Below are 56,913 nucleotides of genomic sequence, written 5' to 3' on the forward strand. Positions count from 1 at the left end.
CGTGGACCGGCGGATGAAAGGAAGTTTCTAACGCGCACTCCAACGACCCTTTCCCGGCCGAAATGGCCTTTTGCGAGCACCGTGTGATTCGGCGTGGTGAATCACAATGGCCGAATGTCCCGTCTGCGGAATGGACGTTGATGCCGACGACCCGCCAGCCCAAACCGAGTACGAAGGCGAAACCTACGTCTTCTGTGAGGGGATGGGATGCAAAGACAAGTTCGAGGAGAACCCCGAACGGTACACCTGAAACGAAGGCGACGTTTCGTCCGACGGCGAATCAGTTTTCGACGGCCGGGACGTTCCGCCTTCCGCGCGTCGAATTTTCTGGAATCACAGTTGACGAACGAGCTCCGCAACCCGCGACTCGTCTACCTCGTTCGTCGTCTTCTCTCCTTCTTTCAACGCGGTCCCGACGATTGCGCCATCCGCGATTTCCAACAGGTCCGCCACGTTCGCCGTCGTGGTGCCACTGCCGACGAGTACGGGAGCGTCCGAACCGATTTCGTCCCGAGCCGAAACGACCGATTCGAGTAGGTCGGTATCGACTTGGTGTCCAGTTCCGACGCCGCTGACGACCAGTCCGTCCGCGCGTCCGCGTCCGAGAGTTTCGTCCACGAGTTCGGTCAGCGGTCGCTCCGCCAGCGGCGCGGAGTGTTTCACGTCGATGTCGGCAAGGATTTCCACGTCCGAATCGATTTCGTCCCGAAGCCGTAGCGTCTCGTGTGCGTTCCCTTCGATGATCCCTTGATCGGTCAGTCGCGCGCCGGTATGGACGTTCACGCGGATGAAATCAGCACCGCCAGCCGTCGCAATCGACAGGGCGGATTCGGCGTCGTTTCGGAGGACGTTCACGCCGAGCGGGCAGTCAACCGCCTGTCGAAGTTCGGTCACGATTTGGGTCATCGACGCGACGACGTGCTTCGGCACGTCGTCGCGGTAGAACGGCGAATCGCCGAAATTTTCGACCATAATGCCGTCCACGCCGCCGGATTCGAGCGTGTGAGCGTCGGTGAGCGCGCGAGTTCGGATGGCGTCGAAATTGCCGTCGTAACCGGGCGAACCGGGTAGGGCGGACAAGTGAACCATGCCGACGATGGCATCGGTGTTGAAAATGCTCATACTGGATGGTCGTTGCCCCTCGAATTAAACGACCCGAGTTTCCTCGCGTACGTTCGTTTGCTGTTGGCGATTCGACACCACAAGATTTCTACCGCCGTAGCGACGAGCGAACTACGGTTGCTATGACGGGTACAAGTTTGGATATCGAGGTCGTCCCTCGGATGGTCGAAGAGATTCTTGGCGGTCGGCAAGTGGTGGACGTACAACCGGCTGAAGGGGGAACTGACGACGTTTTCTTCGTGACTGTCGAAATGCCAAACTCCACTCGGGAGTGCGTTCTGAAGGCCTGCTCGTTCGTTGAACCCCCCGCGTTTCGGGTCGAACCGCGAATCATCGACCTCGTGAGTCGGCGAACCGAAATTCCCGTTCCGGACGTTCTCGGCTACGTGGACGATCACGCCGACCTCCCCGCGCCGTTCTTCCTGATGGAACGCGCGCCCGGCGAGCAGGTTTCGGGCCCGGAGTCGCTCACCGACGACGCGCTCGAACGAACTGCACACGACGCGGGACGCCACCTCGGCGAACTCCAGTCCGCCGCGTCGTTCGCCGGCTACGGATGGCTTCGTGCAGGGTTGGATGCCGATATCGATCCACCTGTCGGCGACCTCGTAGTCGCCGACTTCGCCGAAAACTGGTCGTCGCAACTTCACGACCTCGCGGAGGGGTCGTTGTCCCGAATCGAGGAGTCGCGGTTCGCGGACATGGTGGACGAACTGCGCGCGGGACTCGACACCCATCTCGAAGTCGTTCCCGACGCGCCAGACCCGGTGCTTTTGCACGACGATTACCGATTCGGCAACTTGTTCGTTGACCCCGACTCGGGCGTAGTTCAGACGGTTCTCGACTGGGGGAATCACTTTACGGGCCACAGCGAATACGACCTCGCGGTCACGGAACACCACCTCTGCGGTCGTTTACCGCTCGATGCCGACCGACGACGACTCGTCCACGAGGCGCTTCTGTCGGGCTACGCGGAGACCAACGAACTGACGCGCGACGACGCCTTTCGGGAACGACAGCTGGCGTATCGTTTCGTAACGCAACTTGCTCCGCTCGCGTGGTTCGACCTCTGGTACGGGGACGGCGACGATCCCGAAACGATTGCGAATCAGCAGAGAGCACTCGTGCGGGCGCTTCTACCCTAATCGCGATTCGGATTTGCGCTGTCGCTTTTGATTCTACTCGTTCGTCTCGTCTTCTTCCGACTCGTCGTCTTCGTGTTCCAGGTTCCAGAACGCCTCCAGAATGACCTGCTTTGCCACTGCACCCTGCGTCGTCCAGTGGTGGGCGTAGTCGAGCATGTCGTCGTAGATGCTCGGTTTGCATCCCGCGGCTTTCGGGTGGCCGCCGCCGTTGACCTGCCGGGCGACTTCGTGGCATCGCTGGAATTCGTCCGTGCCCCGGATGCTCGCGCTTCCGGCGGGTTTAACGACGACGGAGGCGTCAGCACCCTGTTCGCGCATCGCCTCGGCGACTTCGTTCTGCGAACAGCGACCGTAGGTGACGCCGACCGTCCAGTCGCCGATTTCTTTCATGTCCGCGCGTTCGACCGCGCGTCCGATGAGGGCTTCCTTTTCGACGCGTTGTTCGGCGAGAAATGCGAGCACTTCATCGGGGAAGTCCGCGCCGTGCTCCTGAATCACGTCCATGTACTCCTCGGGTTCCGACCAGTAGGAGTAGTCTGCGAGGTCGTCGCTTCGCGGGTCTTCGCGGAGCCACAGGTCGTGGTCGCGCGTGACAGCCGCCAGTTCGACCAGATAGTCGGGGAACTTGTAATCGAGTGATCGCGCGACCACGTCCGCGGTACACTCCTCGTCGGAGTCGCCGACGACGAGTTCGACACCTTCGGCGCGAACCGCGTCGGCGACGGCGTCGTTCCACTGGTGGTGGTCGTACCAGAACACTTCGTCGGCCTCGTCTACGAGAACTTCCAACTCCTCCGCGATGTCTTCGTAGGTGTCGGGACAGAGGTCGCAGACAAAAATGGTCGCGCCGGGTTCGCTGTAGGAGACGACTCGTTCGAGCGCGTCACCGAGGTCGTGCGGTCCCGCGTCGATGAGCGCGCCTTCCCTGTACGCTTCGCGGATGAGTGCGGTCGCGGCCAGTCCGTCCGCGTCCGGGTCGGCGACGACCGCAACCTCTGCGCCGGAAAGGGTCTCCTGTGCCTCCTGTTCCTCTCGGTGTTCCTCGAACGAATCGGGGATGAAAAATCCCTCCCCGGGCAGTAGCGATTTCCGTTCCAGCGAGAGGTTCTCGTCGTCGATAACCCAATCTTTCATACTTCCTCTCTGGTGCGCGGCGCAAAGAGTTCCCGGTTCTGCGGGCGGAACGTTTTTCCTCTCGATTACTCGTACGTCCGGTCCATTCCGTTTCGACGGAGGAGGTGACGAACGATGTTGAGCGTCCAGTTAACACGCGTATTGAGGGAAGTTCCGTATCGCGTCGTTTCCACGATGTAGCCGGGAATATACATGTCCGCACCGACTTTGTGAATCAGAAGCGGACTGTCGCCGTCGATGAGGTTGCCGCGCTTGAACTCGTAGTATTCAGGGAGGGAGTCGTCGAGGTGGTACTGATTCATGTACCTCGCAGTCATCGTCGCGTCTTCGTCCGCTCCTTCCGAAAGCGTCGGGTAAATCGCCTGTCCGTCGCCGTCCGGCCCTTCCGCTTCGCGATAGAGTCCTTTCGAACTGTGGAGGCTAAGCACCGTTTTCGGATTGTGTCTGTCGATGGCGCTCCAAATCGCTCGGGCGAGTGCGGTTTTCGGTTCCTTTCCGGGTGTGAACTTCCGATTCAAGTTGCCGTTGTCGTTCGAATACGTTCCGCGCTTGATGGCAATCGGATTCGCCCGCGGAATCATCACGAGTTCACCTCTGTCGATTGACCACGTCGCCACGTCGTCCACAGCGCGATACCCGCTTTCTTCGTTACCGTGAATCCCGCCGACGACTACCGCCGTCGGGCCGGGTTCGCCGGATTTCGTCACGTACACTTCGGTTTCTTCTTCGGTTCCCGTCCGGATCGTGTACGATGAACGCTCTCCGCTCGCCGCGCCAAGTCCGGTGAATCCCGCCGCCGTTGCCATGAGCGCTCCGCCCGACTTCAGCATAAAGTCTCGCCGCGAACTGCTAGTTTCGAATCTCGAATTGTCAGATTTTCCGCTTGGTTGTCTCTAACCATTTAGCAATTAAACAATAGCTATCTCACATTTATGGCTTTTTCATGAATAATAAGTATTATTCCAAATAATACGGTGTATTCCATTTACTCTGGAATCATCAGCGATGGTTCATCTCGAAAATTGCCAAACCTCTGTCGGTGTCATCTCCGCTTAGAGGCCTGCCTGATTGAATTTCAGATAGCCGAGTGCGATTGGAACGACAGCCCACGCGATGAGAACGAGAATCGCGAACCAGCCGGTGTTGTAGAACGAACTGACGGAACCGTTCGAATGGACGACGGTATCGATTCCGGTCGAATACGCTTGAATCGGACTGAGGCTGTCGATAAAACTTGCCCACTCCGGGCGTCCACCACGCGGCGTCGAAACGCCGTTCAACACGTATCGAAACAGTTGCGGAATCGCCGACCAGCCGATAACCGTCAGCATGAACAAGCCGATACTCGTCACCATCGCACGATTGCTCGTCGGCGACATCGCCGAGAAACAGACCGAGGCTCCCGAGTACGCCGCCGCGAGCAGAAAGACGAGGACGAGAAACACGACGTAACTCGTAATCGGGAATCCCCCGCCGAACGCCAGAAACACGACGGTCGCGGCGAAAACGCCGATAAACGTCGCCGTCCCGACGACCATCGTCCGCCCGACGGCGATTCCCGCGACGACATCCCGACGGGTGTAGGGCTGTGCAAGGAGCAGTTTGAGACTTCCCAACTCGCGCTCCCCGGCGATTGCATCGTAGCTCATCATGAGCGCGGCCAACGGAACGAGGAAGACGACGAAGCCGACTGCACTGAAGAAATCGGCGTCACCGGGTGTGTTGTTCCTGCTCATTCCCATGTACACCGGCACGGCGAGAAAGAGGACGAAGGCGACCGCCGCGGTTCCAAGCGACCACGCTCGATAGGCATCCAGAAAGTCCTTCTTCGCCAAGACGCGCCAGTTCATGCCGACACCCCTGCGGTGTAGGTGGCGAACAGTTCTTCCAGTGACGCCTCGTCCGTGTCGAAATCCTCGATTGTACTGCCGGTGGCTTCGATGGTGTCGAGGACGGTTTTCTTCACGTGGTCACTACACGCGACCACAATTATCGTTCCGTCGGCGGAGACTCGCCCCACACCGTCGATTTCCCGAACTCTGCCGATAGTTTCTGCGGAGTAGCGGTCTACCTGTACGGCGAGCGTTGCATCGGTTTGTGCCGTCTGCCGGAGGCCGTCGATGGTGTCCACCGCCACCAACTCCCCGTTTTGGAGGATGGCGACCCGGTCACAGACCGCTTCAACCTGTTCCAGAATGTGGCTTGAGAAGAAGACGGTCGTTCCCCGTTCTTTCTCTTCGCGGATGATTTCGCGCATGGCGAGCGCGCCGTTCGGGTCAAGTCCCGTCGTCGGTTCATCCAGAATGAGGAGGTCGGGGTCACCGACGAGTGCCATTCCGAGAACGAGTCTCTGGGTCATCCCCTTCGAAAACCCTTCCGCCCGCCGGTCTGCGGCATCGAGAATGCCGACCCGCCGAAGCAGTTCGTTCGGGTCGTCGTCGGCACCGCGGGATTCGATGATGAATTCGAGGTGCTGGCGGGCGGTCAAATGGTCGTAGGTACGATAGCCGTCGGGAAGCACGCCGATACGTTCGTGAACGTGTCGTGTTTCGCGTTGGGCATCGTGCCCGAACACGCGGGCGGTTCCGTTCGTCGGTCGGACGTAATCGAGGAGAATGTCGATAGTCGTTGATTTCCCCGCACCGTTTGGGCCGAGGAAGCCGAACACTTCTCCTTTCTCAACAGTGAGGGAGAGATTTCGAAGAGCGACGACGCTCCCGAATCGCTTGGAAGCGCCGTCCAATTCGATGGCGGACATACCGCAAAAATTGTAATCGGCTGATATATACTTTGTTCACGCCTCGTTGGGATCGAGTTGTCGAACCGTCATTACGGGCGTTGGACAGCTTCGGACGACGCGCTCCGCGACGCTTCCGATGAGGAATCGATTCTCACCGTGGCGTCCTCTGGTTCCCGTCGCAACGACGTCGGCGTCGTGATCGCGGGCGTACTCGCGAATTTCTGCCGCGGGGTTGCCCTCCCGGACTGCGGTAACGACATCGCGGTCTGCGCGCTCGCGAACCGATTCGAGTGCGGTTTCACCCTGCGACTCGAGTGCAGCGTGCAGTTCCTCGCGGAGCGTCTCCGGCGAAGATTCGACCTCGCCAGCGTCCACGACGTACAGCGTATGAACTTCAGCGTCGAACTGGTATGCGAGGTCGAGTGCGACTGTAACCGCACGCTCCACGCTCTCTGAGCCATCGGTGGCGATAACAACGGTGTCTATCATGGTTTCTCCTTCCGTTTGCAGCGTTGTTAAAGTATGAGATGGTATATTGCGTCAACCCAAACTGCTAAATATCATGTCATACGTTATCAAGACGCCCGACGGGGCAAGGTTGCACCCAAACCGCAATCACATCTGATTGCGGTTTGTTGGTATCGAAACGGTTCGTCTCCCGCGCGATAACTGATTCTGCGAGTCGGGGTGATTCCGAACTCGGTGAGAGAAGATTTTTTGCCTCCCTGCACGCATCCACGGATATGACCGCGTCGCCAGTCGAAGTGAATACGGTACTCGTTCCGGTTGACGGGAGCGACGAATCGGTACGTGCAATCGAGTACGCAGTCGCTATCGCCGAGAAGTACGACGCTCGCGTCCACGCGCTCTACGTCCTCGGCGAGGAGATGACCCGCGCAGTCGAAACGGGCGCCGTCGAAGAGGATGATGTCGTCGTCGAAACGGAATCGTTCATCGACAACGCCCGCGCCGTCGCGGACGACGCAGGCGTCGAACTTCGCAACTCCATCGCGCTCGGTTTCTCCACCGTGCGAAAACTCCAGCATCCCGGCAGCGCCGTCCTCGACTGCGCGGACGAAATCGACGCGGACTTTCTCGTCATTCCGCGAGAACCCCTCTCCGGTGAACCCGGGGAAGTGCTGGAGAAAGCCGCAGAGTACGTGCTGTTGTACGCCAGTCAACCGGTTCTTTCCGTCTAACTCTCCGTTTCCGCCCGATTCACTCCCCCTGATTTCTGAACCGCGATGACACAACGTTTTTACCCGAAAAAGCCCCGAATCGGTGTATGGACGGGACGACGCCGAATACCACGGCGCACTCACGAGCGATGCCGTTTTGGGAGGACGTTCTCGCCGACATGGAAGCCACGGCGGCGGAGTACGAAGAATCAGGATGGGACGTCCTGCAACTCCATCCGGGCGACGTAACGCCACGCTGGAACGAAGACCACGACGAGTTTGGACTAGACGTGCTCGTCCCGAACGACGAGTTCGACGCGGTTTCTGACCTGCTCGATTCGGGAATCGAGTTCGACGCCTTCGAGGCGTTCCGCGCGATGGGTGACACCATCGTCTTCGTCGTCGTCGTCATGGAAGACCACGACGAGGAAGTCGCGGTCTGTTATCCGACGTACTACGACGTGCGGGGCGCAGAACAGATGCTGCAGGACGCGATGGACGCGGGCGTGATGTACTCCTACGTTCGTACCTTGACCGACGACCGCGTCCGGTTCACGCACGACGACCCCGCAGTGTTCCAACCGCCGGAACCAGAAGAGTCCGCTTCGGAACCGAACCCCGAGAGCAGTCCTAACGGCACGAACGCAACCGACGGGTAACTACTCTTTCTCACCGATTTCGCGGCCGCAGTGCGGACACTCCATCTCGTTGTGGCGCAACTCCTCGCTGGATTCGCGCACCTCGCGCATGACGTTCGAAATTCGGTCTTCTGCGGCGAGTTCGTCGTCCACGGAGAGGTCGACTCCCTCCACTTCGAGGAGGAACTTCGCGACCTCGGTCACCTCGTACATCACGTCGTCCAGTTCCTCGGCGGTGAAAAAGCCAGACATCGCTCCGTAGAGAAACGTCGCTCCCGCTTTTCGGACTTTGTCCTCGAACGCGGAGCGAGCCTGATTGACTGCTTGCGGGGTGTAGGTGTCGGTCATAAACGGGATGAGATACGGCAGGTTGTTGCCGATTTTCGTCATCTCGACGCCCGTCTCGGTTCGGAAGTCGGCACAGAGTCGAGCGATTGCCCACTCGCGCGCGGTGATGTAGGTTCGGTCGCGAAGGAACTCGTTGACGCGGTCGTACTCCGCGCCGTCCATCTTCTTGAACCGCGCGTACTTCTGCACGTCCGCCGGGAGTTCGGGAGCGCTCGACGCGCCAGAATCGGCGCGTTTGGACGCTGAATCGCCCATCGACGGTTCCTCCGTTTCGCCGATTTCGTCTCCATTCGGTTCGCTTGCTTCGTCTACTTCACCGATCTCGCCTGGTGTATCCATTCCATCCGTTTCGTCACTCTCGTTCGTATCCTCCATCTCGTGTTCCGGCGGGGAGGGGTCGTTCGACATACGCCGTCGTTACCGAGCGGAGTGCAAAAGCGTATCGCACCCAATTGTTTTGGCACATGCCGGGTATGGGGGTAGTATGAAAGTATTATTGGGAATCGGTGGAAGCGACGACTCTTTCACTGCGCTCGAACAGACGGTATCGCGCGCGGTGCTCGCGGACGACGACCTGACGGTTGCCGTCCTCGACAATCCGGAGAGCGACCGGTCGAAAGAGGAAATCGGGGAGAAGGTCGAAGACGTACTCGCGGACGCCGACCTCGACGCGACCATCCGCGACGTGTCGGGCGACCCCGGAAGCCGCCTGCTCGACATCGCCGAAAGCGAAGGATACGACCAAATCGTTCTCGGCGGTGGACAGCGCAGCCCGATGGGTAAGATTCGGCTCGGACACATCGCCGAATTCGTCCTGTTGAACTCCCACGTGTCGGTGAAACTGGTACGATGAACGACCATCGACGCTTTCCGGACGAACCGGCGGGACCGTTTCCGGAACCGCCGCTTTCGTTCAACGACCGCGAGGAGCGTGAGATAGAAATCCATCCCTTCGAAGACGGGGACGTGGAGCCGCTCGTGGCGATGTACGTGGATTTCGACCCCGCCGACCGCGCGCAGGGGATTCCTCCGGCTACGGAACCGCGAGTCCGCGATTGGGTCGAAACGCTGACCGACGGCGACGGATACAACGTGGTCGCGTGGCACGGCGACAGCATCGCGGGCCACGCGACCCTCGTTCCGGACGGCGACTCCGCCTACGAACTCGCCATCTTCGTCCATCAGGACTATCAGCGCGCGGGAATCGGGTCGCACCTCATCCGAACCCTGCTCGGCTACGGACGACAGCAGGGCGTCGATAAGGTGTGGCTCACGGTCGAACGCTGGAACCGCGCCGCCGTGAACCTCTACCGAAACGTCGGGTTCGAAACCGCGGACGCGGAGAGTTTCGAGTTGGAGATGGTGCTGCGATTGTGAGGGACGAGGCAACCAGTCGGTCGCCGTTTTCCCTCGCGTGCCGCGTGCTACATACAACCGAACGATTTTTGCTAACAGGAACAGGATACCCGCGTAACTGTGACCGATTTACTGTCCATCTCGAATCTCAAGACGCAGTTCCACACGGAGCGAGGAACGGTCAAGGCGGTGGACGATTTCGAACTGACCATCCGCGAGGGTGAGACGGTCGGACTCGTCGGCGAATCGGGGTCGGGAAAGAGCGTCACCGCGCTTTCCGCGATGCAACTCATCGATGACCCGGGAGATGTCGTCTCCGGTGACATCAAGTTCCAGGACGCCGATATCGCCACGGAATTCGCCGAAAAGTACCCCAACGGCGTCGGTGAGTTCGTCTTTCCCGACGAGGGATACATCGACCTCATGAACGCGCCCGAAGCCGTCATGCGGGACATCCGCGGCGGCGAAATGGGAATGATTTTCCAAGATCCGATGACCTCGCTCAATCCCGCGCTGACCGTGGGCGAGCAAGTCGCGGAGAGTCTGCACCTCCACCAGTACGACGGCAAGCGGAAGGACAGCTGGTGGAACGCGGTTCGAGAAATCGCGCCGAAGCTCGGCGACGACATGGACGAAGAACTCCTCCAGGACACCATCGATATATTGCAGGAGGTCGGCATTTCCGAACCCGAATCCCGAGTGGAGGAGTATCCTCACGAGTTCTCCGGCGGGATGCGCCAGCGCGTCCTCATCGCCATCGCGCTCGCCTGCAAACCGAAGCTACTCATCGCCGACGAACCGACGACGGCGCTGGACGTGACGATTCAGGCCCAGATTCTCGACCTCATCAACGACTTGCAGGACGAATTGGGCATGTCCGTCTTCATGATTACGCACGACCTCGGGGTCGTCGCAGAAACCTGCGACCGCGTCGCGGTGATGTACGCGGGCGACCTCGTTGAGGTCGGCCCGGTGGACGAAATTTTCCACAACCCGAGCCATCCGTACACCTACGCACTGCTCGAATCCGTCCCACACGAGGACAGAGAGCGCTTGACGCCGATCGACGGCAACGTCCCCGACCTTATCGACATGCCCGAGGGATGTCACTTCGCGCCGCGGTGTCCGTGGGCCAAACCGGAGTGTACGCAGGGCGAGATTCCGAACCTCCAGCACGGCCCCGACGACATTGACCATCGCGCGAAATGCGTCCTCGAAGACTTCGACAAGCGAGAGTACATCGAAGAACACGAGAGCATCTCGACCGAGGGACACGAAACGGGCGAGTCGTTGGTGACGGTTGACCAACTGAAGAAACATTACTCCCGCGCGGACGATTTCCTCGACAAGTGGCTCGCGAAGGAAAACCAGAGCGTGAAAGCGGTCGATGGAATTTCCTTCGACATCTACGAGGGCGAGACGCTCGGCCTCGTCGGGGAGTCCGGTTGTGGCAAATCGACTGCCGGTCGCTCGCTCCTGCGCCTCGAACAGTTGACCGACGGACGCGTCGTGTTCGCCGGAACTGACCTCGGCGGATTGGACAGCACTGGTCTCCGTGAGACGCGAAAGGACATGCAGATGATTTTCCAAGACCCGCTGTCTAGCCTCGACCCCCGGATGACGGTCGGCCAAACCATCGCCGAACCGCTTTCGATTCACGGTCTCGCGAAAGGCAATCGCAAAGAACGCGTTACCGAACTGATGGAGAACGTCGGCCTGGAACCCGGCCAACGCGACCGGTATCCGCACGAGATTTCGGGCGGTCAGCGCCAGCGCGTCGGCATCGCCCGCGCGCTCGCGGTTGACCCCGACTTCATCGTCGCCGACGAACCGGTGTCGGCGCTCGACGTGTCCGTGCAGGCCCAGATTATCAACCTGCTCGAAGATTTGCAGGAAGAGTTCGGTCTGACCTACCTGTTCATCGCCCACGACCTCTCCGTGGTTCGCCACATCTCCGACCGCATCGCGGTGATGTACCTCGGCGAAATCGTGGAAATCGCGGACACCGACGAACTGTTCGCCGACCCGAAACACCCCTACACGCAGGCGCTCCTTTCGGCGATTCCGGAACCCGACCCGCGGGCGGACACCGACGACCGAATTATCCTCGAAGGCGACGTTCCGTCGCCAATCGACCCGCCTTCGGGCTGTCACTTCCGTACCCGGTGTCCGAAAATTATTCCGCCGGAGGGAATGGACATCGACCAACGGGCGTTCCGCGAAGTGATGGATTACCGCGAGCGGGTCGAAGATCGCGCCATCAACCTCGAATCCGTGCGCGAGCAAGTCGTGGAGGCCGATGCCCCGGTACAGGAAGCGACCGCAACCGACGGCGGGGCGGTGGCGAGCGGTTCCTTCCGCGCCGTCCTCTGGAGTCGCTTGTTCGACACCGAACCGAGGGGCGAACCCCGTGAGTTGGTCGAACGGTCGTTCGATTATCTCGAAAACGGTGATTGGGAATCCGCCGAATCGATCCTGCGTGAAAACTTCACGAGCATCTGCGAACACGAAAGCCCGGTCCTACAGGAAAGCGCACACCCCTCGGCGTGTCACCTCTACGACCAACCCGAATAGCTTGTTTTCGTGGATATCTGGGCCTTTTTGTCCGTCGTTGGCCTAAACTGGCGAACGACGCGGCGGTTTGCACCACTCATCTACGACTGAACTTCACAATCGTTTCACTGGTTTAAAATCTTTATTTTATCGGTAAAATTCCCATATAACCGATTCATATCGGACTCAGGGCGCACATCGGTGACAGATGATCACTTCGTCCTTCGAATATTTGTTGATTTATATGAGCTTTATCTACTCTCGGTTCGGTATGTTTATATGGAACATAGAAACACAGTGACGTATGGCGTCACGAAACAATGTAACTGACAGACGTAGTTTCCTCAAGGCGGCAGGCGGGGCGGCCGCCGCCGCATCGCTTGCCGGTTGTCTCGGCGGCGACGGAAACGGCGGCGACGGAAACGGCGGCGACGGCGGACTACTCTCCTATGCGCGCGGAAGCGACTCCAGTTCGCTCGACCCGCAGGCGACGACCAGCGGTGAGGACGCGAAGGTCATGAACCAGATTTTCGACCGCCTCATCCACTTCAAGCCCGGAGAAACCGCACTCACCGAGGGTCTTGCGAAGGAGTTCAACCTCGACGGAAAGACCGCGACGCTCCAACTCCGCGAGGATGCAAAGTTCCACAACGGCGAGGACTTCACCGCGGACGATTTCCTCGCAACGTACGACCGGTTCCTCAACGAGGATTCCGAATACTACATCGACAACCAATACGATGGCAACGGAAACGCCTCCATCTATGGCAACTACCTGCTCGGAAAGGTCGATAACGTGAGTGCCGACGGAGACTACACACTGACCTTCCAACTCGGTGAGCGATATGCGCCGTTCCTCGCCAACCTCGCCGTGTTCGCGCTCGCGGTGCTTTCGAAGAAACAGATCGAAGAAAACGGTGGCCAAATCGCCAATCAACCGATCGGTACCGGCCCGTTCGAATTGGATACCTGGAACACGAACCAAGGCAAAATCCGACTGACGCCGAACGGCGACTACTGGGGTGACGCACCCAAGGTTGACGAAGTCGTCTTCGAAGGTGTTCAGGACAACGGAACCCGCGCACAGAAATTGCTCGCCGGAGAGTCCCAAATCGTCGACGGACTCGGCGCTCAGCAGGCGAAGCAGATCGACGGTGAGGATGGCGTCACGCTCGAACGGACGGAAGGCCTGAACGTCGGTTACATGGCGTTCAACATGTCGCGCGTCGAAGCGTTCCGCGACAAGAACGTCCGATTGGCGATCAGCCACGCGATCAACACGAAAGCCATCGTGGACAACATCTACGAGGGACTCGCCGTGCAGTCGAGCCAGCCGATTCCGCCGGGAGTCATGGGCTACAACAAAGAACTTGACCCGTACCCGCACAACCCGGAGAAAGCACAAGAACTCCTCAATCAGACAGATTACGCCGACGGCTTCTCGTTCGAACTGGCGACGATGAACAATCCGCGTCCGTACTTCCCGTCCCCCGTTCAGACGGCGGACACGGTTCGTTCGAACCTCCAAGAAATCGGCATCGAAGTCAACGTCAACGAACAGGTTTGGGACCCGTACCTCACCTACACTTCCGAGGGTAAGCACGACGCGTGTTTCCTCGGCTGGATGACCGACAACGGCGACCCGGACAACTTCTACTACGCGCTGCTCCACCCGCAGCCGAAAGAGGACGCCGAGGTCTCGGAAAACCAAGACTGGATGGCGTGGGAGGACATGAACAACACGAGCAACAACGCCGCGTGGGCGAACAGCGAATTCATGAGTCTCATCGAAGAAGGGCAGAAGAAGTACGGCGACGGCGAGCGCAAGCAACTGTACAAGGAAGCCGGGAAAATTGCACACGACGAAGCGCCGTGGGTGTACGTCACCCACACCGAGGAACTCCGCGGCGTCAGCGACGAGGTGAGCAACTTCACGCTCGCGCCGATCAGCGGACCATACCTCAATTTGGTCGAGCTATAACAACGGAATAACGCATCTTTTTTGGTGACTGGTTTCATGCGTTTCGATAATGATTAGCAAGCGCTTTCTTCTGAAGCGTCTTCTGTTGCTGATCCCGGTTTTGTTGGGTGTTGCGACGTTCGTTTTCGCAATTCTCCATCTTTCCCCGGGGAACCCGGCGCGGTCGATGGCCGGTCAGCGCGCATCGGAGGAGTTCGTTCGCCAGATAGAACGTGATCTCGGACTCGACCAACCGATATGGGTGCAATATGGAGAGTTCCTCTTCAACACTCTCAAACTCGACTTGGGTCAGTCGTACAACATTCGGCGGGGTGTTCCAGTGACCACGATTCTGGCCGACAAACTCCCGATCACGATTGAGATGGCCGTTCTCGGCCAGATAATCGGCGTTTCTATCGGTATTCCGTTGGGGATTATCAGCGCGGTCAAGCAGAACTCGCTCACGGATCACTTCACGCGAGTCGGGGCACTGACGGGAATCAGCGTGCCTATCTTCTGGAGCGGCCCGCTTCTCATCCTCTTGTTTGCCCAGATGCTCGGTATCCTTCCGACGAGCGGTCGCATCGCCACCGAGCACTCGATACCAGCGATTACCGGTTTCATCACGCTCGACACGCTGCTCGTACTCGACTTCGAGGCGTTCCAGTCCGCGCTCCGGCATCTCCTCCTCCCGTGTCTCGTTCTCGGCATCTACCAGATGGCGCTCATTTCCCGGATGATGCGCTCGTCGATGCTGGAAGTCGTCCGGCAGGATTACATCCGAACGGCGCGCGCCAAGGGGCAGGGAAGCAAGATAACCCTGATGAAACACGGCCTTCGGAACGCGCTCATTCCAGTAATCACGGTCATCGGTATCCAGTTCGGGTCACTGCTCGGCGGTGCGGTGCTGACCGAAACCGTGTTCGGTATCTCAGGCGTCGGCCGACTGCTGGTGGATGCCATCACCGCCGGTGACTACCCGGTCGTGCAGGGTACCGTGCTGGTATTCGCGCTCCTGTTCACGCTGGTCAATCTCGGCGTTGACATCACATACTCCTACCTTGACCCGAGGATCGAACAATGAGTACGCAATCACAATCCGAGGAACAGCAGACGCGCGGAGTCGTCGCACGACTCCGCGCCTCGCCGTTCCTCTCCGAATTCCTGTCGAATCGTCTCGCCGTGACCGGTCTGTTCGTCATCCTCTCGATGGTGGCTATCGCCCTCTACGCGAGATTTTTCCTCGACCTCGGGGCCATCACGACCTCGCAACTCGGCAGCGCCCCGTCGATGGAAGGGCCGTGCGGCCACCAATCGCTCTCCGGATCAGTGGGGTCTCTCGGTTCCTGTGAGTACCTTTTCGGAACCGACATCCAAAGTCGTGATATTCTGCCCCGCGTCATGTACGGCGCGTGGCTGGCGCTGAAGTACGGAACCATCACGGTCGGTGCCTCGACGGTTCTCGGCGTTGGACTCGGCATCATCGCGGCCTACTACAGCGACCTCGCAGACAACGTCATCATGCGGACGATGGACGTGCTGCTCGCGTTCCCGGCGCTCCTGCTGGCGCTCGCGCTGGTCGCCATCTTCCCGAACGACTGGGGTCTCTGGCGTGCGGTCGTCGCGCTGACGCTCGTGTACACGCCGCGATTCGCCCGCGTCGTCCGCGGTGCGGCGCTCAAGGTGCTCGAAGACGAGTACATCGACGCGACAGTCGCGCTCGGTGCGACCGACCCGCGGGTGCTCGTTCGACACATCCTGCCGAACTCGCTCGCACCCATCACGGTTCAGAGTACGCTCAACTTCGGGCTGGCCATCATCGACCTCGCGGCGCTCTCGTTCCTCGGCTTCGGTGCGCAGGCGGGAACGCCGTCGTGGGGACTGATGCTCTCGAACGGCGTCGAAAACGGCCTACTCACCGGCGAGTGGTGGTGGTCGTTCTTCCCCGGTCTGTTCCTCGCCGTGACCGTGCTGGGCTTCAACTTGCTCGGCGACGGCATGCGCGACGCACTCGACCCCCGCATGCGTGAAACGGTAGACTGATGGATCCCCTCGGTGCGGCTCTCTTTTCGCGCGCTCGATTCGCCGCCCGATTCGGAGCTCTCGGGTTTGTTTTAGGCGGTATCGGTCTCCTCGTCGCCGTGCTGTTGGGCGATTCAGTGCGGTTCGCCAGCGCAAACGTCTTTGCACTTGGCGCGCTCGCGTTCGCGCTCGGCTTGCTCGGTTGGTCCGGGTCGGTGTTCGCGGGTGCGGCTATCGAAAACATGAACGAACGGCTCGATTCGAACTCCGACTGGACGGAAGACGATTCTCGCCGTGCGATGACGGTCATCGGTAGTGTCGGCGCTGGCTGGATGGTCGGCGTAAGTGTGATGACGCTCGTCTTGCGTACGGCATATTAGGCCGTAAGCTTTTTGTCCAAATATCATAGTTAAGAGTTGTATGGTCGTCCTCGAATCGACACTTGTGGGGCTTCTGCTCATGGGAATTGGGGTTGCAGTGGCGACAAGACCACAGAAAACATATAATATTCGACATAGTGTTGCCGTCGTATCTGCGGGCGAACTCACCGAGCTCGGCACTGCACGATACCAAGTCTACGGACTGCTCTGTACCCTTCTCGGCTTGATGCTGATAATCGTCCCGCTTTTCCTCCCGTAACTACAGGTTTGACGCGAACCGCTCACTTATCACTTCAAAAACCGTTTCTAGTGCGCCCGGTTCGGAAAACAGGTGACCCGCATCTCCCACGATTTCGAGTTCCCGAAATAGCCGAGTCGGTACTCGTCTGTTTTCGCTTGGTCTTCGACCCACTCGGTGACCGCGACGAGTCTGTCCGTTAGCAGTTCGATGTCGAACCGATTTTCGTAAACGGTGTCTTCGTCCTCGGTGAGTAGGTCGAACAGCAGCGTTCCCAGACCGAACTCGCGCAGCTGCTCGGCCACGAAGTTGTTTCGCGGGCTCTTCCGACTGCTTCCGCTGCCGTGTGCGAACAGGACGATTCCCGTTGCGTCTTGCGAAATTTCGAAATTTCCTTCCAGTTGAACCCCATCAACCGAAATCGCCATCTCTCCCGATTGCATGACGAGATACTATTCGGTACGCCGGTGAGTAGTTGTGACGGCTGGACGGCAGGTGAGCGTCCTATCGGAGTCTCCGTTCCGCCAGTTTCCGTTCTTCGGGCGTGTTGACGTTCACCGACCATCCGTCAGTCGTCATCGCCAGTATTGTCCTCTCCTCTACGAATCGTTGAATCGACTCCGCAAGTTCGTACTCCCCCCGAACCGACGGCTCCGTGTCGGCACAGGCGTCGAACATCTCCCGACTGTAAATCGCGAATCCCGCCGCGACGAGGCTGGGATTCGGCGGATTTTCCGGTTCCTTTTCGATTCCAAGCAGTTCGTTATCCTCGTTCACATCACAGATGGCTTTCACGCGCGCTTCCGCCGTCGAAACGAACTTGACATTTTGAACCGCATCAACACCGTCTTCGCGTTGGCGGCGAACCAACGGCTGAAGGTCGGATTGGATGATGCAGTCGCCGTCGATGCACATAAAATCTCCTTCCACGTGAGGTTCGGCCTGCAAAAGCGCGTGTGCCATCCCCAGCTGCTCGTCCTGCCACACGTAGGTTATCGGCACGCCAGCGAACGAATCGCCGTACCGTTCTCGAATTTTCTCCCCCTCGTAGCCGATAACGACGACCAGCTCGTCGGCATCGAGCTCGAGCACCGCCTCGAAACAGTGGGTGAGAATCGGCTTTCCGGCCACCGCTACCAACGCCTTCGGTTTCTCGTCGGTCAGCGCTCGGAGGCGCGTTCCTTTTCCGGCGGTGAGGACGACGGCTTGCATGCATGCACCATTTTGCAGAGTCTCTATCTATTTCTTCGGGCTACGCCCGAACGTTCTCCCCGACCGGTTCGCCGAACTCGCCGTTCTCGAACACCACGTTCCCGCGAACCATCGTCAGTTCGGGGAAGACGCCCGTCCAGCCCTCGAACGGCGTCCAGCCGCATTTCGAGTGGAGGTTGTCGCCGCGAATTTCCCGGGTTTCGTCCGGGTCAACCAGCACGAGGTCGGCCATTCTGCCCTCCTCGATGCGGCCTTTTCGCGGCATGCCGAACACCTTCGACGGGTTACGGGAAGTCAAGTCGGCTACGCGGTCGTAGCTCAGGTTCCCTTTGCGGGCCTGTTCGAGAAGGAGCGGAAGCATCGTCTCGACGCCGGGGACGCCGCTCGGCGCGTCCCAGATGTTCGCGTCTTTTTCTTTGCGGGTGTGCGGTGCGTGGTCGGTCGCAATCATATCGACCGTTCCGTCCGCAACACGAGCGAACACCTTCTCCCGCCGTTTCTCGCTCCTGAGCGGTGGATTCATCCGGCCGAAGGTTCCGAGTTCGTCGAGGTCGTCACGCGAGAGAAACAGGTGATGGGGCGTCACCTCGCAGGTCGCGCCGATTTCACGCGCCGCGTCAATACCCTCCGGCGTGCTGGTGTGCGCGATGTGCAGACGCGCGCCGAGTTCGTCGCCGATTTCACAGGCTCGCTCGACGGCGGCGGCCTCGGCTTCCGCCGTGCGGTAGGCACTCCACGCGTCCGTATCGTTTCCGTCGCGTGATCTCGCATCCTCGTCGAACAAATCCGCATCCTCTGCGTGAACCGTTACGACGAGGTAGTCGTCCGCGGCGCGTTCGACCGCCTCGCGAAACAGCTCTTCCTCGATTCCCATCTTTCCCGTCGAATCGGCGAGGAACACCTCGCCGAGTGCGAGAACCGGGCGGTCGAACAGCGATTCCGGTTCCCAATCCGGCGTCACACCGCCGTTGATTCCGTAGTCGATGTAGGATTTTGCGGCCAATTCCGCTTTCTCGTCAAAAGACTCGCCGTCTATCGTCGGCGGGTTGGTGTTCGGTTGATCGACAACAGTCGTGACGCCGCCCGCCACCGCGCTCTTGCTTCCCGTTTCCCACGTCTCCTTGTGCGAAAATCCGGGCTGGCGGAAGTGAACGTGCGCGTCGATTGCACCCGGAAGAAGAAGTTTTCCCGTGGCGTCTATGGATTTACCGGATTCCGTGAGCGACGACCCGATAGCGGAGATTCGCCCCGCGTCGGTGTCGATGCGAACGTCTCGCTTGCTCCCGTCGGCGAGCGTCGCGTTCCGAATAGTAAGCATACCCGCGAGTGGTTCGGGAACCGTCCTAAATCCCTCGGTCGCCGACGTGTTCGACCGTCGTTTCTTCCTCGCCAACCAGCAGATCTTCGATTGTTTCGATGACCAGCTCGACGTTTGAATCACCCTCTGCCTTGGCGATGCTCCCGACCGAATCCGGGTCGAAGGGAACGTCGAGCGCCGCATAAATCGGATCGAGGACGCTCGCGATTTCGTCGTGGTCGTCCACGACGACGACGCCGGACACGAGCGCCGCCCCGGTTCGAACGCGCTGTGCGACCCCCGCGAGCTTTCCGTTCCATTGAAGCGAGTAGTCGCCCGGGCAGAACGACCGTTGCGGTTCGCCGCGCTGGGCCGGTACGCCGAGTCGCCAGAAGGCGCGTTGAACCGCTTCGGTCGTCTCGGCGTACCGTTCCTCCATCCCTCGTCGCATATCCGCGAGTGGGACGGTGTGGGCGAAGGCGACTGTGGTTCCCGTATAGGCGACCGCCCGTCCGCCGACGCTCCGCTCGACGGGTTCGAACCCGCAGGTTTCGGCGACGGATTTCGCCACGTCAAACCCCTCGGCGCGCGCGTCCCGTCGCCCGAATGCGATTTGACGGTGTGGCGTCCACACCCGAACCGCGGCCTCGCCGCTGTCTGCCGTCTCGGAGAGCATCGTGGCTGTAACCGTCCGGTCTTCGTCTCGCGTTTCGGCTCGGCCACGAAGCACGCGCATAGCACTCCATTGTGACCCGACGTATGTAAACGCTCTCGGTCTAGAGTGAGTTGCATGGTCGGGCTTCCGCCGGAGGTTCTTTCGCGCTATCCGCGCTTTTCGCTCTACAACTCTCCCTACGCTGCACACGACGAGGGCTGTGCTATCGACCTGTATCCCGGCAGTGGTTACTCACGGCTCGGCGACGCACAGACGTCGGTCGACCGAGCGGGGAGCGAAGCGACCCGCGAGACGAGCGCGCCCAGTCCCGTCGCTGGCGAGGTGGTCGAAACCCGGACGGTGACCGCACCGCGGAAAGCCTACGCCGTAGCACACGACTACCTCATCGTGGTCGATACCGGCGACTATCTGACCCGGATGCTCCACGTGAAACCGGATGTCGAACCGGGCCAGCGAGTCGAAATCGGCGATTCGCTCGGCGAGATGATTCGCTCGGGATTCTTCGCGCCGTGGGTCGCAAACCACATCCATCTCGGATTCCGGCCGCGAGATTCGAATCCGGTTCGGGCCTCCGGGTCGCTTCCGATGGGCTGCCCGGTCGAAATAGAACCGCTCGTGTGGGACGGGTCGGGTCGCGTGGTCGCCACCGGGGACACCTTCGTCGTCCTCGATTCACCCACGCACCCAGCACCGGGCGAGCGATTTGTGGGAATCGCGGGCGTTGCAGATGGAGAAACCGTCGTGCTGGACGGCGGATTTCCACATTACGAGGGCGGCGGCGCGTTGGCGAACGGCTTTCCTACCGTTTCGGATTCCGTCTCGCTTTTCGGTTCGACCATCGGCTCTTCCGATGGTCGAACCGTGACGTGGAACGACGTTGAAATTCGTGCGAACGGAACACCGATTACCGGTCTCTCGCTGTTCGCCGCGCGCGAACAGTTCGGCGCGAAGCTCGTCTGCCCAGGCCACGGCTTTTCGGTCGGCGATTCGATTTCCGTGACCCTTCACTAACGTCGAAGAATGCGAACTACTGCGTGCGATTTCGGTATTCTTCTTTCAACGTCTGGTATTTTTCATCGTGACGCATCTCGTCCCATCTTCGTTTAAAAACCTTCGCCGCTTCGCGCTTTTTCGGGTCGGCCCACCGTTTCGGTTCGCGCTCCTTACCATCGATGTACTTCTTCTCGCAAGGATATTTCGCGTAGCGCATCGCCCGAGTGAACCCCATCTGACAGTATTTCCGCGCCATATCCATTCCGACGAAATCGCCGTTTTCGCGGTATCTTTCGTACTTCTTCCCGAGTTTCCTTGCGGATTCCTCTGCTGACTCGGAGTCGGCGTACGACCAGTGCGGAAGCAGTTCGGATTTGTACGGTTCGGCTTTGAACACGCCTTTCTCGCTCCCGTCGATTCCGTACTTTTCGACGTACTTTTCGGGGTGTTTTCGGTAGTCAATGTCGTCTTCCGGACTATCGTTTTCCGATTCGTCGTCTTCTGGCACTGGCTCCGGATTCGGGTTCCGAGATGTTGGTTCGTTCGGCTAACGCGATGGGCAGGCCGTGACCTACCTTTCCCTTCGAGTCGTTGATTTCGGGAAGTTTATTCGAATTCCACGTCGTCCAACTCCACGCCTTCTCCGAACAACCACGCCGAGTGTTCCACCGCGTACTCCTTGTGGCCTTCCTCGACGTATCCCACGGCGTCCTCCACGATGACGGGTTTGAAATCCCGCAGTCCGGCGCTCCCGGCGGTGTGGAGGACGCAGACGTTTGCCAGCGTCCCGCAGATGAGCAGGTCTTTGATACCGTGAGTGTCGAGATAGCCTTCGAGGTCGGTCTGATAGAACGCGTCGTAGGTGTGTTTCGTGACGACGTGGTCGTCTTCGCGCACGTCGAGTTCGTCTACGATTTCCGTCTCCCACGAGCCTTCGACGACGTGTTCGCCCCAGCGGTCGAACTCGTCGTAGTAGTGTGCGTCCTCGAACTGTTCCGGCGGGTGAACGTCGCGGGTGAACACCACCGACGCACCCGCCTCGCGTGCGCGTTCGAGCAGATTCTGAATCGGGTTGATAACGTCCTCGCTTCCCGGCGCATAGAGGCTTCCGTCCGGGTGACAGAAGCCGTTTTGCATGTCAACGACGATGACGGCGGTCGAATCGGGGTCGAAGTTCATGTCGAATTCTATGGCCGGTTCGAACCAAACCGTTTCGGAAGTCTCTGATCTATCTTCTCACATCACATTCACGACCTTTTTTACACAGTAGTCCTACCTGTCCCCTACAGGAATGCGAACGATCACCGTTGTCGCGGTCGCTCTCATGCTCGTCTTGGCCGGGTGTTCATCGACTCCCACCGAGGACACGACCACGAGCGATCCCGACGTGACGAACACGACGCAAACCCCCGACACGCCATCGGGCGAGAAAAAAGCGATTCACCCGCCTGACCCCGAGTCCGACGTGTTGGGATGGGAGGACGGTTACTGGTACAACGAGACGGTCAACGTCACCCGTGACGACGGACTGAACGACTCGGAACTTGACGCCGTTGTCAGTCGGTCGATGGCCCGCGTCGAGAAGATTCGAGGGTTAGAGTTCGACAAAAAGGTTCCAGTGAAAGTTATCTCGCGCGACCAGTTCCGGAGCGAACAGAGTCGACAGACGACGTCGCCGGAGCGGACGTTGTTCGACAACGTCAAATTCGAGGCGCTGATGATGATCGACGAATCGACCGACTCAATCGCGGTGCAGACCAAAAACTCCGGGTCGTCGGTCGGCGGCTACTACAGCCCGGAAAAGGAGTCCATCGTTATCATTTCGAACAACCAGAGTTCGCCCAAGATGAACGAGATTACGCTGTCACAGGAGTTGTTCCACGCGCTCCAAGACCAGAAATTCGGATTCGACTCGTTCGATCAATCCACCCGCGAGCGCCACAACGCAATCGACGGTGTCGTCGAGGGCGACGGCAACTATCTCGATTATCTCTACGAACAGCGATGTAACAACGCGTGGAAGGGAACGTGCCTGATGCGCGATCAAAGCGAGAACGGTGGTGCCGGCCAGCTCGCCAACATCGGCCCGTATCTACTCAAATTCCAACCGTACAGCGATGGCCCGCCATTCGTGAAGCAAATCCACCAAGAGCAGGGCTGGGAGGGTGTCAACGCACTTTACGAGAATCCACCGGCCAGCACCGAACAGATAATTCATCCCAAAAAGCACCCGGCCGACGAGCCAGCCCAAATTACCGTACAGGACAGAACCAGCAACGGCTGGGAACGCTTGAAGCCGGAGGGTCGTCCGAACTTCGGCGAAGTCGGCGAAGCGGGTATCTTCTCGATGTTCATGTATCCCGCCTACGAGAGTCAGGGTGGCGCACCCATCATCCCTCCCAATCAGTTCATCAACAGGGACAGCGAGGGCAACCCACAGGAGTTCAACCCGTTGAACTACCGAAGTACGCCGACTGAAGGCTGGGACGGCGACAAAATCGTCGCATACACGAACGACAATACGCCGAGAAACGAGACCGGATACGTCTTTAAAACAAAATGGGATTCGAAACAGGATGCCACCGAGTTCGTGGACGCCTACAAAAAACTGCTCAACTATCGCAACGCTGAGCAAGTCGATGGCCGACAGAACACGTGGACGGTGCCCGACAGCACCGGTTTCGGTGACGCCTTCTACGTCCAGCAGAACGGCGACACTGTCGTCATCGTGAACGCGCCGAAAGTGAGCGACCTCTCCGACGTTCGAAGCGGTTCCGCGCCGCAGGCGTAACTCCGACTCTTTCTCGATATCGTTTTCCGAAATCCACTCTCCCGACAAACCCGGTGGTTTTTCGCTGTCGCGGGAAATATCCCCGGTATGAGCAACAGGTGGTGCGCGTGAGCGACCGATTCGACGTGGTTTCCGAGGATGCGATTCGCGACGGAACCGCGACGGACGCCTACTTTTTACGTACCGAGACGACGCTCGAAGCCGCAGGAAAGAACCCGCACGTCGTCGCGGAGGTAACTGCCGACCAGTTCCCGACCGGCGAGTTCGAACTTCTCGCCGGTCTGAAAGACGCGGCACATCTCCTCGAGGGATTGCCCATCGACGCGGACGCGATGGAAGAGGGGCGACTGTTCGACGGCGGACCGGTGTGTACCATCGAAGGCCGATATCTCGATTTCGCTCGGCACGAAACCTCGCTTCTGGGCTTTCTATCCCACGCCTCCGGAATGGCGACGAACGCGCTCGAAGCGCGCGTCGCCGCGCCGAACTCCCATCTCGTGAGTTTCGGCGCGCGACACGTCCACCCGTCGATTGCGGCGGTCGTGGAACGATCTGCCCTCATCGCTGGATTGGATGGATTTTCGCACGTCGCGGCGGGCGAAATCCTCGGCAAGGAACCGAGCGGCACGATGCCTCACGCACTCCTCATCTGTTTCGGCAGTGGCGAACAGGAAGAAGCGTGGCACGCCTTCGACGATGCGGTCGGCGACGACGTTCCCCGAATCGCGCTCTGTGACACCTTCTCGGACGAAAAAGACGAGGTGCTTCGCGCGGCGAACGCGCTCGGCGATTCGCTCGACAGTGTTCGAATCGACACCACCGGCTCGCGCCGGGGTGACTTCCGTCACATCCTGCGCGAACTGCGCTGGGAACTTGATTCCCACGGCTTCGAGGGCGTGGACATCTTCGCCAGCGGCGGACTCGGTTCCGACGAACTCCGCGAACTCCGCGACGTGGCCGACGGCTTCGGCGTCGGCAGTCACATCACTAGCGCGGAACCGATTGATTTCGCACTCGATATCGTGGAAATAGAGGGTGAACCGGTGGCGAAGCGGGGGAAACTATCGGGTAAAAAACAAGCGTATCGAACCGCGGAGGGCGAGCATCACGTCGGACTCGCGCGTCACGATGCTGATGCAGACGGTGAGCCGCTACTGCAACCGCTCATTCGTGACGGTGAAATCGTTCGAGAGTTCGACGTAGATTCCGCCGCTCGTCGCGCTCGCGACGACGCTTCGCTTGTCAGCTTCTGAATTCGTTCGATTAGTCGATTTTTAAATCCGTTCGATACTCCCTTCTGGTTTTCGCTCGCGGAACACTGGCCCTTCGATGAGGGTGACGAACACGTCGTCTTCTTCCCACGCGCCGTGGGGAAGTCCGGCTTTCCGACACGCCCGGTCGAGGTATTCGAACTCGCTCCAGTTGTGTTCTGTGGGGAGCGTCGGATACATCCACGCGTGCTTGCCGTTGCCTTCGACGGCGACGCCGTGGCGGCCCAGCTCTATGTCTCGCGTCGGGTTGTCCGTCAACATCGTGTTCTCGACGATGAACACGGAGATGTTGAGGTTCGACAACTCGGCCGGTTCGATTTCCGACCCGCAGGAGTCGCCGCTCGCCGCCGCGATGGCGGAATCGACGATTTGGTGTCCTAACTGTTCGCTCGTGTCGTAGGCACCAGCGCACCCACGGAGACTTCCACGCCCACGGGTGGACTCCAGCCGGACGAAGACGCCCGTTCGGGCGTAGAATGCTTCTCGCATACTGCCCGGTTGCTCTCGTTGTCCATTGATAACATACGAATTTACTGCCTCCCGTGCGAGTTCTACCGCGCGCGTGCCATCCTCGTAAGAGAGGGCTACTGCCTGTGCCTCAGACATACAAGTTCCTTATGCACAGAAGCATCTTCAACGCTTCCCTTCAATCTGGCTGGCTTTAAGCCCCCATGACTACGAGGACCGAACGGCTTAAACGCGAGTATGAACTAGTTTTCCCCGGCAGAGGGAGCTCGGTTCCCGCGGATAACGGTTCCGGCGTACTACCGGAACCCACGTGAGGAAAGTCCCCCCACCGTCCGAGCAGGCAACCGAACGCAAGTTCGGAGTGGGAGACCACTGGCTCTGGAACAGAAACGAGACCACTTCGTGTGACCGATGCAGTGCGCGAACCGACCCGAGAGGGGAGGGAGTTAACCCACTAAGGGCGCGTGACGAACGTCACGCCACGTCGTGTTGACTCTGTCAACGCGCGGATCACGAAGAATGGATGGAACGGTGAATCCTTGCCGGTGCAAGTCCGTACCGCACAGGTAGCTCGGACACACGGTGCGGACGCTTAGCCGAATGCCGAGCTGAACAGAAGGGGGCTTACTCCCCTCAGCCGATTTTCAGATGCCGAACGCGAATGCCAGTAGTGCGACCCCTGCGAGTACCTCAACCGCGACCATCGCCAGGGCGGCGCTTGCTTTGATGTGCGTCATACTACACCCAGTTACGCGGTGGACGGCTACCCCAATAAGTGAGAACGATGGTTACGAATCGTTTCCGTTTTCAATGGTCTATTAACGGATTGAACGGTTTTGAACGGTGTTTTTCACTCCAAAAGTACCGATGAAACGCTCTGGAACGCGGGGCAACGAACGTCAGTCGCGCGTCTCGTTATTAACTAACCGGAAATTATTTAATAAGAATGGCCTAAACTGGCCCCGTTTTCTGGCAGAGAAATTAATAACTCTTCGGTGACTACGGTTCGGTAATGAGCAACAACGAGGCTGAGACGCTTCGTCTCTCGGTTCCCAGTATGGATTGTGCATCCTGCGCCGGGAAAGTAACGAAAAGCGTCGAATCCCTCGACGGCGTCGAGGGAACCGACGCGCAGGTCGCCTCGGGACGATTGGTCGTCACGTTCGACGCGAGCCGCACCGAGACGAATGCCATTCGAACCGCTGTCGAGAGCGCGGGCTACGAGGTGGACGATACGCGAACCGAGACGCTTTCGGTTCCTAGCATGGACTGTCCGTCCTGCGCCGGAAAGGTCGAAAACGCGCTTTCAGACGTAACCGGCGTCGTGGAGTACGACACGCAACCGACGTCGGGCCGAGTCGTTATCACGACCGTTTCGGACGCGTCACGCGACGACCTCGTGGCGGCCGTCGAAGCTGCGGGCTACGAAGTCGAACAAATATCTGGCGCCGATTCCGACGGTTCGGCAGCCGACTCTCCGCACGCTGTGTGGACGAGTTCCCGTGCCCTGAAAACGTGGACCGGAGGCATTTTCCTCGTGTTCGGACTGGTGTTCGAATTTCTATTCCCAGCTTTGAACCCCGAACTATTCTCCGCGGTTGGCGCGCCGTTCACCGCGGCGGACGTCGGCTTCCTCGCGGCCACCGCAATCGGTGGGCAGGAAATCGTCCGAAACGGCTACTACTCCGCGAAAAACGCCAGCCTCGACATCGACCTGCTGATGTCCGCGGGAATCATCGGCGCGCTCGCCGTCGGTTTGTACTTCGAATCCGCGACGCTTGCGGTGTTGTTCAGCGTCGCCGAACTCCTCGAACGGTTTTCGATGGATAGAGCGCGAAACTCCCTGCGCGAACTGATGGATCTCTCGCCGGATACGGCGACGGTTCGGCGCGAGGGAAACGAAGAGACGGTTCCGGTCGAAGAGGTTCACGTCGGGAACACCGTGGTCGTTCGTCCCGGCGAGAAAATCCCGGTCGATGGCGACGTGCGCGAGGGAACGAGTTCGGTTAATCAAGCACCAATCACGGGCGAAAGCGTTCCGGTAGAGAAAGAAGTCGGCGACGAAGTGTTCGCCGGAACGGTGAACGAGGAGGGCTATCTCGAAGTCGAAACGACCGCTGAAGCGGGCGATTCGACCATCTCGAACATCGTGGAGATGGTCGAGGATGCGCAGGGCAATCAAACCGACCACGAGCAATTCGTCGATCGATTCGCGCGCTACTACACCCCCGTCGTGGTCGTCGGGGCGATTCTCACCGCCGCGGTGCCGCCCCTTCTCTTCGATGCACCGTTTCAGGAGTGGTTCGTCCGCGGACTCACGCTCCTCGTGGTGGCCTGTCCCTGTGCGTTCGTCATCAGCACGCCCGTCAGCGTGGTTTCCGGAATCACCAGTTCCGCGCGAAACGGCGTTCTCATCAAGGGCGGCGACCACCTCGAAGCGATGGGCGAACTCGATTCGGTCGCCTTCGACAAAACCGGTACGCTGACCAAGGGCGAACTGACCGTTACGGACGTTCTCTCGCTCAACGGAAACAACGCGGACGACGTGCTCCAGTGCGCCCACAGCATCGAACGCCGGAGCGAACACCCAATCGCCGAGGCCATCATCGACCATGCGCACGAGCGAGGCGTCGGCGAGCGCGAGGTGTCCAACTTCGAGAGTCTGACCGGAAAAGGCGTCCGCGCCGACTTGGACGGCGTGACTCATTACGCTGGAAAACCTGCACTGTTCGCCGAATTGGGCTTCGACCTCGAACACACACATCTGACGACTGATGGAGGCAGCGCGATCGTCCAGCAGGGCGAGACGGTCGAATCGCTCGAACCAGAAAGCATCTGTGACGGTCGGGAGGACTGCCTCGACCTGCTCGCGGAGGTCGTCCCGCGCTTCGAACAGGAAGGAAAGACAATCGTCCTCGTCGGAACCGAAGAGGAACTGGAGGGCGTCATCGCCGTCACGGACGAAGTTCGTCCCGGCGCAAAAAGAGCCGTCGAACGACTCCACGACCTCGGCGTCTCACGCGTGGTGATGCTCACGGGGGACAACGAAGGCACCGCCCGCGCAATCGCGGAACAGGTCGGCGTGGACGAGTTCCGGGCCGAACTCCTCCCCGAGGAGAAAGTGTCCGCCGTCGAAGAGCTCACCGAGGGCGGCGTCGCCATGGTCGGCGACGGTATCAACGACGCGCCCGCGATGGCCGCCGCAACCGTCGGAGTTGCCATGGGCGCGGCCGGAACCGACACCGCCATCGAAACCGCCGACGTGGCCCTGATGAGTGACGACCTCTCGAAACTGCCGTACCTCCGCAAACTCGCCCGAAAGGCGAACGGCGTCATCCGGCAGAACATCTGGGCGAGTCTCGCCGTGAAAGCCGTCCTCGCGGTGGGCGCGCCGTTCGGACTGGTGAGCGTCGCTCAAGCCATCATCATCGGCGACATGGGGATGAGCCTCGGCGTGACGAGCAACGCGATGCGACTGGCAGGGGTTAAACCGGACGACGAATAGAGTTCGAGATACCGGCTCCCCACAACGACTGATAACCTGCAGACCGTACCCTTTCCGATGGCGCACGACCACGACACCACGGGGGAGTCCGCCGATTCCACAGCCGATACCAGTTTTCGCGCGCTGACAATTGCACTGGCTATCAACACGATATTCTTCGTCGTGGAACTGGTCGGCGCACTCTACTCCGGGTCGGTGACCCTGCTGGCGGACGCGGTTCACATGCTCGCCGACAGCGCGAGCCTCGGCCTCGCGCTGTTCGCGGCGTGGATTTCCGCGCGTCCCGCCGACGCCCGGCGAACCTACGGCTACCAGCGCGCCGAGGTGCTCGGCGCGCTGGGTAACGGACTCCTTTTGCTGGTCGCGGTCGGCTATGTTCTGTTCGACTCGCTTCGCCGGTTCGGCAATCCGCGGCCAATCGACGCCGAACTCGTGGTCGTCGTGGGCGCGCTCGGACTCCTGGCAAACCTCGCTGGTGCGTGGGTGCTGTCGGAACACCGTGGGATTTTGAACGTCGAGGGCGCGTTTCTCCACCTCGTCGCGGATGCACTGGGGAGCGTGGCGGCGATTGCCGTCGGCATCGCGCTCGTGTTTACCGACTTGTACGTTCTCGACCCGCTGTTCGCCGTCTTCGTCGCGCTGTTGGTGCTGTACTCCGCGAAAGACCTCTTCGCCGAGAGCCTGAACATCCTGCTTCAGGGGACGCCGTCCGGAATCGACGTGAACGAAATTCGTGCGTATCTGGCCGAACTGCCGGGCGTCGTGGAAGCCCACGACGTTCACGTCTGGTCGCTCAGTTCGACGCAGTACGCGCTTTCCGCGCACGTCGTGATCGATGAAGGCGTTGACCCCGACGCGGTACTCCGACACTGTCAAATGGAACTCGGCGAGCGGTTCGGCATCGACCACGCGACGATTCAGGTCGAATCGGCGTCCTACACCCACACCCTCGATTTCGACTGTACTTTCCGAAATCCCAAGGCTTGATACCACCGCAGCCCGTCTATACGATAATGACGCGGCGCGCCCTCCTGCTCGTCCTCTGTCTCGTCCTCTCCGGTTGTGCTAGCATCCAGTTCGACATGCCGACCGAAGTAGAACAGGTCGGAACGACGGGGCCGACATTGGACGAATCGACGCAGGGGACGGGACAAACCGCTTCCGAGGGGGCCATCGCAGACCGGTCGAACCCGTGGGGCGAATCGGTCGTGACGGTGGCGATTAACACGAGCGCGAACTCCGACCGCGAGTACCGCGAGGAGGTTCGGCAGGCGCTCGACTATTGGGAGGAAAACAGCGAACGGTACGCGGGCTATGCGATTCAGTACGAACTCGTTCCCGACGCGGAGAGTCCCGACCTCGTGGTTAATTTTGTGGAGAACGTCGAAAGCTGTCCGCGAGTCGAGCACGCCGCGGGCTGTGCGCCCTACATCACGAATTCGAACCAGATTTCCCGACCCATGCACATCGAGGTGGACGATTCGTTTTCCAGCGATTCGACGGTTCACATTCTGAAACACGAATTCGGCCACACGCTCGGTCTGAACCACAGTTCCGCCCCGCAGTCGGTAATGTCCTCACAGTCGGCACTCGCCTCCCGACCCATGACGGACGCGACTGACCGAGAGTTGCCGTGGACCGACGCCGAACTGACGGTGTACCTCGGCCAGACGAGCGATAGAAAAGCAGTTCGAGGCCAAGTACAGCATGCACTCGACTACTACGCCGACGGAGCGGAGGGAACCGTCCCGTCGAACGTTTCGTTCACCGTCACCGACAACCGGGCGAACGCGGACATCATCGTGCAGTCCCCCGACGAACTGCCGTGCAATCCGGGTTCGAGCGGTTCCTGCGGCGGTATCCGCGGAGCCGACCCCGACCAAGACGTCGCGCTGGAGGAGTACGACAGACTGACCATCTCGGTTTCGGGCGTCGATACCGACGCTGTCGGTTGGTACGTCGGCTACTGGTTGGGACACGGGTTCGGTCTCGACGAGTCGGAACTTGCCCCGCCGTTTCGGGATGCGTCGGCACGAGAGCGACAGAGCGAGTGGTGGACGTAGCGCGAATTATCCCTCGAAACCGTCTTCCCACCTGAACGTCCCGTTCCGCTGAACGACTTCGCCGTCAACTTCCATCCGCGAATCGTCACTCATGTCGGTTATCATATCGATGTGAACCGCGCTGTCGTTACCGGTTTCGCCTTCGGGGAGGCAGGCGTCGTATGCGCGTCCGACCGCGAGGTGAACCGTATCGCCCATCTTCTCGTCGAACAGGATGCTGTCGGTAAAGCGGTCGATACCGCGATTCATCCCGATACCGAGCTCGCCGAGCCTGCGCGCACCCTCGTCCGTGTCCAGGATGTCGGCGAGGACGTCCTCACCGACTTCGGCGCTGAAATCCACTACCTCGCCGCCTTCGAACGTGAGGTGGACGTTTCGGATTCGCTTGCCGTGATGTGTCATTGGAACGTCGAAAAACACCTCCCCTTCGGTGGCGTGCGGCGCGGTGAACACCTCGCCGCTCGGCAGATTGTGCGAATCGTGGGCTACCGTCGCGCAACTGTTAACCGCGGTTCGCTCTTCCACCGACATCGTGAGGTCGGTGTCCTCCTTGACGATTCTGACCTCGGTTCCTTCGTCCAGAATCGTCTTCATACTCGCCATCTCCGCTGCGAGCGACTCCCAGTCCTGAAGGACGGCGTCGTAGACGAACTCCCGATACTCCTCGTAGGCCATCCCCGCCTGCTGTGCGTGGGCGCGGGTCGGATGGAGCGTCGAAACCCAGTCGGTTTCCATGCGGCTTTCGCGGATACCCATTCGCGCTTTGTTGTACGCTTGCTCCGTTTCGCCCGGCACGTCGGCTTTCGCCGTCGTATTGGTACTTCCGGCGAGTCGGAGCACTACGTCGGCGTTTTCGTACATCGTCAGTTCGTGTTTCGGATTTTCGTCGAAGTCGCCCTCGTGTCCTCGAAGGAACGACCGCTCGACTTCGTCGGAGTTGTACACCGTCAGGAGGTTCGCTCCTCGTTCGCCCAGTTTCTCGCCGACCGCCACGGCGAGTTCGTGCGCCCCGTCGTCAACCAGTACCACGACGTTGTCACCCGCTTCGACCCGTGCACTCCAGTCTACCAGCACCTCGGCGTGTTCGTGGATTCGCTCGTCCATACTCGCCAATCGGAGACCGGAAGAAAAGTTCTCCTGATTCAGTGTTGCTACCGGCTTTTCCATCGTGATCTACAGACGCGGCGACTGCTCCTCGATGACGTCCGCGAGCGAGAGCGCGATTTTCCGGTCGGTGACGATACCCACTGATTCCTCATCCTCCACGATTGGAACACATCCGACGCCTTCGTCGGACATCGTTTACGCAATCTCCACGTGCGTGGCGTCTTCGGTTGCAGTAACTACATCGGTCGCGGCAATATCGCTGACTGTCTTGGTATCCCCCCGAGGACGGAGCGACGAGAAGTCACAGAAAGACGATGGCTAGCAGCGAAGACGACTGCAATTGGCGAAAGAACGACCGCAATCAGCGAGAGACGACCGCGACCAGCGTGAACGCACCGATCGCAACCAACACGATGGTTCCTCCCGCCGCGAGTCCGTAGGCGTAAGATAGCGCGATACCGAAGATAACGGCGATTTCCCCGATGATCACGCCGATGACGAGCGACTGCCGGAAACTCCGCGCAACATGTGACGCAGCGGCGACGGGAACCACGAGCATCGCGGCGACGAGGATAACGCCCATGATTTGCATGGACGCGACGACGACTAACGCGGTCAACACGACCAGCAGGCGGTTGTACCGTCGTACCGGAATGCCGGACACGCGAGCCGCCGTCTCGTCGAAGGTGACGGCGAACAGTTGCCGTCTCGTGACGCCGACGACGCCGACGACGAGCGCCGACAGCGCGACCATCACGGAGACGTTTTCGGACGTCACGGTCGCCAGACTGCCGAACAGATACTGGTCGATGCTGACCGCGATACCGCCGTCGGAGAGGCTGATGAGGACGCTTCCGAGGGCGAACCCGCCAGACAGCACGATTGCCATCGACACGTCGCCGTAAGCGTCGGTGTGTTCCGCGAGCGCCTGTATCGCCAACGCCGCGAACACCGACACTACGAGTGCGGTGAGATATGGCGATACGACGACGTCCAAACTCCCGAGGAACAGTCCCACCGCGACCCCCGCGAACGCCGAATGGGCTAGCGTGTCTCCGATGAGCGCCATCCCTCGGTGGACGAGGAACGATCCGACGAGGGGTGCGACGAGGCCCACGCAGAGTCCCGCGATGAGGGCGAGGCGCATGAACCGATAGCTCAGCATCTCCACGAAATCAATCATGGTCGTGGTGAAGTTGCCGCTGGTTCGCCCCGTAAGCCTCGGCCAGCACCTCGCTTGCCTCGAACTCGTCGGTATCCCCGTGGAAGTACAGCTTTCGATTCAAGCAGGCGATTCTGTCGGCACGTTCGGTGACGACGCCGATGTCGTGTTCCACGAGAATGACGGCTAAACCGTCCTCGTTCAGGTCGTGCAGGAGATTGTAAAACTCCTCCCGCGATTCGGCATCGACGCCGACCGTCGGTTCGTCCAACACGAGCACGTCCGCGTCGGCGGCCAACGCGCGGGCGATGAACGCCCGTTGTTGCTGGCCGCCGGAAAGCCGGGCAACGCGGCGGTTCGCCAGATTCGAGATTCCGACGGTTTCCATCGCGTACTCGACGGCCTCTCTGTCTTTTTCTCGGGTGAATCCGAACCCGAGGAGGGAACTCCGTCCCGCCGTGACGATTTCTCTGACCGTCACGGGCATCCCGGAAACCGCCGTCACATTCTGTGCGACGTAGCCGACGCGTCCGCCCTTCCTCCCCTTTTGGGGCGGTTCGCCGAACAGGCGAACCGTCCCTTTGTCCGGCGTTTGCAAGCCGAGAACGAGTTCGAGGAGGGTACTCTTTCCCGACCCGTTCGGGCCGACGAGCCCGAGGAACTCGCCGTCCTCGACCGTCAGTGAAACGTCGGAAAGAACCGGTCGGTCGCTGTATCCGAACGTCGCGTTTTCAATTTCCGCGACCGTCATTTCGCTCCGAGTGCCGTTTTCAGCGACGGGAGATTAACTTCTTCCATGATTTCGATATAGCCCCACTCCTTTTCATTCCACGCTTCCGTGACGCTCGGAATCGGCGTAATCGAAAGGTGGTCTTTCGCGTCTGTTTCCGAGACGAGCTGTTTCGCGGCTCTATCGGATTCGAACACCGGTGCAAGGACGTGTTCGATGTCGTGTTCCTCGATGAGTTTTTGCGCGCGCTGGACGTCCTTCGGACTCGGCGACGAATCCGGTGCGAGTCCGGTCAGGGCGTGAATTTCGAATCCGTATCGCTCGCCGAGGTACTGAAAGGCGTTGTGTCCCGCGACCAGCACCGCGTTTCGCTCCGTCGATTCCAGTTCGGATTCGAACGTCGAATCGAGTTCGTCCAACCGGTTTCGGAAGTCGTCCGCGTTTCCGGCGAGTGTCTCGCCGGAAACGCCGTCCATCTCGGACAGTCCACTTTCGATGGTCGAAACCGCCTGCTTTGCTCGTTGCGGGTCGAGCCAAAAATGTGGGTCGCTGGTTCCGTGGTCGTGACCGTTTTCGCTCTCGTCGTGCTGGTCGCCGTCGGTTTCGTTCCCGTGGATTTCCCCTCCGTGGTCGTTTCCGTCGTGATGGTCGCCCTCCTCGTGGCCGTGGTCGGTTTGGTTTTCGTTGGTTTCCTCTTCGTGACCGTCTCCGTCGTGATTTCCGGCCTCGTGTTCACCTTCGTGTCCATCTCCGTGCCCCGGCGCGGACAGGAGGGAAACTCCGCGTCTGGCCTCGACGATTGTGATTTCCGGACGGTCTTGTTCGACGTTTTTCACCATTCTGTCGGCCCACGGCTGGAATCCTTCGCCCATATAGACGACGGCATCGGATTGCATCGCGTCCCGTTGAACCTGTGCGGACGGTTCCCAACCGTGGCCGTGCTGGCCGATTGGCACCAAACTTTCGACGGTTGCGGCGTCGCCCGTGATATTCCGTGCGAAATCTGTCAGGACGAAAAACGACGTTTGCACCGTGGTCGAATCGTCCGACCCGTCGCCGGAAGAAGACCCGAGACATCCGGCAATCGTCCCGCTCGCAAACAGCGCGCCCCCCGCCTTGAGAGCACGTCTTCGAGTGATGTTCGTCATTATCCTATTAACAATTTTGGAGCACCAGTTAATAAGTTCTGCTATTGTGGCATTAGACGTTGTTAATCAGTGCCGCCAGTCCCGCCAATCCCGTCGATCGACGGGATTGGCGGGATGCAGCACTTCTGGATAGAAACGTCGCTCGTGGCACGCACCGCCACCAACTGGTTCGCATTCTTACTGGTGATTTTCGCTCGAAAAAGCCCGACGAGAGTCGAGTAACCGTTACGGGAAGACGAGAACCGTCGCGTGCTCGGTTTCGAGCACTTCGACTTCTTCGCCGCTTTCCGCGCGATACTCCTCTTCGATTTCGACCCAGTCGCCGTCGAGAGTGACCTCCTCGCCCGCGGCGTCCAGCGTGAGTTCGCCGTGAGTGTCCAACTGGGCCTTGAGTTCGGCGGGGTCGGTCGTTTCCAGCGCGCCGACGACCGCGCCCGCTTTATCACGGAATTTCGGCCCGATTTCGGAGTGGTCGGGCGAGACGCCGACCGGCGCGAGTTCGACGTTCGGCCTTCCCTCTTCCAGATACACCGGGGCGTTCACGGCCTCGCTCAGGTCGTAGGTGTCCGGCTTTCGTTCGGCATCGCTGTACAGTTCGATGCGGTCGAGCTCGGCGTTGAGTGCCATTCCCTCGTCGGATTTCCACGCCCGAACTTCGCTCGCGACTTCGGCGATGATTTCGCCCGCGAGTTCGGCCTCGTCGTCGTGCATTTCGACGTCCGGCCACCGCGACTGACTGATGCTCCCCTCGGTTCCGGGGAGGTGGCTGTACACTTCCTCGGTGAAGAACGGCGAGAACGGCGAGAGCATCCGAATGATTGCGGAGAACGTCGTGTACAGAGCGTGTTGCGCCGCGTTTCGCTCGCCGGGACGCCCTTCGTAGAGACGACCTTTGACGAGTTCGAGGTAGTCGTCCGCGAGGTCGTTCCACACGAACTCGCGGAGCGTACGGAGCGCACTGTCGTACCGATATTCCTCCATGTCTTCACTGACCGAATCGGCGGTCTGTGACAACCGCGAGAGAATCCAGCGATCTGCGTCGCGGTAGGCCGGGTCGCTGATTTTCGGCGTGCTCTCGTCGAAGTGGTTCAGCGAGAACTGGAAGATGTTCCAAATCTTCGTGAGGAAGCGCGACGCGGAGGTCGCCTCCTTCGGTTGGAACTGAACGTCGCTTCCGGGTTGGCCACCGAGAACCAACGCCTGCCGGAGCGAGTCGGCACCGTACTCGTCGATGGCCTCCCTCGGTGTGACGACGTTGCCCCGTGATTTACTCATCTTGTTGCCGTCCGGACCGAACACCATTCCATTGATGAGGGCGGTGTCCCACGGATGCTCGTCCGTGAGTTCGCCGACACGGAGGAGCGTGTAGAATGCCCACGTTCGGATGATGTCGTGTCCCTGCGGGCGGAGCGAGACGGGTTCGAACTCGTCCAGTTCGAGGTCGTCCGGCCACCCGGAGATGTGGAGCGGCGTGATGGAAGAGTCCATCCACGTGTCCATCACGTCAGTTTCGCCGATCCACGAGTCCGCGCCACACTCCGGACAGTCGCCGATTTTGGGGTCGGTTTCGGTCGGGTCAACGGGGAGTTCGTCGATTTCGGCGAGGTGCCAATGTCCGCAGTCCTCGCACTCCCACGCCGGAATCGGGGTAGCGAACACGCGCTGACGGGAAATGACCCAGTCCCAGTCCATGCCCTCCGCCCACTCCTCGAGGCGCGAGTGCATGTGGTCGGGAATCCACTCGACCTCCTCCGCCTTCTCTAGGATTTCGTCCGACTGCACCTTCACGAACCACTGCTCCTTCGACAGAATCTCGATAGGCGTATCACAGCGCCAGCACGCGCCAACCGACTGCTCGGTCAGTTCCGAATCGTTGAGGTAACCCTCCTCGTCGAGCGTCTCGGCGATTTCTTCTTTCGCTTCGCTGATGGTCAGTCCCTCGAACTCGCCTGCGAGTTCGTTTAGGTGGCCGTCCTCGGTGAACACCGGGCGAAGGTCTAAGTCGTGTTCGGCCCACCAGTCCACGTCCTGTTTGTCACCGAACGTACAGATCATCACGGCGCCGGTTCCGAAGTCGCCATCAACGTCGTCGTCGTCGATGAGTTCGACCTCCTGTCCGAACAGCGGCACCTCGAACGTCTCGCCGATTCGGTCGGCGTAGCGTTCGTCGTCGGGATTGACCGCCATGCCGACGCAGGCCGAGAGCAGTTCCGGGCGGGTGGTCGCAATCTCGATGTCGTCGTTCTCGACGCCGTCGAACGTGACGTAGTAGAGCGTTCCCGTCCGGTCTTCCTTCTCGACTTCCGCGTCCGCGATTGCGGTCTCACAGCGCGGACACCAGTTGACGGGATGTTCGTCGCGGTAGACGTACTCTTCCATCTCGATGAACGACTGCTGGGTTTTCGCCCAGTACTCCTCGTCCATCGTCCGGAACTCCGCGTTCCAGTCGATGGAGAAGCCGAGTTCGTTCATCGTCTCCTTCATCGAGTCGATTTGTTCCTCGGTGTGTTCGATACAGAGGTTGCGGAATTTCTCCCGAGAAACGTCTGTTCGGTGGATGTCGTGGTTTTCCTCGACTTTCACTTCCGTGGGCAGTCCGTGGCAGTCCCACCCCTGCGGGAACAGCACTTGTTCGCCCTGAAGACGGTGATACCGCGCCGCAAAGTCGATGTAGCTCCACTGGAGTCCGTGTCCGATGTGGAGATTCCCCGTTGGGTACGGCGGCGGTGTGTCGATGACGTACTCCAGATTTCCATCCGGGGTGTATATCTCGGAGTCTTGCCACTCTTTTCGCCACTTTGGTTCTATACGCTCGGGTTCGTAATCGGTTGGAACGTCACTCATGGATACAAATTCCTGTCGCTGTATGGTGATTCGGTGAGAAACACGACCGGCTTATCGTCTGCACTATAGACGTACTACCGACACCATCGCGCTCATATCTGTGACTGTGCGCGTCTTCGCTGATAAAGGTTCCCGTCCAACGATGTCCCGAATCAATTCTGAACCGTCCTATATCTGTGAATGAGGGCGAACACGCCGATGGTTCCCAGGGCGGCGGCAACGGCCTGAAACAATCTCGTCAGGTGTTCAAAAATGAATAGGAAATATGGTATCGCCAACAGAATTGCAATGGCCGACAGAAGGACGATGATGATGTTTAGTCGTCTAACGATTCGGTCGTCGCTCATTTCCAATACGTTACACCGATTAGTTATTTGATTGTACCGGATACAGAAGTAAAAATTGTCTGTAAATTTGAAATGTTTCGTCGTCCCCGCCGGGTTTTCACTCGAAATACGAGCGTTTTATGTATTCGGTCTCGCTGGTTCGGTTGTCGTCGGGCCCGCTGATGCATCGGTTACCGGCAGTGACCGAGTCACTGTCACTGAGGTCGTGGATGGTGACACGCTGGACGTTCGGTACTCGGACGGAACGACGGACACCGTCCGACTCCTCGACGTCGATACGCCTGAAACGCACGGCGGGAACACGCCCGACGAGTTCGAAGGAGTTCCAACCAACGATGCAGGTGAGGCCTGTCTCGCCGACGAAGGTGAAGATGCCACGTCTTTCGTGACCAGTCGACTCGAAGGAAAGCAAGTCACCTTGAAATACGATTCCGAATCGGACAAACGCGGTTACTACGGGCGACTGCTGGCTTACGTCTACTACGGCGGCGAGGACTACAACGACAAACTCATTAACTCCGGACGGGCGCGAGTGTACGATTCGACGTTTTCCAAAAGCGACAGCTACTACAGCGCTGAATCGAGTGCTCAGAGCGAACGTAGGGACTTGTGGCGGTGCCGAAACGCTGGCGGTGCGGGCGACATCGACATCGAGACGATTCACGCCGACGCTGCGGGGAACGACAACGACAATCTGAACGACGAGTACGTCGTCCTCGAAAACACCGGTTCTAGCACTATTTCGCTCTCCGGATGGACGATTTCGGACGCGGCGGGCCACTCGTACACCTTCTCGGATGCGTCGATCGCACCGGGCGAAACAGTCTCACTCCATACCGGAGGCGGTTCCGATTCGAGCAGTGACGTGTACTGGAGTCGCAGCTCTGCCGTTTGGAACAACGACGGCGATACCGTCTTCCTCGATACCGACTCGGAAAGTCGGGCGACGAGTCGCGCGTACTAACGATAAAGAATCCATCCTTTGCGGTGCGCCGTCGCTCTACATTCCGTCGAACGATAGATCACCAGGTCGTTACCGAGGTTCGCAGGGAACGGAGCCCTGACGCCGTCTCGTTCGACACCGAACGTCGCGACATCGCGCGGTTGCAGAGCGGGTGTACGCGACGCGGGACTTCCGTTAACCGTTATCGCCTGTCGTTTTCAAAGCGTTCATGAGAAAGCGGATTCGCCACAGCTTCGCTACAGAACGTACTGCGGTTACTCCGTGTCTCCGTACACGTCGAAAGGAGGATTCCGAGGCGCCCTCGACGAATAGAGGGGCACTCGACTCCGGCGCCGTGGTTTTCTTCAACGTGATATTTATGCCCTTTCCAACTCCCCTTTCAATATGACCGTTTACGAATCGGAAATTCCCGGCGTCGGCCACAAGTTCGAACTCGAACTTGACGGCGAGGAGCGACTCGTCGTCATCATCCATCACGATGGAAAGCGCGAACTGTACCGCCGTCCATCGCCGAACGAGGATAGCGTCAAACTCGCCTCGCTGACGGGCAAGAAAGCCCGCCAGCTCGGATCGATTCTCGAAGGTGCGTACTTCCAGCCGGTCGAAATGGACGAGTTGAACGTTCCGCTCGGGGAGTCTATCATCGAATGGATGGAGGTAAAAGACGAGTCTCCGCTGGTCAGTCAGACGCTTCAAGAGGCGGGAATTCGGCAGCGAACCGGCGTCTCTGTCATCGCAATTCAGCGCGGCGACGAGACGATCGCGAACCCGAACCCCAACACGACTATCGACTCGGGCGACATCCTCGTCGCCATTGGTACCCGTGAGGAACAGGCAGAGCTTTCGGACTTACTCACTACCGACGAAGAGGGCAGCTAAACAACCGATGGCAGACCCGCTCCTCGTTCAGTTCGGAATCGCAGTGACGGCTATAGCACTCATCGGGGCGCTCGCGTCTCGCATCCAACTTTCCGTCATTCCCGCGTACATCATCGTCGGCATCCTCGTCGGCCCCAACGAACCGACGTCCGTCGGCGGTCTCTCGCTCCGGCTCGTCCAGACCGGCGAGTTCATCGACCTCCTCGCGGAACTCGGCATCGTCTTCCTCCTGTTTTTCCTCGGATTGGAGTTCAGCCTTCAGCAACTCGTTTCGAACCGCGACCGACTGATCAAAGTCGGTTTCGTGGACCTCGGAATCAACTTTCTCCTCGGTCTGGGACTCGGCGTCCTGTTCGGCTTCTCGTGGCTCGAATCCTTTTTCCTCGCGGGAATCGTCTACATCTCGTCCAGCGCCGTGATAACGAAATCGCTCATCGACCAGGGCTGGATTGCGAACGCGGAAAGCGAACCGATTCTCGGAACGCTCGTCTTCGAAGACATCTTCATCGCGGTGTATTTGGCCCTGCTGTCGGCGGTCGCGTTGGGTGAGGGAACGCCGACCGACGCCGCGATTTCCATCGGCGTGTCAGTGGTATTCCTCGCCATTCTCGTCGCAGTTGCGTGGTACGGTTCGGAGTACATCGAACGACTGTTTCAAACCGAATCGAACGAGCTATTCCTCCTTCGGGTGACGGGAGTCACCGTCCTCATCGCCGGAACCGCCTTGGCGATGGGCATCAGCGAAGCAGTCGCCGCCTTCTTCGTCGGGACGATGTTCAGCCAGACCGACCACGTCCACCGAATCGAGCAGGTGCTTTCGCCGATTCGCGACCTGTTCGCCGCCATCTTCTTTTTCTCCATCGGCTTGGCCACGGACATCACCCTGCTGGCGGACGTACTCCTCCTGTTGGGAGTTGCGGTGGTCGTTACGACGGTCGGCAAGTTCGCGAGCGGAACCGTTTCGGGACGCTTCTACGGCCTCGATCGAACGCGTTCGTTCCGTGTCGGGTTCGGGATGGTTCCCCGCGGCGAGTTCTCGCTGGTGTTATCGACCCTCGCCGTAAGCGTCGGAACCGGCGCGCTCGGCGATTTGATACCCGCGTTCACCGTCGGATACGTGCTCATCATGAGCATCCTCGGAACGCTGTTGATTCAGCACGCGGATAGGGTAACGAACGCGTTGGAAACCACTCTCGCGTAGTCTCCGACCTGAACCGCAACCACTACCTCTCCCCCACCTTCACCTATCGCCATGCAACTGGGCGTCATCGGACTGGGACGTATGGGTCGAATCGTAGTGGACAGAACGCTGGACGCAGGGCACGACATCGTGGCCTACGACGTGGCCGAGGGCGCGGTCAAATCCGCTGCGGAGGCAGGTGCGGAACCCGCCGATTCGGTTGCCGACCTCGCCGAAACACTCGGCGACGAGAAACGAATCTGGTTGATGGTGCCCGCCGGAGAACCGGTGGACGCCGCGCTGGAGGATTTAGAACCGTTCCTCGACGGGGACGACGTGGTCGTCGACGGCGGAAATTCCTATTTCGAGGACTCGGTTCGACGCGCCGAAACTACGTCTGCAGCGTACCTCGACTGCGGAACCAGCGGCGGCCCGGCCGGTGCCGAACTCGGATTTTCGCTGATGGTCGGCGGGCCGCAGTGGGCTTACGACGAACTGACGCCGGTGTTCGACGCGGTGGCGACTAGCCCGGATGGCCACGATAGAATGGGGAAAGCGGGGTCGGGCCACTACGTGAAGATGGTTCACAACGGTGTCGAGTACGCACTGATGCAGACCTACGGCGAGGGTTTCGAACTGCTCCACGAGGGTCGGTACGACCTCGATTTGGAAGCCGTCGCCCGAACGTGGAACAACGGCGCGGTCATTCGTTCGTGGCTCCTCGAACTCTGCGAAGAGGCGTTCCGCGAGGAAGGTACCGATTTGGGCGACGTGGCCGACCACGTCGCAGGTGGGTCGACCGGAACGTGGACGGTACAGGAAGCACTGGAACAGGAGGTTCCGGTCCCGCTCATCTATCAGGCGCTCGGCGAGCGATTCGACAGTCGAGCAGAGAACCGGTTTTCGCGGCGGTTGGCCAACCGACTTCGGTACGGCTTTGGTCGGCACGAAGTCAAGCGAGAGTAATTCCTGCGAGCACCGTTCTCGTTCACTTCCGTCGGTCGTTCTACTACTACGCTATGGGCCAATATCTCCCGTTGACAGTGACGACAGCGGGCGATTCAAGAGCGATACAGCTGAAGCGCAATCAGGAAAACTAAAAGAAGCGGGATAATCGGGGCTGCAACTTCGAGCGGAACTACGACTAGCAATACCACGGACATAACGACGAATTCGAGCGCTATCAGAACGCTCACAACTTCGATTGGGTTGGCCATTTTCAACATTTCTCTTTCTATTACTGTTAATTCTACGGACCGATTCGGTTAGTGGTTAAACGACCGCCGCTCCGCTTCCACTCGTCAATCACAATGCTGTTAAACCACCGTTCCGTAGCTTCCGCCATATGGTAAACGAACTGGGTCTGGGACTCGGGCTACTGCTCACGCTCACCGTAGTGGCTCTGCACTTCACTAAGGGAACCAAGTGGCGCACTGCGGACGACATCTCCCAAGAAGTGCTCGACCGACGCGCGGCGAGTGTCCCCGAAACCGACTTCCCCGAACCGATGAACCGCTCCATCGGTGGTGGCGGTGGGGTCGCCGTCGGTGCCGGTGCGGAAGGCGAACTCGAAGGCGAAGAAGGCGAGGAAGAAGACGCGGGCTTCGACCCCGAAGCGATTCCGGAGGACGAAGTCGAGTACTTCGAAGTCGAGTACGTCAAAGAGGGTTCGACCATCGAAGTCGCCAGCAACGAGACGATTCTCGAAGCGGGCGAGGACGAAGGTTGGGACCTCCCGTACTCCTGCCGCGAAGGGTCGTGTCTCTCCTGTGGTGCGAAAATCGCCGAGGGAGAACCGGATGACGTCATCCACAGCAACAACGACACGCTGAGCGACGACGAACTCGACAACGGATACTTCCTGTCCTGTACGGCTTACCCACAGGCCGACATCAGCGTCGAAACGAACGAAACCCCGTAATCGGTCGTCGAACTCCTGTTGGCGACATTCGTCTCACTCTTCTCACATAATTCGCGATTCAAAGCGCTGAAATTCTCCGAAACACAGTCGAATACTAGTGACGGAAACGCAGGGTGTGATTACCGAAGCGCGTCTTTCGCGGCCGCTGGTTGCGCTTGCGTGGTCGATTGTCTTCGGATGGATTACTCGACGGATGGGTACCGAAAGGGCCGAAAACACGGAAACGCGATGGCGTTCTCGATGGTCACGCGATTCGCTTCGAATCAATCTCTCATCGCGTTCGCCGGACGAGCCACTGAGAAAGACGTATATTGTAAAATCTATAATAAACTACCATGCCAGAAGGATACGTTTGCGACGAATGTGGCGACTTTCTCACCGTCAAACCCCACTCGTTATTCCGGTTCGGCCCCGGGGGGCGGGAACAAGACCGCGAGTTCACGTTTTGTGAAGATTGCGCGCCGAAAATCATCAAAGAACACGGGTGGTCGATTCCCAGCCGGAGCGATGGAAAGCCGGAATAATCTCCTCTGCCATCTCGCTCGCGCCTTCTGAATCGTTCGAAACCCGCGGTTCAAGCGCTCCCTACCACATACTTATCAGGATATTAGTTAACATGGTGTGTTACTAATTTCCATCCATGCTCCTCCAGCATCACGACGATGAATACGCGGTTCGAAACCCTGCCGACCTCGCAACCGTTCGACAAACACCCGATGGCGAGTGGATTGCGGAAGACGCAACCGGCCGGTCTGCTCACGGTTCGACGCCTGCGACGGCAATCGCCGCATTGAAAAGATAACGGCGAATCGACGGGACTCAGAAGACACCGGTTTCCGGAGCCACGTCTAACCCTGCCGCGATTTCGTTTGCTTCCGCGCGAATCGCGTCGGCGTCGGCCACGACGACCTCACCGTTTTCTTGAAGCACGTCTCCGGCGACCATCGTGAACTCTACGTCGTCGCCGTGCGCCCCGAAAACGGCGTGCGAAAGCGGGTCGTACAGTGGCGTCGCGCGGGTTACGTCGGTCGTCAAGCCGACGATATCGGCCTGCCAGCCTTCGCGGAGTTTTCCGACGCGCTCGAACCCGGCGGCGCGAGCGCCGTTTATGGTCGCCATTTCGAAGATAGTTCCCGCGGGGGTCGCCTGTGCATCGAGCGCGTCCACCTTCTGAAGGAGGCTCGCCTGTCGCATCTCGGTGAAGGGGTCGAGCGTGTTGTTGCACGGCGGTCCGTCGTTGCCGAGCGCGACGTTGATTCCCCGGTCGAGATAGTCGATGACAGGCGCAATTCCGCTGGCGAGTTTCATGTTCGAAGAGGGGCAGTAGGTGACGTGCGTTTCCGTCTCGGCGAGCACGTCGCGCTCCGATTCGTCCGTCCAGACGCAGTGGGCGAGGACGACGTCCTCGCCAGTCAACCCGACTTCGTCGAGCCAGTGAATGTTTCGGTGGCCGGTGTCGGATTCCACGGTGACGATTTCGTCCCGGTTTTCGCTCGCGTGGGTGTGGATTCGGACGCCATCGTATTTGTCGGCGAGTCTGCGCGCACCGCGGAGACACTCCTCGGTGCAAGAGACGGCGAATCGCGGCGTTACGGCGTAGCGAATCCGGCCATCGTTCGCGCCGTGATACCGTCGAATGAGTTCTTCCGTCGTTTCCAGCCCCGTTTCGGTGTCTTCGTGGAGTCCGTCCGGGGCGCGTTGGTCCATCAGTACCTTTCCGATTCGACCGCGGATTCCCATCTCCTCGGCGGCGTCGAAAGCCCGATTCGCGTGTCGAACCGAAAGGTGGTCGATGCAGGTGGTCGTCCCGCTCTCGATAAGTTCGAGATAGCCCAGTCGGGCGGCGGCGTACATCTCCTCCGCGTCGAGACTGGCCTCCATCGGAAGGACGTATTCGAAAAGCCAGTCGAGCAGTTCGGCGTCGTCCGCGATTCCCCGTCCGAGGCTCTGTACCGAGTGAATGTGTCCTCCGACGAGTCCCGGAAGGAGGAGGTCGTACTCGTCAACCTCGTGTTCGGCGTTATTGTCGAGCAGTTCGGCGCGCTCGCCGACCGCTTTGATTGTCTCACCGACAACGACGATCGCCCCATCTTCGATAATCGTCGTCGCGTCGGCGACGACTGTTCCAGTCAGTATCATAGCTGTCGCTTCGTACCGTTTCCAACGGTGGCCGTGACGGGCATGAGTACTTCGGTTTGGGTGTTCCGTTCGTCTGGTCGCGGTGAGCATCACCGAATTTCATCGGCGCTTAATCCCGCTTTCCACGGGTTTAGGGTGTTTTTAAACTGAATTTTTCGCTCGGGAGGCCCTTTGTAGTTCCTGCGTATACGACAGCAAAAGAGCGCATTGGTAGATATTGCCACCCGAATTCGGAGTCGAAATATTGAAACGGTGTTATTTCGTTCCGAAAGTACGATGACTAGCACACAGCCCAGCAGTTCGATTACGGAGGGTGGGCTGGTGCGACCGATGTTCGAACTCGCGTGGCCGATAGTCGTTATCCAGCTTCTACAGGTGATGTACAACGTCGCGGACACCTTCTGGCTGGGTCGGTTATCGGCCAATGCGGTCGGCGCCATGAGTATCGCGTTCCCGCTCATCTTCTTCCTTATATCCATCGCGGGCGGGTTCACGACTGCCGGGAGCATCCTCGTCGCCCAGTACACCGGAGCCGACAGTGAAGGGTCTGCGGGGAAAGTCGCGGGTCAAATTTTGTCGTTCGTGGCGCTCCTCTCGGTCGTCCTCGGAACGCTTGGATACTTCCTCACCGAGCCGATGCTCGCGGTGATGCCGTCGCAGGGAGCGACGACGGTGGACGTCGTTCCGCTCGCCCGCGACTACATGGAGGTTTTCTTCCTCGGCTTGCCGTTCCTCTTCGGCTTTTTCGTCTTCAGTTCGCTGATGCGAGGCTACGGCAACACCCGCACGCCGATGCGAATCATGTTCGTCAGCGTCGTCGTGAACGTCGTTCTCGACCCACTGCTCATCTTCGGCTGGGGATCGTTCGAAGGACTGGGCATCCAAGGGGCCGCGCTCGCAACCATCTCCGCTCGGGCGGTTGCAACCGTCCTCGGTCTTTACATCCTGTTTGGGACGAACGCCGGACCGGACGTGCAAGTCGGCGACCTCGTTCCGGATCTCGGATACATCTGGGACATCGTTCGCCTCGGAACGCCGAGCGCGCTCGAACAGTCAACCAGTGCGATGGCGATGATTACGCTGACGGCGATGGTCGTGCAGTTCGCCCCGCCCGTGGTCAGCGCTTACGGACTTGGTAATCGTCTCGCCTCCCTCGTGTTTCTCCCGGCGATGGGGTTGGGTCGCGCGACGAACACGATGGTCGGACAGAACCTTGGGGCGGAAAAACCCGATCGAGCGGAGCGGGCCGTCTGGCTCGCGGCGAAGGTCGGTTCCGCCGTTATGCTCGCCGTTGCAATCGTTGCAGCACTATTCCCCGGCCCAATCGTGGGCGTCTTTATGGCCACAGGAACGCCGGAGGCCGCCGCGACCATCGAATTCGGAAGCGAGTATCTTCGGATTCGCTCGGTCGAGTTCGCGTTTATGGCACTGCTGCAGGTGTTGCTCGGCGCGTACCGCGGAGCCGGAAACACGAAGACGGCAATGGCGTTCTCGATGGTGACGCTCTGGCTCGGTCGGGTTCCCGTCGTCTACTATCTCGCCTTCGTTCGGGATATGGGGCCGACCGGCGTTTGGGTCGGAATGGCCGTTGGCAACGTCGTCGGTGCGATCGCCGCCGCGCTCTGGTTCACTCGCGGAACGTGGAAGAACACTGTCATTGACGACACCAGTGCTGTTGTTACCGACGGCGAAGGCGACTGATTTACTGCCTTGGAGGTTTAAGCGTGCCATAATAAAATGAGTAGAACTGGTAGGGGTCAGCAATGAGTCTGGCGAGCGTCGCAGAACAGGTCCGATATAGTTCCTGTCCGACGGAAGAAACGAAACACGCTGGCCGAAACTACGTCCCGGGTGAGATACGATGAGCAACGTAGATGTTCTCCTTATCGGTATCGACGCGGGTTGTCTGCCAGTTTTCGAACGCCTCTACGAAGACGACGTTATTCCGAACATCCGGTCTATCTGTGAGGATGGTGCATCCGCCCCGCTCGAATCCCAGATGCCGCCGTGGACACCGAGTGCGTGGCCGTCGCTCTATACGGGCGTCAACCCCGGACAACACGGCGTCTGCGGGTTCGTCGGCTACGAGGGCTACGACTTCCACGTTGTCAGCGGAAACGATGTCGAGGAGCATTCGATATGGTCTCTGCTCGACAAACACGGTAAATCGAGCGTCGTCGTCAACGTACCCGTCACCCACCCGCCGGAGGAAATCGATGGCGCGATTGTTCCGGGATTCATCGGACCGGAAGACCCCCGGTGTTATCCGGAAGGGCTATTGGATGAGATTCGTGACGCAATCGGGGGGTATCGGGTGTACCCCAACTACACTCGCGGTGACACCCGACTATCCGACGACGAAAAGATGGACGAGTACACGAACCTCGTCCGAATGCGCGGCGAGGCGTTCCGCTATCTCACCGACAAACACGAACCGGACTTCGGGTTCGTCCAGTTCCAGAAGACGGATACCGTCTTTCACGAGTTCAACGGCGATTGGGAGAAGGTGAAAACCGTTTACGAAGAGGCCGACAAGCAGGTCGGCAAACTGCTTTCGGAGTGTGACCCGAACACGGTTCTCATCGCCAGCGATCACGGAATGGGCCCCTACGACAAGTACGAGTTCCGCGTCAACGAGTTCCTGCGCGACGAAGGCTACGTGAAGGCGCGGAAGGGTGGAAAGGGTATGCCGTCGTGGAATCCGATTCAGGAGGAACTCCGCGAAGGGAAGGATACGAAAACGTGGGAGCCGAGCACCTTTGAGCGAATGGCGGCGAAGATGGCCGAGTTCGGTTTCACCGCCCACCGGATCAGAACCGGGCTGGAAAAAGTCGGGCTGGCGGAAATCGCAAAGCAGTACGCGCCGAAAAACGTCGCCCGAACCGGCAACGAGCAGGTCGATTTCCCGAAATCGACCGCCTACATGCGCGCCCGAACCGAGTTGGGCGTCCGAATCAACTTGCGCGGCCGTGAACCACAAGGTATCGTTCCCCCCGACAAGTACGACGAAGTACGTAACGCCCTAATAGAAAAGCTCAGTGCGGTCGAAACGCCCGACGGCGAACCCGTGTTCGGCGAAGTCGCGCCCCGAGAGAAGTACTTCCACGGGAAAAACGCCGACAACGCCCCGGACATCGTGACGATTCCGAACGAGATGGGACAGTTCCTCTCCGCGCAACTGCTCGGCGATTACTTCGCGCCGCCGACCGAACCGTGGAATCACAAAATAGAGGGTATCGTGGCCGCGAAGGGACAGAGAATGGATCCGAACGGAATGCCGACGAAGGCCCATCTCTTCGACGTTGCGCCGACCATCATGTCCGCGTTCGGAATTCCGTACAGCGACCGAATGGACGGTGACGTGATTCCGGTCGTCGATGATATCGGCTCACAGAGCTATCCGGAGTACGACGAGGACGACGATGTTTCGATGGATCGCGAAGACGAAGCGGGCGTCGAGGAGCGACTGGCAGACCTCGGCTACATGCAGTAGTTTCGAATCGACGTATTCGATTCCATCGTTGAGCCTATCCGACAGGCGGCCATCCCCCTTATTCGCTTTGCTCCCGAACGTGTTCAGGGGTTTCCATGAACACGAACGACTCACCGGAAACGGACGGAGTACCGGGAACAGATGACCTGCCCGGAACGGACAGTTCACTTTGGCTCGAAACGACCGATACCACCGATTTCGAACCGCTTCAGGACGACCATCGAGTAGACGTTGTGGTCGTCGGCGGCGGTATCGCGGGTCTTTCCGCCGCGATGGAACTCAAAGATGCCGGACGAACCGTTTCAGTACTCGAATCCGACAGAATCGTCTCCGGAGTGACGGCGCGGACGACCGCCAAGTTGACGAGTCAGCACGGGCTCGTCTATCAGTCTCTCGTCTCCCAGTTCGGGCGCGACCGTGCTCGCCAGTACGCGGCGGCGAACGAGACCGCTATCGAAATCGTCGCCGAACGGGCGGAAGATTTGGAGTGTGATTTCCGTCGCCGACCCGCCTACACCTACGTTTCCGACGAAAAAGACCGTGGTCAGATTCGACGGGAAGTGAACGCCGCACGAAAGATCGGCTTGCCCGCCTCCTTTACGGAGGATGTTTCGGGTCCGTCGGACGCGGTGGCCGCGGTTCGGTTCGACGACCAAGCGCAGTTCCACCCGCGAAAGTATCTCCTCGGGCTAGCCGACGAGATTCCCGGCGACGGATGCGATATTTTCGAGAAAACGAAGGCGACTGGCCTCGATTCCGGTTCGCCGTGTATGGTCACCACGGAACGGGGAACCGTAACCGCGGATGCCGTCGTCGTTGCAACTCACTTCCCGTTTTCCGACCCGGCTGGATATTTCGCCCGTCAGTTTCCGAAGCGCTCGTACGTGCTAGCGACTCGAATCTCCGACCCGCAACCGGAAGGGATGTACTATCGCCCGGGCGAACCGTACTTCTCGATTCGCCCGCACGAAATCGGCGGCGAGGAGTTCGTCCTCGTCGGCGGTCAGAATCACAAGACGGGTCAGGGTGGCTCGACCGCCGACCGATACCGCGCCGTCGAGCGGGAGGCGAGAAACCAGTTCGACGTCGAGGAAGTGGTTTACCGGTGGTCGACGCAGGATTATCGAACGGTGGATTCCGTCCCGTTCGTCGGCCCGATCGCGCCGTGGATGGACGACATCTACGTCGCAACCGGGTTCGGCGGGTGGGGAATGACGAACGGTATCGCCGCGGGTCGGATTCTCGCCGACGAGATCGCCGGGTCGGGAAGCGAGTGGTCGGATGTCTTCGACCCCGGTCGGTTGCCGTCCCTGTCGGACGCGAAACCGCTCGTTCGAGAAAACACAAACACGGGAAAACGATTCGTCGAGGACTGGGTACGGAAACCGAACGTAACGCGCGAATCGAACGAATCACTTCCGCGAGGGGAGGCGCGCGTGACCGGGAAAAACGGAAGTGCTATCGCTGAATATCGGGACGAAGACGGCGAACTCCATCGCGTTTCGGCGGTTTGTACGCACCTGAAATGCGTCGTCGCATGGAACGACGCGGAGAAAACGTGGGACTGCCCGTGTCACGGGTCGCGGTTCGACTGTGACGGAAAAGTCCTCGATGGGCCAGCAGTTCGCGACCTTCCAAAGAAATAAGGCGTCTCTGCGAGCTGATTCGGTTGTGTTGAATCGATACGAAAATTATTAAATCACATACTGATGTCATAAAAATATTTACCGGATTGCTACACAACTGGTGGTGCGAACGGCATTCGTCCATAGATTTAGTATAAATGTGGGCATCTTTGTCTATCTCCGCACTTCGAAGCAGATTTATATACATGGGAGCGGAACGATTTCCCCATGTCCCAGAAAAATGCGACCGAGTTCGGAACGTTCGGTGGTCGACACGTTCCCGACGCGCTCGAAGAACCGCTCGAAGGACTCGCGGCGGCGTTCGACGAGATTTACGACTCCGACGAGTTCCAAGACGACTTTCGCTCCTTACTGGCAGATTTCGCGGGCAGACCGACGCACATTTACCACGCGAAGCGCCTCTCCGAGGAGTACGGCGCACGAATCTATCTGAAACGCGAAGACCTGCTTCACGGCGGGGCGCACAAAATCAACAACTGTCTCGGGCAGGCACTGCTCGCGAAAAAAGCGGGGAAGGAGCGTCTCATCGCGGAAACCGGCGCGGGCCAGCACGGCACCGCATCCGCCATGGTCGGCGCGCTGCTCGACATCCCCACAGAAATCTACATGGGGAAAAAAGACGCCGAACGCCAGAAGATGAACGTCTTCCGCATGCGCCTGATGGGCGCCGAGGTGAACGAAGTCACCCACGGCGACTCAGGCCTCGCGGACGCGGTGGACGCCGCGTTGGAGGATTTCGCGCAGAACATGGAGGATACCCACTATCTCGTCGGGAGCGTCGTCGGCCCCGACCCGTTCCCGCGAATGGTGCGTGACTTCCAGTCGGTCATCGGCGAGGAAGCGAGAAAGCAGATGCAGGAGAAAACCGGCGGACTCCCCGACGCCGCCGTCGCCTGCGTCGGCGGCGGGTCGAACGCCATCGGGCTGTTTCACGCCTTCCGTGACGACCCGGTGGAACTGTACGGCGCGGAAGGCGGCGGCGAGGGTTCGGATTCGAAACGCCACGCCGCGCCGCTCGCCAGCGGAAAAACCGATATCCTGCACGGGATGCGAACCCGAATCTTGAACGATGACGTGGACGTTCACTCCGTTTCGGCGGGGCTGGATTACCCCGGCGTCGGTCCGGAACACGCTCAGTTCCGCGAATCCGGCCGTTGTGAGTACCACGGCGTCACCGACGATGAAGCACTCGCAGCCTTCCGCGAATTGAGCGAACTGGAGGGGATTATTCCCGCGCTCGAATCCAGCCACGCCGTCGCGCTGGCGAAGCAGATTGCTGAAGACAAGAACGAGGACGACGTGATTCTCATCAACCTGAGCGGTAGAGGAGACAAAGACATGGAACAGGCTGCCGAAATGTTTGACTTGGGAGAGTAGACCGAGTCAGAATTTTCCGACTTTCTGGTCACTCGTTCTGACGACAGTTCGAACAAAGTCCGTCTTTGAGGTACACTCCAAGCACCTGTTCTCCACATTCGTCACATTTTTCCAATACGTCTGAAGACATCAGTCGATTCGACTGTGGTAGTTGTATAAAAATATTCGTGTCGATTTCGGTGTCGGACTGGTTCTGATTCCGAAAATCCCAGCTCAGTAGTCCACGAGGGTCACGTCGCTGTACGTCGCCATGTTCCCGTTCTCCGCACGGGTCACGGCGGACTGGGCGTTTACGAATCCGGAACCAGCGTTCCACGGTTTGTAGTCGCTTACTGCGTCTTCTGCCTCCGCCGTAATCGTGTTCAGCAGTTCTGCGGGTGTCGGCGATCCGCCGTTGTTTTGCCGATAGGCATCGACGACGAGGGTGGCGATTCCGGCGACCGCTGGACAGGCCATGCTCGTCCCGCTGATGGTCGCGTACCACAGGTCAGTGTCGGCCCCCTGTAGGTTGAGTGGATGCGTCGGAGCCATCGTGCTAACGATGGCGTTTCCGGGCGCACCGATTCCCGGTCGATAGATTCCGAGTGGACCGGATGCTGACCCCCCGTTGCGGTACTGCTCCAAATTATCGAGCGCAGTCTTGCGCTCCCAGTTGCTCGGGCTAGTGCTCGCCTTGCGCCCGCGCGAGGAGAAGTCCGTAACCGTCTTGTCGTCCCTCGTCGCGGCAACACCCAGTACGTTGGGTGCTTTTGCATACTGATTGAGCGTGTTCGTGTCCGGGCCGGAGTTGCCTGCCGCGAACACGGGCAAGAGGCCCTCCTTCCAGGCCTCCCACGTAGCGACGTTGAGCGCGTCGTCCGGGTTGAAGTCTTCGCCGTTCGAGGAGCCGTAGGAGTTCGAGACGATGGAGATGTCCGTCTCGCCCGCCTTCTGCCGCGCGAGCAGGTGGTCGAACGCGGCCACCGGTTTCACGATGAGCAGTGCCAACCCCGCTGAATAGACGGTGAGGTCGGCGTCGGGAGCCATCCCTCTCTGCTGACCGTCGCTTTCCGTTCCGTCACCAGCGACCGTCCCAGAGCAGTGAGTTCCGTGACCGTTGTCGTCGGTGTCTAAGTCCCCGGCCGGAACCCAGAGGGTCGGTTCGCCGAGCGGGTTGCCCGCCCACCGCCAGTTCGCCACGAGGCTCGAATCGAGGTCGGGGTGGTTCCCGTCTACTCCCGAGTCGATGACTGCGGTGTGAACGCTGTCTCCGGTGTAGCCGCTCGACTGCACCTCGGAAACGTTCGTCACCTCCCGCGTATCCTCGTTGTAGTAGTCGAGTTCGACGTTCTTCTGTATATACTGAACCGAGTCCCAGTCGGCCAGCGTTTTCAATTGATTCACCGAGAGTTCGGTGTAACCGATAGGAAGTACTTCGAACTTGTGGTAGCCATTTACGAGATCAAGTGCGCCCAACTGGTCGACATCGTCGTTGGTATCGAACACGACGAGGGACTGCTGTAGCGCGCTCGTCGCGAGGTCGAACGCGCTGTCGATAATCCCGTCACCCGCACTCGCAGTGCCGCTGAATGGTATTGCCGACGCGACCGCCGCCGCGCCAGTTGCTTTCAGAAATTGCCGCCGTCCGTGTGGTTGGGTATCAACCATCCCGAATTCAACTCTGAAATAAATAAACTAAACATTTTCCGCCAAGAGTTGAAAAATCTCCCACCATGTAATTTCCGGAAAAATGACGGTAGATCAACTGATTTGTCGTTTATTTCTACGGAACCGGTTCGATGTTCTCGCCCTGATAGTCGCCGTCGTAAGTGGTTTCGTGGCTTGCTTCGCCGAAAACGAGTTGCGCGATTCGAGCCCCTCGTTCGAGTTCGATGTCGTGGTGAACCTGGAGCAATCCTTCACCTTTGCCCTCGTAGCCTGCGTCCCAAACCGCCGTGTTGAGCATACAGGAGTTTCGCATGAGGGACGAGCGCGGGTAGATGTAGCCGACGTGACTTCCGGGAATCCGTACCGTTTCAGCGTACTGGACGATGTAGGCTCCCTTCGGAAGGTAGTACGTCTCCGGCACGTTTTCGCCGACCTGTTCGGATTCGATTCGCTGTCGGTCGCCGATTTCCTTCTCGTCCCGACCGATTCGACCGGAATCGCGCTGTTCGTACACCGCCTCCAGCGTCAAATCGACCCCGTTGGGTTGTATCTGCTCGTCTGTGGTTTCCGCGATGTGCTCTGCAACGAACGATCCACTTCGGAACATGATACAATGACGAAGACGAGGAAGCAAAAGCCTATCTTTCTTGCCCGCCCGTATCTCCACCTCTCTCGCTCGAATCGTCCAGTCTCACTCGATACGCTCCATCGACCCGACGGTTGCACCATCCGCAACGTCAATTTCCTCGGCTCGAACGACTTCGACGCTGGCGTTGGAACCGAGGCTGACCTGGTCGCCGACGACCGTCCCAACATCAACGTAATCGAGGGCGACATCGTCACCCTCGATGAATTCCGCTCGGAGGAATCCATTGGGTCGGTGTCGCGTGACGACGACCGACTCACCGACGAGATGCGAGATGACGGAGTCGGAGACGAGGTCGAACCCGATTTCGTTCGCTTCGACCTGCTCCGCCTCGATGGCTCCTTGAATCCGAATCGCGTCCGCGTCGAGCGTTGTCAGGGTAACTGCACCGGTTGCCTCGAACTGGTTCGCTTTCACGTCTTCGAGATGAACCGATCCCGAACATTCGAACTCGTCAGCGCGAGTCACCCCATCTACCGACAGCGACCCGGATACAGCGATGTGATTCGCGGTTGCATCTCCGGAAATTTCGGTTGCACCGGACACTTCGACCGACTCACAGCGAAGGTCACCGTGCGCGGTTACTGCTCCCGAAAACGACGCGATATCGACGCGAACGCCACGTTCGACAGTTAGAACACCCGAAACGTCCAGTTGTTCGGCATCGATTTCATCGAAGGCGGTCACGCCTGAAACTCGGATTCGCTCATCTCGACCGGTGTGTGATTGCATCACTACCGGCGTTCGGCGACCTACCTGATAAATCTATGCACTAGTTGTGAGTCTATTGTGAGTTCAATGTGTGTTCTATCCCAAAGGGTTATATCGGACGCGCCGGTAGGCACTATCATGAGTCGGGAGATACGCATCAGCATCGACGACGACGAAGTGTTCGAACGCTTGAAGCGACGAAAACGGGAACTCGACCTCTCGTGGGAGGAGGCGCTCCGTCGTGGATTGGAACGCGTCCGCTACGAATCCGGGTCGCCACGCCGAAGTGACCATTCCTCCCATTCTCCACATTCATCTCATGTTGGTCACTCATCGCACTCACACCGCTCGTCGCACTCGCGTCATTCCCCCCGGTCGCCCAACTCCGGCCAGGAACGCCCGAGTCCGTTCGATCCCGATTTCGGGGAACGACTTCGGCAGGAAATCGAGAGTTCAGTTCAGGAGTCGATGCACGCGGTCGAAGAGTCGATACACGGGATTCACAGCGGTCTCGACGTTGAAATCAACCAATTGGAGGACGCCGAAGATGCGATGCTCTCGTTTCCGTTCTTGGACGACGAGCAGGCAAGGGTGCCACTTCGCGTGAATCTCGAATCGAGCGCCGACGGCCTCTCCGTCGAGGTGGTGGCGGTTCGCCGCGGAAAGGATACTGCGACGTCGAACCGATTCGCCGACGACCAGCGGGCGCAAGTGAACCGACGACTCGCGCAAGGCGAAACGGTTCGACTAGAGTTACAGAACGGAACCGAAACCTACGATGTCATTCCGGCGCTCTCGTGGGGGCGTGCCGACGACGGTACACCAACCGTGACCGACGTTTCGGTCACCGATGTTCAATTTAGCTGAACCTCGCATTCCATTCTTTCGCGATAATTGCCGGACAAGAGCCGAATTTACCACGAATGATGAAAACGTAAACACGCGGGATTTATACCTCCGGAGGGCCGATATTCGTCCGATATGGGACAAACACTGACGGAAAAGATTCTCGACGACCACCTCGTCGAGGGCGAACTCGAAACCGGTGAAGAAATCGGAATCGAGATTGACCAAGTTCTCACGCAGGACACGACTGGAACCCTCGTTTGGCTCCAGTTCGAGGCGCTCGACATGGACGAAGTCCAGACTGAAGTCGCCGCCCAGTACTGCGACCACCAAACCTACCAGTTCGACTTCAAAAACACGGACGACCACCGATTCCTTCGCTCGGCGGCGGGCACCTTCGGCGCACACTACTCCCGTCCCGGCAACGGTATCTGTCACAACGTCCACAAGGAGAACTTCGCCGCACCCGGCAAGACGATGCTCGGTTCGGACTCCCACACGCCGACTCCCGGCGGTCTCGGCGAACTCGCAATCGGTTCTGGCGGTCTCGACGTCGCGGTTGCCATGGGTGGCGGTCCGTACTACATCGAGATGCCCGAAATCGTCAGCGTCCGACTCGAAGGCGAACTCCCGGACTGGGCAACCGCCAAGGATGTTATCCTCGAGATGCTCCGTCGTTTCTCCGTAAAAGGCGGCGTCGGCAAAATCTTCGAATACACCGGCCCGGGCGTCGAAACGCTCACCGTTCCCGAGCGAACGACCATCACGAACATGGGCACGGAACTCGGCGCGACGACCTCCATCTTCCCGACCGACGAGGAGACGAAAGATTGGCTCTCCCGACTCGGCCGCGAAGACGAGTACGCTGAACTCAAACCTGACGACGACGCGGAGTACGACGACGAAATCGTCATCGACCTCTCCGACCTCGAACCGCTCATCGCAAAGCCGTCGATGCCGGACAACGTCGTTCCTGTTCGCGAAGTCGCCGGTGAAAAGGTTGACCAAGTCATCCTCGGTTCCTGTACGAACGGTG

55 protein-coding genes, 1 other RNA gene and 1 pseudogene (2 of these 57 running past the window's edge) are annotated in these 56,913 nt (G+C 59.4%); 32 read left to right on the forward strand and 25 right to left on the reverse strand.

Annotated elements, in window-relative coordinates:
• Positions 1–80, reverse strand: the beginning of a protein-coding gene (locus tag LIX15_RS13275; RefSeq protein ID WP_368410626.1) for a hypothetical protein. 283 nt of this gene lie to the left of the window's left edge; only the first 80 of its 363 coding nucleotides appear in the window; the start codon lies at positions 78–80; the stop codon falls past the left edge of the window.
• 26 nt (positions 81–106) lie between these two features.
• Between LIX15_RS13275 and LIX15_RS13280 the strand changes: the two genes are divergently transcribed.
• Positions 107–250 (forward strand): YHS domain-containing protein, encoded by a 144-nt coding sequence (locus tag LIX15_RS13280; RefSeq protein ID WP_227773657.1) that lies wholly within the window; start codon positions 107–109, stop codon positions 248–250.
• An 83-nt stretch (positions 251–333) separates the two neighbouring features.
• On the opposite strand, the gene LIX15_RS13285 is transcribed toward LIX15_RS13280, so the two are convergent.
• Entirely contained in the window at positions 334–1,122 is a 789-nt protein-coding gene (locus LIX15_RS13285) for a BtpA/SgcQ family protein (protein ID WP_227773658.1), read from the reverse strand.
• A 122-nt stretch (positions 1,123–1,244) separates the two neighbouring features.
• Here LIX15_RS13285 and LIX15_RS13290 point away from each other — a divergent pair, with 122 nt between their 5' ends.
• Positions 1,245–2,267 carry a phosphotransferase family protein gene (locus LIX15_RS13290; RefSeq protein ID WP_227773659.1) on the forward strand — a complete coding sequence of 341 codons (1,023 nt, stop codon included), beginning with the start codon at positions 1,245–1,247 and terminating at the stop codon, positions 2,265–2,267.
• 33 nt (positions 2,268–2,300) lie between these two features.
• On the opposite strand, the gene LIX15_RS13295 is transcribed toward LIX15_RS13290, so the two are convergent.
• The 5 genes from LIX15_RS13295 to LIX15_RS13315 all read right to left on the reverse strand — a co-directional run bounded on the left by LIX15_RS13295 (position 2,301) and on the right by LIX15_RS13315 (position 6,630).
• Complete coding sequence (locus tag LIX15_RS13295) at positions 2,301–3,401, reverse strand: DHH family phosphoesterase (protein WP_227773660.1); 1,101 nt, start codon at positions 3,399–3,401, stop codon at positions 2,301–2,303.
• Between the two features lie 65 nt (positions 3,402–3,466).
• A complete protein-coding gene (locus LIX15_RS13300; RefSeq protein WP_227773661.1) occupies positions 3,467–4,231 on the reverse strand; it encodes a M14 family metallopeptidase in 765 nt (254 codons plus the stop codon).
• Positions 4,232–4,453: 222 nt separating this feature from the next.
• Positions 4,454–5,251 carry an ABC transporter permease subunit gene (locus LIX15_RS13305; RefSeq protein WP_227773662.1) on the reverse strand — a complete coding sequence of 266 codons (798 nt, stop codon included), beginning with the start codon at positions 5,249–5,251 and terminating at the stop codon, positions 4,454–4,456.
• Positions 5,248–6,159, reverse strand: a complete 912-nt coding sequence (locus LIX15_RS13310) for an ABC transporter ATP-binding protein (protein ID WP_227773663.1) — start codon at positions 6,157–6,159, stop codon at positions 5,248–5,250. The genes LIX15_RS13305 and LIX15_RS13310 overlap by 4 nt, the downstream gene beginning before the upstream one ends.
• 36 nt (positions 6,160–6,195) lie before the next feature.
• A complete protein-coding gene (locus tag LIX15_RS13315; RefSeq protein WP_227773664.1) occupies positions 6,196–6,630 on the reverse strand; it encodes a universal stress protein in 435 nt (144 codons plus the stop codon).
• Positions 6,631–6,884: 254 nt separating this feature from the next.
• Between LIX15_RS13315 and LIX15_RS13320 the strand changes: the two genes are divergently transcribed.
• Entirely contained in the window at positions 6,885–7,340 is a 456-nt protein-coding gene (locus LIX15_RS13320) for a universal stress protein (protein WP_227773665.1), read from the forward strand.
• 86 nt (positions 7,341–7,426) lie between these two features.
• Positions 7,427–7,978, forward strand: coding sequence for a DUF7529 family protein (locus tag LIX15_RS13325; RefSeq protein ID WP_227773666.1), 552 nt, complete (start codon positions 7,427–7,429; stop codon positions 7,976–7,978).
• Here LIX15_RS13325 and LIX15_RS13330 read toward each other — a convergent pair whose 3' ends face one another.
• Entirely contained in the window at positions 7,979–8,713 is a 735-nt protein-coding gene (locus LIX15_RS13330) for a DUF5806 family protein (protein WP_227773667.1), read from the reverse strand.
• Positions 8,714–8,789: 76 nt separating this feature from the next.
• Between LIX15_RS13330 and LIX15_RS13335 the strand changes: the two genes are divergently transcribed.
• The 8 genes from LIX15_RS13335 to LIX15_RS13375 all read left to right on the forward strand — a co-directional run bounded on the left by LIX15_RS13335 (position 8,790) and on the right by LIX15_RS13375 (position 16,835).
• The gene (locus tag LIX15_RS13335) at positions 8,790–9,158 is read left to right on the forward strand and encodes a universal stress protein (RefSeq protein WP_227773668.1); all 369 of its coding nucleotides are present in this window, start codon (positions 8,790–8,792) and stop codon (positions 9,156–9,158) included.
• A complete protein-coding gene (locus tag LIX15_RS13340; protein ID WP_227773669.1) occupies positions 9,155–9,682 on the forward strand; it encodes a GNAT family N-acetyltransferase in 528 nt (175 codons plus the stop codon). Before LIX15_RS13335 ends, LIX15_RS13340 begins: the two co-directional genes overlap by 4 nt.
• 99 nt (positions 9,683–9,781) lie before the next feature.
• Positions 9,782–12,235, forward strand: a complete 2,454-nt coding sequence (locus tag LIX15_RS33095; protein ID WP_303657530.1) for an ABC transporter ATP-binding protein — start codon at positions 9,782–9,784, stop codon at positions 12,233–12,235.
• A gap of 283 nt (positions 12,236–12,518) precedes the next feature.
• Positions 12,519–14,195: an ABC transporter substrate-binding protein gene (locus tag LIX15_RS13355; RefSeq protein ID WP_227773670.1), complete on the forward strand. Its 1,677-nt coding sequence runs from the start codon at positions 12,519–12,521 to the stop codon at positions 14,193–14,195.
• 49 nt (positions 14,196–14,244) lie between these two features.
• The gene (locus LIX15_RS13360; protein WP_227773671.1) at positions 14,245–15,258 is read left to right on the forward strand and encodes an ABC transporter permease; all 1,014 of its coding nucleotides are present in this window, start codon (positions 14,245–14,247) and stop codon (positions 15,256–15,258) included.
• The gene (locus tag LIX15_RS13365; protein ID WP_227773672.1) at positions 15,255–16,217 is read left to right on the forward strand and encodes an ABC transporter permease; all 963 of its coding nucleotides are present in this window, start codon (positions 15,255–15,257) and stop codon (positions 16,215–16,217) included. The genes LIX15_RS13360 and LIX15_RS13365 overlap by 4 nt, the downstream gene beginning before the upstream one ends.
• Positions 16,217–16,576, forward strand: coding sequence for a DUF7268 family protein (locus LIX15_RS13370; RefSeq protein WP_227773673.1), 360 nt, complete (start codon positions 16,217–16,219; stop codon positions 16,574–16,576). The genes LIX15_RS13365 and LIX15_RS13370 overlap by 1 nt, the downstream gene beginning before the upstream one ends.
• Positions 16,577–16,616: 40 nt before the next feature.
• Positions 16,617–16,835, forward strand: coding sequence for a hypothetical protein (locus tag LIX15_RS13375; protein WP_227773674.1), 219 nt, complete (start codon positions 16,617–16,619; stop codon positions 16,833–16,835).
• A gap of 95 nt (positions 16,836–16,930) precedes the next feature.
• On the opposite strand, the pseudogene LIX15_RS13380 reads toward LIX15_RS13375, so the two are convergent.
• From LIX15_RS13380 to LIX15_RS13395, 4 genes and pseudogenes are all read right to left on the reverse strand, one after another.
• Positions 16,931–17,257 (reverse strand): annotated as a pseudogene (locus LIX15_RS13380) (dienelactone hydrolase family protein); the annotation flags it as partial.
• 61 nt (positions 17,258–17,318) lie between these two features.
• Positions 17,319–18,026 carry a sugar phosphate nucleotidyltransferase gene (locus LIX15_RS13385; RefSeq protein ID WP_227773676.1) on the reverse strand — a complete coding sequence of 236 codons (708 nt, stop codon included), beginning with the start codon at positions 18,024–18,026 and terminating at the stop codon, positions 17,319–17,321.
• Positions 18,027–18,066: 40 nt separating this feature from the next.
• Positions 18,067–19,344, reverse strand: a complete 1,278-nt coding sequence (locus LIX15_RS13390) for a dihydroorotase (RefSeq protein ID WP_227773677.1) — start codon at positions 19,342–19,344, stop codon at positions 18,067–18,069.
• A 25-nt stretch (positions 19,345–19,369) separates the two neighbouring features.
• Positions 19,370–20,059 (reverse strand): lipoate--protein ligase family protein, encoded by a 690-nt coding sequence (locus LIX15_RS13395; RefSeq protein WP_227773678.1) that lies wholly within the window; start codon positions 20,057–20,059, stop codon positions 19,370–19,372.
• Between the two features lie 54 nt (positions 20,060–20,113).
• Between LIX15_RS13395 and LIX15_RS13400 the strand changes: the two genes are divergently transcribed.
• The gene (locus LIX15_RS13400; protein ID WP_227773679.1) at positions 20,114–21,010 is read left to right on the forward strand and encodes a DUF8155 domain-containing protein; all 897 of its coding nucleotides are present in this window, start codon (positions 20,114–20,116) and stop codon (positions 21,008–21,010) included.
• Positions 21,011–21,026: 16 nt separating this feature from the next.
• Here LIX15_RS13400 and LIX15_RS13405 read toward each other — a convergent pair whose 3' ends face one another.
• Positions 21,027–21,500, reverse strand: a complete 474-nt coding sequence (locus LIX15_RS13405; RefSeq protein ID WP_227773680.1) for a DUF4385 family protein — start codon at positions 21,498–21,500, stop codon at positions 21,027–21,029.
• Between the two features lie 98 nt (positions 21,501–21,598).
• Positions 21,599–22,171 (reverse strand): cysteine hydrolase family protein, encoded by a 573-nt coding sequence (locus tag LIX15_RS13410; protein ID WP_227773681.1) that lies wholly within the window; start codon positions 22,169–22,171, stop codon positions 21,599–21,601.
• Positions 22,172–22,283: 112 nt separating this feature from the next.
• Between LIX15_RS13410 and LIX15_RS13415 the strand changes: the two genes are divergently transcribed.
• Positions 22,284–23,783: an Hvo_1808 family surface protein gene (locus LIX15_RS13415; protein ID WP_227773682.1), complete on the forward strand. Its 1,500-nt coding sequence runs from the start codon at positions 22,284–22,286 to the stop codon at positions 23,781–23,783.
• A gap of 107 nt (positions 23,784–23,890) precedes the next feature.
• Positions 23,891–25,036 (forward strand): nicotinate phosphoribosyltransferase, encoded by a 1,146-nt coding sequence (locus LIX15_RS13420; RefSeq protein ID WP_227773683.1) that lies wholly within the window; start codon positions 23,891–23,893, stop codon positions 25,034–25,036.
• A gap of 21 nt (positions 25,037–25,057) precedes the next feature.
• Here LIX15_RS13420 and LIX15_RS13425 read toward each other — a convergent pair whose 3' ends face one another.
• Positions 25,058–25,660 (reverse strand): TIGR00296 family protein, encoded by a 603-nt coding sequence (locus LIX15_RS13425; protein ID WP_227773684.1) that lies wholly within the window; start codon positions 25,658–25,660, stop codon positions 25,058–25,060.
• A gap of 116 nt (positions 25,661–25,776) precedes the next feature.
• Between LIX15_RS13425 and rnpB the strand changes: the two genes are divergently transcribed.
• The 4 genes from rnpB to LIX15_RS13445 all read left to right on the forward strand — a co-directional run bounded on the left by rnpB (position 25,777) and on the right by LIX15_RS13445 (position 31,090).
• Positions 25,777–26,161: RNase P RNA component (gene rnpB, locus LIX15_RS13430), an RNA gene on the forward strand.
• A gap of 373 nt (positions 26,162–26,534) precedes the next feature.
• A complete protein-coding gene (locus LIX15_RS13435) occupies positions 26,535–29,027 on the forward strand; it encodes a heavy metal translocating P-type ATPase (RefSeq protein ID WP_227773685.1) in 2,493 nt (830 codons plus the stop codon).
• Positions 29,028–29,084: 57 nt separating this feature from the next.
• On the forward strand, positions 29,085–30,014 hold the full coding sequence (locus LIX15_RS13440; RefSeq protein WP_227773686.1) for a cation diffusion facilitator family transporter: 930 nt from the start codon (positions 29,085–29,087) through the stop codon (positions 30,012–30,014).
• A 26-nt stretch (positions 30,015–30,040) separates the two neighbouring features.
• Positions 30,041–31,090: a matrixin family metalloprotease gene (locus LIX15_RS13445; protein ID WP_227773687.1), complete on the forward strand. Its 1,050-nt coding sequence runs from the start codon at positions 30,041–30,043 to the stop codon at positions 31,088–31,090.
• 6 nt (positions 31,091–31,096) lie between these two features.
• Here the strand turns inward: LIX15_RS13445 and LIX15_RS13450 are convergent, their stop codons facing one another.
• From LIX15_RS13450 to LIX15_RS13475, 6 genes are all read right to left on the reverse strand, one after another.
• Positions 31,097–32,194, reverse strand: a complete 1,098-nt coding sequence (locus LIX15_RS13450) for an aminopeptidase (RefSeq protein ID WP_227773688.1) — start codon at positions 32,192–32,194, stop codon at positions 31,097–31,099.
• Positions 32,195–32,263: 69 nt separating this feature from the next.
• Positions 32,264–32,389: a CBS domain-containing protein gene (locus tag LIX15_RS13455; RefSeq protein ID WP_227773689.1), complete on the reverse strand. Its 126-nt coding sequence runs from the start codon at positions 32,387–32,389 to the stop codon at positions 32,264–32,266.
• A 169-nt stretch (positions 32,390–32,558) separates the two neighbouring features.
• Positions 32,559–33,380: a metal ABC transporter permease gene (locus LIX15_RS13460; RefSeq protein ID WP_227773690.1), complete on the reverse strand. Its 822-nt coding sequence runs from the start codon at positions 33,378–33,380 to the stop codon at positions 32,559–32,561.
• Positions 33,373–34,110: a metal ABC transporter ATP-binding protein gene (locus LIX15_RS13465; RefSeq protein WP_227773691.1), complete on the reverse strand. Its 738-nt coding sequence runs from the start codon at positions 34,108–34,110 to the stop codon at positions 33,373–33,375. Before LIX15_RS13465 ends, LIX15_RS13460 begins: the two co-directional genes overlap by 8 nt.
• Complete coding sequence (locus LIX15_RS13470) at positions 34,107–35,237, reverse strand: metal ABC transporter substrate-binding protein (RefSeq protein ID WP_227773692.1); 1,131 nt, start codon at positions 35,235–35,237, stop codon at positions 34,107–34,109. The genes LIX15_RS13465 and LIX15_RS13470 overlap by 4 nt, the downstream gene beginning before the upstream one ends.
• A 225-nt stretch (positions 35,238–35,462) precedes the next feature.
• Positions 35,463–38,081 (reverse strand): valine--tRNA ligase, encoded by a 2,619-nt coding sequence (locus tag LIX15_RS13475; RefSeq protein WP_227773693.1) that lies wholly within the window; start codon positions 38,079–38,081, stop codon positions 35,463–35,465.
• A gap of 402 nt (positions 38,082–38,483) precedes the next feature.
• Here LIX15_RS13475 and LIX15_RS13480 point away from each other — a divergent pair, with 402 nt between their 5' ends.
• From LIX15_RS13480 to LIX15_RS13510, 7 genes are all read left to right on the forward strand, one after another.
• Positions 38,484–39,392, forward strand: a complete 909-nt coding sequence (locus tag LIX15_RS13480; RefSeq protein ID WP_227773694.1) for a lamin tail domain-containing protein — start codon at positions 38,484–38,486, stop codon at positions 39,390–39,392.
• 384 nt (positions 39,393–39,776) lie between these two features.
• Positions 39,777–40,271: a cation:proton antiporter regulatory subunit gene (locus LIX15_RS13485; RefSeq protein ID WP_227773695.1), complete on the forward strand. Its 495-nt coding sequence runs from the start codon at positions 39,777–39,779 to the stop codon at positions 40,269–40,271.
• A gap of 7 nt (positions 40,272–40,278) precedes the next feature.
• On the forward strand, positions 40,279–41,472 hold the full coding sequence (locus LIX15_RS13490; RefSeq protein ID WP_227773696.1) for a cation:proton antiporter: 1,194 nt from the start codon (positions 40,279–40,281) through the stop codon (positions 41,470–41,472).
• A gap of 51 nt (positions 41,473–41,523) precedes the next feature.
• Entirely contained in the window at positions 41,524–42,417 is an 894-nt protein-coding gene (gnd, locus tag LIX15_RS13495; protein ID WP_227773697.1) for a phosphogluconate dehydrogenase (NAD(+)-dependent, decarboxylating), read from the forward strand.
• 379 nt (positions 42,418–42,796) lie between these two features.
• A complete protein-coding gene (locus LIX15_RS13500; RefSeq protein ID WP_227773698.1) occupies positions 42,797–43,372 on the forward strand; it encodes a 2Fe-2S iron-sulfur cluster-binding protein in 576 nt (191 codons plus the stop codon).
• Positions 43,373–43,707: 335 nt separating this feature from the next.
• Complete coding sequence (locus tag LIX15_RS13505) at positions 43,708–43,896, forward strand: hypothetical protein (RefSeq protein WP_227773699.1); 189 nt, start codon at positions 43,708–43,710, stop codon at positions 43,894–43,896.
• A 116-nt stretch (positions 43,897–44,012) separates the two neighbouring features.
• Positions 44,013–44,174 carry a hypothetical protein gene (locus LIX15_RS13510; RefSeq protein WP_227773700.1) on the forward strand — a complete coding sequence of 54 codons (162 nt, stop codon included), beginning with the start codon at positions 44,013–44,015 and terminating at the stop codon, positions 44,172–44,174.
• 17 nt (positions 44,175–44,191) lie between these two features.
• Here the strand turns inward: LIX15_RS13510 and LIX15_RS13515 are convergent, their stop codons facing one another.
• Complete coding sequence (locus tag LIX15_RS13515) at positions 44,192–45,511, reverse strand: 5'-deoxyadenosine deaminase (RefSeq protein WP_227776890.1); 1,320 nt, start codon at positions 45,509–45,511, stop codon at positions 44,192–44,194.
• A 276-nt stretch (positions 45,512–45,787) separates the two neighbouring features.
• Here LIX15_RS13515 and LIX15_RS13520 point away from each other — a divergent pair, with 276 nt between their 5' ends.
• The 4 genes from LIX15_RS13520 to trpB all read left to right on the forward strand — a co-directional run bounded on the left by LIX15_RS13520 (position 45,788) and on the right by trpB (position 52,027).
• A complete protein-coding gene (locus LIX15_RS13520; protein WP_303657531.1) occupies positions 45,788–47,212 on the forward strand; it encodes an MATE family efflux transporter in 1,425 nt (474 codons plus the stop codon).
• A 160-nt stretch (positions 47,213–47,372) separates the two neighbouring features.
• Complete coding sequence (locus LIX15_RS13525; RefSeq protein ID WP_227773701.1) at positions 47,373–49,004, forward strand: alkaline phosphatase family protein; 1,632 nt, start codon at positions 47,373–47,375, stop codon at positions 49,002–49,004.
• Between the two features lie 95 nt (positions 49,005–49,099).
• A complete protein-coding gene (locus tag LIX15_RS13530; RefSeq protein WP_227773702.1) occupies positions 49,100–50,650 on the forward strand; it encodes an FAD-dependent oxidoreductase in 1,551 nt (516 codons plus the stop codon).
• A gap of 207 nt (positions 50,651–50,857) precedes the next feature.
• Positions 50,858–52,027 carry a tryptophan synthase subunit beta gene (trpB, locus tag LIX15_RS13535; RefSeq protein WP_227773703.1) on the forward strand — a complete coding sequence of 390 codons (1,170 nt, stop codon included), beginning with the start codon at positions 50,858–50,860 and terminating at the stop codon, positions 52,025–52,027.
• A 213-nt stretch (positions 52,028–52,240) separates the two neighbouring features.
• Here the strand turns inward: trpB and LIX15_RS13540 are convergent, their stop codons facing one another.
• The 3 genes from LIX15_RS13540 to LIX15_RS13550 form a co-directional block, all read right to left on the reverse strand.
• A complete protein-coding gene (locus tag LIX15_RS13540) occupies positions 52,241–53,674 on the reverse strand; it encodes a S8 family serine peptidase (protein WP_227773704.1) in 1,434 nt (477 codons plus the stop codon).
• Between the two features lie 115 nt (positions 53,675–53,789).
• Positions 53,790–54,281, reverse strand: a complete 492-nt coding sequence (locus LIX15_RS13545; protein WP_227773705.1) for a deoxyuridine 5'-triphosphate nucleotidohydrolase — start codon at positions 54,279–54,281, stop codon at positions 53,790–53,792.
• Positions 54,282–54,365: 84 nt separating this feature from the next.
• Positions 54,366–55,052: a hypothetical protein gene (locus tag LIX15_RS13550; RefSeq protein ID WP_227773706.1), complete on the reverse strand. Its 687-nt coding sequence runs from the start codon at positions 55,050–55,052 to the stop codon at positions 54,366–54,368.
• A 117-nt stretch (positions 55,053–55,169) separates the two neighbouring features.
• Between LIX15_RS13550 and LIX15_RS13555 the strand changes: the two genes are divergently transcribed.
• Positions 55,170–55,898, forward strand: coding sequence for a hypothetical protein (locus LIX15_RS13555; protein ID WP_227773707.1), 729 nt, complete (start codon positions 55,170–55,172; stop codon positions 55,896–55,898).
• A gap of 114 nt (positions 55,899–56,012) precedes the next feature.
• Positions 56,013–56,913: the 5' end (the start) of an aconitate hydratase gene (locus LIX15_RS13560; RefSeq protein WP_227773708.1), read on the forward strand. It continues 1,079 nt past the right edge of the window; 901 of the gene's 1,980 nt are visible here — the first part of the coding sequence; it begins with the start codon at positions 56,013–56,015; the stop codon falls past the right edge of the window.

Origin of the sequence: Haladaptatus pallidirubidus (assembly GCF_020700235.1) — an archaeon.
Taxonomy (GTDB): domain Archaea; phylum Halobacteriota; class Halobacteria; order Halobacteriales; family Haladaptataceae; genus Haladaptatus; species Haladaptatus pallidirubidus.

Excerpts from the sequence above, each read along its gene's own strand:
- LIX15_RS13280 (WP_227773657.1), top strand. The coding sequence starts at position 107 with ATGGCCGAATGTCCCGTCTGCGGAATGGACGTTGATGCCGACGACCCG.
- LIX15_RS13285 (WP_227773658.1), bottom strand. The coding sequence starts at position 1,122 with ATGAGCATTTTCAACACCGATGCCATCGTCGGCATGGTTCACTTGTCC.
- LIX15_RS13290 (WP_227773659.1), top strand. The coding sequence starts at position 1,245 with ATGACGGGTACAAGTTTGGATATCGAGGTCGTCCCTCGGATGGTCGAA.
- LIX15_RS13295 (WP_227773660.1), bottom strand. The coding sequence starts at position 3,401 with ATGAAAGATTGGGTTATCGACGACGAGAACCTCTCGCTGGAACGGAAA.
- LIX15_RS13300 (WP_227773661.1), bottom strand. The coding sequence starts at position 4,231 with ATGCTGAAGTCGGGCGGAGCGCTCATGGCAACGGCGGCGGGATTCACC.
- LIX15_RS13305 (WP_227773662.1), bottom strand. The coding sequence starts at position 5,251 with ATGAACTGGCGCGTCTTGGCGAAGAAGGACTTTCTGGATGCCTATCGA.
- LIX15_RS13310 (WP_227773663.1), bottom strand. The coding sequence starts at position 6,159 with ATGTCCGCCATCGAATTGGACGGCGCTTCCAAGCGATTCGGGAGCGTC.
- LIX15_RS13315 (WP_227773664.1), bottom strand. The coding sequence starts at position 6,630 with ATGATAGACACCGTTGTTATCGCCACCGATGGCTCAGAGAGCGTGGAG.
- LIX15_RS13320 (WP_227773665.1), top strand. The coding sequence starts at position 6,885 with ATGACCGCGTCGCCAGTCGAAGTGAATACGGTACTCGTTCCGGTTGAC.
- LIX15_RS13325 (WP_227773666.1), top strand. The coding sequence starts at position 7,427 with ATGGACGGGACGACGCCGAATACCACGGCGCACTCACGAGCGATGCCG.
- LIX15_RS13330 (WP_227773667.1), bottom strand. The coding sequence starts at position 8,713 with ATGTCGAACGACCCCTCCCCGCCGGAACACGAGATGGAGGATACGAAC.
- LIX15_RS13335 (WP_227773668.1), top strand. The coding sequence starts at position 8,790 with ATGAAAGTATTATTGGGAATCGGTGGAAGCGACGACTCTTTCACTGCG.
- LIX15_RS13340 (WP_227773669.1), top strand. The coding sequence starts at position 9,155 with ATGAACGACCATCGACGCTTTCCGGACGAACCGGCGGGACCGTTTCCG.
- LIX15_RS13355 (WP_227773670.1), top strand. The coding sequence starts at position 12,519 with ATGGCGTCACGAAACAATGTAACTGACAGACGTAGTTTCCTCAAGGCG.
- LIX15_RS13360 (WP_227773671.1), top strand. The coding sequence starts at position 14,245 with ATGATTAGCAAGCGCTTTCTTCTGAAGCGTCTTCTGTTGCTGATCCCG.
- LIX15_RS13365 (WP_227773672.1), top strand. The coding sequence starts at position 15,255 with ATGAGTACGCAATCACAATCCGAGGAACAGCAGACGCGCGGAGTCGTC.
- LIX15_RS13370 (WP_227773673.1), top strand. The coding sequence starts at position 16,217 with ATGGATCCCCTCGGTGCGGCTCTCTTTTCGCGCGCTCGATTCGCCGCC.
- LIX15_RS13375 (WP_227773674.1), top strand. The coding sequence starts at position 16,617 with ATGGTCGTCCTCGAATCGACACTTGTGGGGCTTCTGCTCATGGGAATT.
- LIX15_RS13385 (WP_227773676.1), bottom strand. The coding sequence starts at position 18,026 with ATGCAAGCCGTCGTCCTCACCGCCGGAAAAGGAACGCGCCTCCGAGCG.
- LIX15_RS13390 (WP_227773677.1), bottom strand. The coding sequence starts at position 19,344 with ATGCTTACTATTCGGAACGCGACGCTCGCCGACGGGAGCAAGCGAGAC.
- LIX15_RS13395 (WP_227773678.1), bottom strand. The coding sequence starts at position 20,059 with ATGCGCGTGCTTCGTGGCCGAGCCGAAACGCGAGACGAAGACCGGACG.
- LIX15_RS13400 (WP_227773679.1), top strand. The coding sequence starts at position 20,114 with ATGGTCGGGCTTCCGCCGGAGGTTCTTTCGCGCTATCCGCGCTTTTCG.
- LIX15_RS13410 (WP_227773681.1), bottom strand. The coding sequence starts at position 22,171 with ATGAACTTCGACCCCGATTCGACCGCCGTCATCGTCGTTGACATGCAA.
- LIX15_RS13415 (WP_227773682.1), top strand. The coding sequence starts at position 22,284 with ATGCGAACGATCACCGTTGTCGCGGTCGCTCTCATGCTCGTCTTGGCC.
- LIX15_RS13425 (WP_227773684.1), bottom strand. The coding sequence starts at position 25,660 with ATGTCTGAGGCACAGGCAGTAGCCCTCTCTTACGAGGATGGCACGCGC.
- LIX15_RS13435 (WP_227773685.1), top strand. The coding sequence starts at position 26,535 with ATGAGCAACAACGAGGCTGAGACGCTTCGTCTCTCGGTTCCCAGTATG.
- LIX15_RS13440 (WP_227773686.1), top strand. The coding sequence starts at position 29,085 with ATGGCGCACGACCACGACACCACGGGGGAGTCCGCCGATTCCACAGCC.
- LIX15_RS13445 (WP_227773687.1), top strand. The coding sequence starts at position 30,041 with ATGACGCGGCGCGCCCTCCTGCTCGTCCTCTGTCTCGTCCTCTCCGGT.
- LIX15_RS13450 (WP_227773688.1), bottom strand. The coding sequence starts at position 32,194 with ATGGACGAGCGAATCCACGAACACGCCGAGGTGCTGGTAGACTGGAGT.
- LIX15_RS13455 (WP_227773689.1), bottom strand. The coding sequence starts at position 32,389 with ATGTCCGACGAAGGCGTCGGATGTGTTCCAATCGTGGAGGATGAGGAA.
- LIX15_RS13460 (WP_227773690.1), bottom strand. The coding sequence starts at position 33,380 with ATGATTGATTTCGTGGAGATGCTGAGCTATCGGTTCATGCGCCTCGCC.
- LIX15_RS13465 (WP_227773691.1), bottom strand. The coding sequence starts at position 34,110 with ATGACGGTCGCGGAAATTGAAAACGCGACGTTCGGATACAGCGACCGA.
- LIX15_RS13470 (WP_227773692.1), bottom strand. The coding sequence starts at position 35,237 with ATGACGAACATCACTCGAAGACGTGCTCTCAAGGCGGGGGGCGCGCTG.
- LIX15_RS13475 (WP_227773693.1), bottom strand. The coding sequence starts at position 38,081 with ATGAGTGACGTTCCAACCGATTACGAACCCGAGCGTATAGAACCAAAG.
- LIX15_RS13485 (WP_227773695.1), top strand. The coding sequence starts at position 39,777 with ATGACCGTTTACGAATCGGAAATTCCCGGCGTCGGCCACAAGTTCGAA.
- LIX15_RS13490 (WP_227773696.1), top strand. The coding sequence starts at position 40,279 with ATGGCAGACCCGCTCCTCGTTCAGTTCGGAATCGCAGTGACGGCTATA.
- gnd (WP_227773697.1), top strand. The coding sequence starts at position 41,524 with ATGCAACTGGGCGTCATCGGACTGGGACGTATGGGTCGAATCGTAGTG.
- LIX15_RS13500 (WP_227773698.1), top strand. The coding sequence starts at position 42,797 with ATGGTAAACGAACTGGGTCTGGGACTCGGGCTACTGCTCACGCTCACC.
- LIX15_RS13505 (WP_227773699.1), top strand. The coding sequence starts at position 43,708 with ATGCCAGAAGGATACGTTTGCGACGAATGTGGCGACTTTCTCACCGTC.
- LIX15_RS13510 (WP_227773700.1), top strand. The coding sequence starts at position 44,013 with ATGCTCCTCCAGCATCACGACGATGAATACGCGGTTCGAAACCCTGCC.
- LIX15_RS13515 (WP_227776890.1), bottom strand. The coding sequence starts at position 45,511 with ATGATACTGACTGGAACAGTCGTCGCCGACGCGACGACGATTATCGAA.
- LIX15_RS13520 (WP_303657531.1), top strand. The coding sequence starts at position 45,788 with ATGACTAGCACACAGCCCAGCAGTTCGATTACGGAGGGTGGGCTGGTG.
- LIX15_RS13525 (WP_227773701.1), top strand. The coding sequence starts at position 47,373 with ATGAGCAACGTAGATGTTCTCCTTATCGGTATCGACGCGGGTTGTCTG.
- LIX15_RS13530 (WP_227773702.1), top strand. The coding sequence starts at position 49,100 with ATGAACACGAACGACTCACCGGAAACGGACGGAGTACCGGGAACAGAT.
- trpB (WP_227773703.1), top strand. The coding sequence starts at position 50,858 with ATGTCCCAGAAAAATGCGACCGAGTTCGGAACGTTCGGTGGTCGACAC.
- LIX15_RS13540 (WP_227773704.1), bottom strand. The coding sequence starts at position 53,674 with ATGGTTGATACCCAACCACACGGACGGCGGCAATTTCTGAAAGCAACT.
- LIX15_RS13545 (WP_227773705.1), bottom strand. The coding sequence starts at position 54,281 with ATGTTCCGAAGTGGATCGTTCGTTGCAGAGCACATCGCGGAAACCACA.
- LIX15_RS13550 (WP_227773706.1), bottom strand. The coding sequence starts at position 55,052 with ATGCAATCACACACCGGTCGAGATGAGCGAATCCGAGTTTCAGGCGTG.
- LIX15_RS13555 (WP_227773707.1), top strand. The coding sequence starts at position 55,170 with ATGAGTCGGGAGATACGCATCAGCATCGACGACGACGAAGTGTTCGAA.